This is a genomic window from Bacillus sp. 103mf (genome assembly GCF_900116295.1).
Taxonomy (GTDB): domain Bacteria; phylum Bacillota; class Bacilli; order Bacillales; family Bacillaceae_G; genus Bacillus_A; species Bacillus_A bruguierae.
Map to the genome: position 1 here is coordinate 113767 of NZ_FPAF01000009.1, position 40466 is coordinate 154232.

A 40466-nucleotide genomic window follows, 5' to 3' on the forward strand; every position below is an offset into this window, starting at 1 on the left:
CTTGCTGTTTAGCTGCTTCTGCCTGCTGTCTAGCTTCATCTGCCTGCTGTTTAGCTGCTTCAGCTTGCTTTCTAGCTTCTTCTAGCCTTTCTTTTTCCTGTGCCTCACTAACTTGTACTGGTTGTATTAAATTATTCATGCTGTTTGAAGTTTGATTGTTGTCGTTTTGTCCTAACTTAACGAAAGTAGCTTCCTTCTGTACTTCGGTAGAAACATTATTTTTAACATTTGCTTTAGAAGAATCGCTCTGACTGGATTTTTCTGAATCTTTATCCTCATGTACATCCGCTACATCATCATGAGACTTTTTCAAACTTGTTTTCTTACTTTGACAACTAACGCATAGGAATACTGCAACCAGCACAACAGTTAGCAAGAGTATTAAGCGTTTTTGTTGTTTATTTTCTGTCATAAACTACTCCCAACGCTCAAATTTGAGCTTTCCTTTTTGTGCACAATATTTACCTTAATAAAATCGTCAAAAAAAGTCTAGCATTTTCAAAAAGAAAGGAAACATACATGATTCTACTAAAAATAAAGTGAAACTTTAATCACTGAAGGTCTTACTGTCCGTGAATAGCGAGATAAGCATGTATATAAATGTAATTTCAGTTCTTTTCAAAAAAGAAAACTTTCCACCAAGGTTTCTTTTTTGATTTTGCTAGTTCTCTTTTTACATTTTGCATCTCTCTAAGTAACTGTGTTAATGTACGATCTCTTTCTTCTATTGCGATACGCTCTTTTTGTTCTAAATGCTCATTTAATTTTTGATGTAGCTTACTTATCTCTTTACTTTGCTCCTGAACCATGTTCATAAGATTTTGATGAACATTATTTTCTTTTTCCAAATGTTTATGTAGTTCTAATAATAGAGGGACCTCATTACATGTATTCCCCTTGACTACCATTGCTGTGGAATTGTTACAAACTTTGTTCAAAATCTCTTTAATTTCTTCTTTATTCTTTCCTTCTTTATAGCATTGTCTAACCTCTTGTAGTGTAGAAACACATGTTTCATGAAATATATAAACTCCTTCTTCGTTACGCATATTTAAATATGACTCATAATCCTCTACATAGCGCTTTACCGTTTGAATAGGTATAGATGTATTTCGAGCAATTTCTCGAAGTGTAAACCATTTCTCCATGCTTTCTCACCTTTTCAATGAATTTATTACATAAGATAAAGTGAAACTTCCGTCAGTGGGGGGGGTTCTTCATCCCCCACTGACGGAAAGCTCTCACCAATCAGGCATTAACGGGCAGTTATCCCCCACCTATTCTTCTTTGCTTCTCTCTGAATCTTGAGGTTGGGGTCTTACTGCCCGTTAATGCGGGATAAAAATAGATTATATCATTTATTCATAACGTTAGTAATAAACGAATGAGGGTGTTACAAAACTATATATACAAGTTAAAAAAACGACATAAAAACCCCTTTCTTTTTAGGGGAGGGCGAGAGCATCTGGCCGTGTATAGAAGCGGTCAGGTCCTTTTCCTGCCACATGCGAGGTTTAAATTGCCTACGTAAGCAAATAATATATGTAAAAGGGATTGAGTTTCTTCAAATGTAGTTATCGTACGAGTAAATCCGTGCTTTCTGGAGATAGTTTAGCCTACTATCATTTTTCCAAAAAGACGGATTTCTTTATGCATGTATGATTGAATATTTATGGTTTTTGCAACACCCTCTATAATATGAATCCCAAAAATAGGGTATGAACATTTACATATTTCACTTTAATGATAGAAAGTGATTGGAAAATAAGATATTCTTATCGTAGGTTAATCAAATATCACTAGAGAATTTTATTTTATGTTAGGACTACATATAAAATGGGAGGTTTTTTTATGAAAAAGAAAGTATTGGCATTAGCTGCTATGGTTACTTTGGCTGCTCCAGTTCAAAGTATAGCGTTTGCACACACAAATGATTGTGGTGGGCATCAGGCACCAATTTTAAGATGGTCTGCTGAGGATAGACATAAAGAAGGTGTTAATTCTCATTTATGGATTGTAAATCGTGCAATTGATATTATGTCTCGTAATACAACAATTGTAAAACCAAATGAAACTGCTTTATTAAATGAGTGGCGTGAAGACTTAGAAAACGGGATTTATTCAGCTGATTATGAGAATCCTTATTATGATAATAGTACATTTGCTTCTCACTTTTATGATCCAGATACACAGAAAACATATATCCCTCTTGCAAAACAGGCAAAAGAAACGGGATCGAAATATTTTAAACTTGCTGGTGAAGCGTACCAAAACAAAGATATGAAACAAGCATTCTTCTATTTAGGATTATCTCTTCATTATTTAGGAGATGTAAATCAGCCAATGCACGCAGCAAACTTTACGAATCTTTCTTATCCAATGGGTTTCCACTCCAAGTATGAAAATTTTGTTGATACAATTAAAGATAACTATAAAGTTGCAGATGGTAACGGATATTGGAATTGGAAGGGAACAAACCCAGAAGAGTGGATTCACGGAGCGGCGGCAGCAGCTAAACAAGATTATCCAGGTATTGTGAATGATTCAACAAAAAGTGGGTTTGTAAAAGCAGCTACATCTCAAGAATATGCAAATAAATGGCGGGCAGAAGTGACACCAATGACAGGGAAACGCTTAACGGAAGCACAGCGCGTTACAGCTGGTTATATTCACTTATGGTTTGATACGTATGTAAATCGTTAATGACGAATTTTTGTTTAAAACATATATGTATCCCAATCATTATCCAGTACAAGCCACAATTTCTATGAAATAAGAAAAAAAGTTTCTTCGATGAGAAGGAACTTTTTTTCTTTTGAAGAGGAAAATTTCATGTTCCTTCCAATATATATAAGAAATATATAGAAGGGGAGGGAGAGATGTGGATCGTAGAACGTTTCAAGGACTTTCAATGCCATGTGCCTTTCTTAATGAAGATGCATTAGAGAGAAATATTCAATCTATTATTCAGCTTCATAAAGGAAAACATGTTCGGATTGCGAGCAAATCATTGCGCTCTGTTTCAGTGATGAAGAAAATTTTACAATCACATTCTTGTTTTCAAGGAATTATGTGCTACTCACCAGCGGAAGTCCTGTTTTTAATTGAACAGGGATTTGATGATTTATTGCTTGGATATCCGGCATGGGATGAAGAGGCTCTGCAAAAAATAAGTATACTTACAAAACAAGGATACAAGATTACTTGTATGGTAGATTGCGAAGAGCACATTCTGTATTTGGAGCATATTGCATTGCAAGTAGAAGGAAAGTTTCGCATTTGTTTTGATATTGATATGAGCAGTCGTTTTCTTGGTTTTCATTTTGGAGTAAAACGGTCTCCTTTGCGTACCGCAGAACAAGTATTACAAGTAGCTGATAGAGTTTTACAATCATCTTGTTTCAAAATAGATGGTGTTATGGGTTATGAAGCACAGATAGCAGGTGTAGGAGATAATGTACCAAAACAAAGCTTACACAACAAAGTAGTTTCTTATTTAAAAAGACGATCAGTAAGAGAAGTTGCAAAAAGACGAGAGTTAATTGTACAAGCATTAGGGCAAAAAGGAATTTCATTACGTTTTGTAAATGGCGGAGGAACAGGAAGTATAAAGACAACCGTTCAGGATGAGTCTGTTACAGAAATTACGGTTGGGTCTGCTTTTTATTCTCCGCTACTTTTTGATTATTACAAAGATATTGCATTTGAGCCAGCAGTTGGATTTGTATTACCAATTGTCCGCCAGCCAGAACCTCGTGTTTATACATGTTTAGGTGGAGGATATATTGCATCGGGAATGACTGGAAAGGAGAAGCAACCACAGCCGTATATGCCAAGCGATGCAAAGTTACTTCCGTTAGAAGGAGCAGGTGAAGTGCAAACACCTGTTTACTATGAAGGCACAGAACAATTAAGAATTGGGGAGGGGATTGTGTTTCGGCATAGTAAAGCAGGGGAGTTATGTGAAAGATTTTCTTCTTTACATCGTATTTCTGATGGTGAAGTAGTAGGAGAATATCGAACATATCGGGGGGACGGGCAATGCTTTCTATAAGGGGCCAGAAGTGGCGAAATTGGACAGGGAATGTGCAAGGAATGCCGCAGTATACGATGTATCCGAAAAGTATTCAAGAAGTGGCCCAGGCTGTAAATTTTGCAAAAGAAGTTGGAAAGCGTATTCGTGTGGTTGGTTCAGGGCATTCTTTTACACCACTTGTTCAAACTGAAGAGATTTTAATTTCTTTGGATGAATTACAAGGGATTAGCGGGATTGATTCACAAACATTAATCGTAGAAGTATGGGCAGGTACAAAGCTATATCAGTTAGGTGAAATATTGCAAGAGAACGGATATGCACAAGAGAATTTAGGGGATATTGATGCGCAGTCTATTGCTGGGGCAATTAGTACAGGCACACATGGAACAGGAATTTCACTTGGAAATTTAGCAACACAAGTTGTGGAAGTAACGGCGGTTCTTGCATCAGGAGAAGTGATCACGTGTTCTGAAAAAGAATATCCACAATATTGGAAGGGGTTTCAATTGTCGCTTGGCATGCTAGGGATTATTGTAAAAGTCAAACTAAAAGTCATTCCAGCATATTCACTTGCTTATGAAAGTAAAAAAGAATCATTTGCTACTGTTATGAGTAAATTGGAAGAATATAAGAAGAATCGTCATTTTGAGTTTTTTATCTTTCCATATTCTGACGATGTTCAAGTAAAAATTACAAACGTAACGGAGGAAGTAGGAGGAGAACTAAAGTGGCATAAACTCAAAACAGCTTTAATAGAAAATATGGCTTTTTCATTGTTATCAGAGAGTTGTCGCCTTTTTCCTTCTATAAGTAAAAGTGTGAGTCAATTATCGGGTAAGGGAGTACCAAATACCAAAATTGTAGGTCCAAGTTATAAGGTGTTTGCAACTGCTCGCAACGTCCGTTTTTATGAGATGGAATATAGTATTCCAGCAGAATATATGAAAGAAGCAGTAGAAGAAATTTATAATCTCATTTACGAAAAAAATTTTCAAGTACATTTTCCTATTGAATGTCGCTATGCAAAAGGAGATGATATTTGGCTTAGTCCGTCATATGGAAGAGATTCTGCTTATATTGCGGTTCATATGTACAGAGGGATGCAGTACACACCTTATTTTCAAGCAGTAGAACGTATTTTTCAAAAGTATGAAGGACGTCCGCATTGGGGAAAAATGCATACAATGACATATAATTCGTTGCAGCAAGTATATCCAAAATTGCATCATTTTTTAGAGGTGAGACAAACAGTAGATCCAACAGCAATGTTTTTAAATCCATATTTAGCAAAAATATTTTCGTTAAATATGGAATAAAGTGAAACTTCCGTCAGTGGGGGGGTTCTTCATCCCCCGCTGACGGTTAGTTGAACCAATCGGGCTTTTACGGGCAGTTATCCCCCACCTATCTTCTTTGCTTCTCTCTGAATCTTGAGGTGGGGGTCTTATTGCCCGTTAATGCGGGATAAAGTGAAACTTCCTTTATGCGGAAGTATAATGAGAATGTTTTTTATGATGAATGGCTCCTTACACAAGAGCTATAGTTGTCGGGAGGAGCTGGCGGTAAAATATAACACATGATGTGTTTCGGAAGAATGAACATGTTATTCACTTATACTGTCAAGAAAAGAAAGTGTGTTAATTTTGAAGAGTATGGAAGCTATATTGCTTCCATACTCTTTTTTAGTAGAATTCTAATGTAGTTGAACTGCGTTAGACTTGGAAGAAATAATATATGGTTGAATTTGCTGCTGCCATGTAATTGTAGTAGATTCCTTTTGATAAGTTAGCCATTCTCGATAGTCCTCTTGCGTTTTCCATAATGTGCGAATGAAGAATTCTGTAGTATCTCTAACACGTTTTGTATAGGAGACTTCTATATTAATAAAACCTAGCGTATTAGGAGATGGGTAATATTGTTTTAATGCTTGTAGTACTTCGTTTTCGCAATCTATTTTTATATAAAGCGTGTTTGTCACAATGAACATAATGAATCCCTCTTTTTTTTATAGTAGATTAGCATTGATTTTCTTCAGTCATAACATAGGCAATCTCTCCAGTTATGCTTACGAAGTTAGCTGTCGGGTTCGGACCTTGAAGGGTACCCTACTGTAAAAGATTCACCCCTAGTAAGCTACTGCTTACAATAATGGTTCCTCCGCTCCATATGGATTCAGCAAAAAGTATTTATATAAAATATAATACTATTCAGAAAAATTAGAGTAAACGTAAAGGAGACGACAATTTCTTACAAAAAAATGAAGTAATCACATTTTGATGTTCTAATTCTTGTATTTGATTTTGTAATTTGTAAACATGGTTTTCTCCCCAAGCTTCTATGATTTTCTGTTTCTTTTCATAATAGGTAGTGAGATTTTTAAAATCTCATTTTATCTCGTTACTTGTGAGTAATGGGGGAATAAGTAGAAATCTGCTCAGAAGAGTCCGATTTGTTCAATAAAGAATAAGGAAGCTTCTCATTGAGAAATCTTTTGCTTTATATTGGGTATTAGCGTTATTTTCAAATGTTTATATATGGAAAAATAAAGATATTAAAATAAGTTTATTACAGTTTTTCTATGATTCGTTATATTTTGTTATAAAAAATAAACTGTATTTAATGAGTTTGTAAACAAACTGTAAAATAAATCATGTATAAATGTAGAAGAAGGGAGTCGGATTATGAACTATTTTAAGCGTATCAGTAGTTTTGTATTAGCTGGATTTATTTGTTTCACTAGTACAGTTGCTGTAAAAGCTGAGTCAAACGACGAGAAATTAAACAACATGCAGCAGCAATTGCAAAATAATAATAATGACATTCAGCAAAAAGAAAAAGAAAAGCAAGCTGTAATGAAAGACATTGAAGGCATTCAAAAGGAATTATCAGACTTAAATAATACAATTGCAAAAAATAAAGAAGAGCAAGATGCAATTCAGCGTAAAATCGATGAAACGCATAAACAAATTGAGCAAAAGATGAAAGAGATTATTAGTTTAGAAGAAAAAGTACTTATGCGTAAAGATATTATGAAAAAACGTATGGTCTCTGTTCAAGATAACTCAAATATAAATTTAGTAGTAGAAGTAATTGTAGATTCAAAAAACATTGCAGAGCTTCTGCAACGTATGACTGCAGTTTCTACAATTATGGATGCAGATAAAGAGATTCTTCGTTTACAAGAACAAGATCTTCGTCAAATTGAAGCCGATAAAAAGGTAATTGATGAAAAAGAAAGATCTTTAGAAGGCGATAAACAAAAATTAGCAAAAGTACAAGCTGATTTACAAGACAACTTAAAGAAACGTCAAGATAATCTACAATCTGTACAAGCAAAGTATAATCAAATTGCTAGTCAGCTGACACTTGCTGCGCAAGAAAAAGCAAAGATTGAAGCAGATATGAAGAGCGTACAAGATACAATTGCTCGTGAACAACAAGCAGCTGCAGAGCGTGAAAAAGCTTTGAAAGACTCACAAGCCTCACAAGCTCCACAAGCTTCACAGGTTTCACAAGCACCAAAAGATGAGGGAAAAACTCCAGAAAAACCAACTAAAGGCGGTCGTGAAATTTTTGTAGAAGCTACGGCTTACACAAATGATCCAAGTGAAAATGGGAAACAGCCAGGTGAGCATGTATATTCTGCTTGGGGGCACTATGATTTAACTGCAAACCCAAATATGAAGTTAATTGCCGTTGATCCAAGGGTTATTCCATTGGGCTCACGCGTATGGGTTCAAAACTATGGAGAAGCTATTGCTGCTGATACTGGTGGAGCTATCAAAGGCTACCGTATTGATGTTTTCGTACCAGATAAAGGGGCTTCTAGTTCTTGGGGTAGAAGACAAGTTCGTGTTATCATTTTAGATTAAAGTAAAAATCTACTTTGCAAAAGCAAAGTAGATTTTTTTATTATTAAATGTTAAATTGACTTCACATTTTGTAAAGTTTATCATACAATAATGGTGAGAGGTGGTAAAATTGACCATTTGTAATCGAGTAAAAGAACTACGAGCCCGCTTTCATTTTTCGCAAAGTGTATTGGCTGAAAAGGTGGGGGTAACGAGACAAACGATCGCTGCTATTGAAAAGGGGGATTATGTACCATCATTATTATTAGCGCTTATGATTTGTGATGTATTTGGCTTGCAGATGGGAGATGTATTTGTACTGCAAAAGGAGGAGGGAGAAAATGAATAGAATTGGTCTTTCTTATGTAATAAATATAGGTATACTTGTGATAGCGTGTTTTGCATTTTGTGAATATTTTCATGTCATTACGGAACTTGCAAACATCATCCGTACTGAAAAGCAAACGTGGACTGTTACGATGAATATGCTGCCAATTACATTGCTATTGATTGTAGGGGCAGGGGTATTCACTGGTTACAAGGTGCAAAAAAAGAAATATAAGAAGTTATCATTTTGGACATTTCCGTTATTATTTCCAAGTGAAGATGAGAGAGAAGAAGTATTGACTGCGAAAGCATGTCGCACTACATTTCTTTCATTATGGTTTATTATGCCTTTCGCAGCTGCCTCATTAGGTGCTTATCCACTGCTCAATCGAAACATCCCAGAATATCCGCTATATGTATTATTTTTCATTTTACTAATCCAAATAACGGTATTTCATATTTCTTTATATCGTAACAAGGTTGTGTAAAAGATGTGCGAAATTGCACATCTTTTTTGTATATTTAAAACTCGGCAGCTTCTTCCGCATTTTTACAAAAGCTTAATGAAATGCTATAGGGAGAGTTTACAAATCCTTTTTACAATAGAAGAAGTATTGAAATTGGGGGGATTAGAGAATGAGGAAGGCTTTACTCTGTGGAGGAATTATAGCGAGTGTATTATGGACAGGTAATCATGTAAACGCAGAAAGAATCAATCAAGAAACGAAACAATTTGCCAATCAAATAGAAAGTTTACCAAAAGGGAGTATTTCAAATCCAGCATTTCGTGGGCAAATAGAGGAAATGGTAAATAAATTTATTAGTAATAAGCATAAGAATACAAAAATAGAAAGAACGGCTATTTTTCCAATGCCAAGCAAAAAAGCAGAAATCGCGGCATCTTCACCAGATGGTAAGACGTTAGTTGTAACAGAAGCAGACTTAGGACAAATTAGCATCCTTTCAATTGAAAATTTACAAGACATTCAATTGAAAGGGACAGTGAGTTTGAAAGGAATTCATTCCGAAGCAGAGGTGACGAGTACAACAGTTACACCAGATGGTAAGTATGCATTTGTTGCTTTTCGCACTGGGGATAACTTGTATAATGCGCATAGAGGAAAGATAGCAGTTATAGAGTTATCATCCAAAAATATTGTGAAAATATACGAGGTGGGTGTAGGGCCGGACTCTATTGCTTTATCAAAAGATGGGGCAAAGCTTGTTGTTTGTAATGAGGATGAAGAAGGAGATCCAAATGACGGAAACGAAGTCAATATGAAAAAAACAAAGCGACCGGGTACAATTTCTATCATCACGTTCCCTAATGGAGATGTATTGAAAGGAATTCACCATGAGCTATCAATTGATATAAGTCAGATTGGAAATGGAACAGTGTACAAGCATGATCCGCAGCCAGAATATGTGGCGATTAGTCCAAATGGAGAAAAAGCTGCTGTTACATTACAGGAAAACAATGCAGTTGCTATTGTTAATTTGCAAGGACAAAACATTGAAACGATATTTGGCCTTGGAACAACAAAGCATAAAGCAGATTTGCAAAATGATGGTGTTGTTTCTTTTCAAGATGAACTGATTGCAAGACCAGAACCAGATGGTATAACGTGGGATCAATCAGGGCGTTTTGTAATTACTGCTAATGAAGGAGACCTAGGGAAAAATGAATTTAAAGATGGTGTGAAATCAGGTGGACGCAATATATCTGTATGGAGTCAAAACGGTTCGCTTGTATATGATAGTATGAATTTTATTGATGAAAAAGTGGCAGCTAAAGGTTTATATTTAGATAGTCGCAGTAATAGCCGAGGCAGTGAAGTGGAAAATGTTGCAACAGGAATCATACAAGAAAGTCCGATTATGGCTGTTGCTGCTGAAAGAGCAAATGCAGTACTCTTTTTTGATATAACGATCCCGATGTTCCCTGTTTATATTGGTCTTGTTCCTTCAGGAGGCAAAGCGCCAGAAGGGATTCATAAGATTAGCAACCGTAATATATTTGTAAGTGCAGATGAAGCAGATGGAACATTGAGCTTTTATTGTTTGCAAAAATGATAATCATGGCACTTCCTAATAAGGAGTGCCATTTCTTTTGTCTTGTACATGTCACTTGTATATCTAGCATTCTTACTTTATCATTTTATATAAGAGGAACTTTGTGAAGGAAAGGAATTGAAGCATGAATAAGAAAAAGATTTATAGTATATTGGCACTTCTTTTATTTATTGTAGGTGGCGTTTTAATTGCAAAACCATTTTATGATGGTTACAAAGCTGGGAAGATGCAAGAAGAAAACATACAAGCTATTAAGAAAATGAAGTATGAAAAACAAGAAACGAAATTTGTTGATGCTTCTAAAATAAAACAACCGGATTTAGCAGACGTCGCAAATGCTTCATTAGATAAAACACAAGTGATTGGGCGTATGTCTATTCCGAGTATTGGATTAGAACTACCGATTTTAAATGGTTCAACAGAGAAAAATTTATTATCAGGTGCAACAACAGTAAAAGAAAAACAAGAGATGGGAAAAGAGAATTATGCATTAGCAGGACATAACATGTCGAAAAAAGGTGTGTTATTTAGTGATATTTCGGGATTAAAAAAGGATGATAAAGTATATTTATATGATAGTGAAAATGAATATGAGTATGCGGTACAACAAGTAACAAAAGTCACGCCGGATAAATGGGAAGTTGTTGAAGATCACGGGAAGAATGAACTAACCTTGATTACATGTTCGTCTGTACTTGATAATTCTAAGCGATATGTAGTATCTGGAAATTTGGTGCAGGTGAAAAAAATAAAGTGAAACTTCCATCAGTGGGGTAAATAGTTAAAAAGAAATTCCACTTTCGTTGAAGGTGGGATTTCATTCTTCTATAAATGTTTTGTATCAAGTGACTACAAAGAGCATAAAGAGTTATATAAGTAAGTGATAGAAAAAGGAGAAAATGCTGAAAAAAGATGAGGGGTAACCCCTCATCTTTTTTAGTCCATCCACTTTACTAATTTTTTAGAAAGCAATAGTAAGATACATCCTAAGAAAATAGCGACAGCTCCAATAACAGCAAATACTTCTGAGTAACCTAATGAAGTTGTAAAGTTTGCTAACTGTCCACCTAAAATATTAGCAACACCTGTACTTGCTAACCAAACGCCCATTAATAGAGATGCAAGTTTGATAGGGGCAAGGGAGCTTACCATTGATAGTCCGACTGGAGATAAGAATAATTCCCCTAATGTATGGAATAGGTAAGTAAAGACAATAAAGAGCAGGTTTGCTTTTTCGGCAATTTCTTGTTCATTACTTCCTGTTTTTAAGGTAGCAACAACAAGAATCATATAACCAATTCCAAGTAAGATCATACCGAGACCCATTTTTGTTGGGATTTTTAAATCACCGCGTTTTGTAGAAGCAAGCTTTGTCCAAAGTGTAGAAACAACGGGTGCTAATAAAATAATGAATAGTGGATTTACAGATTGAAACCAAGATGTTGGAATTTCCCAGCCGAATATAGAGCGGTCTACAAAGCTATTTGTATATAATGTTAAAGAGCTACCAGCTTGTTCAAATCCAGCCCAAAAGAAAACAACAAAACACGTTAAAATGATAATAACAGCTGTATGCTGTTTTTCTTTTTTAGTTAATGGTGTGTTGCCAGCTGTTTTGTTGCCTGTTCCTGTTTGTAAAGTTGCTGTCGGTTTTTTACCAATATCACCAAGAAAACGATCCGATAATGTTGTAAATAAAATTTGTCCAACAATCATCCCAATAGACGCAGCTAAAAATCCATAACGGAAACCATAATGAATAACGCCATCTACTGTTGTTTTAAACAAATCTTCTGATAAATATCCACAAACGAGTGGAGCAAGGAATGAACCGACGTTAATTCCCATATAAAAAATCGTAAAGGCACCATCACGGCGTAGGTCGTTTTCTGTATATAATTCTCCGACGAGTGTAGAAATATTTGGTTTGAAGAAACCGTTCCCGATAATAATGAGTGCTAATCCGAGGTATAGTCCAAATTGGCTTTGCAGCGCAAATAACGTAAGGTTACCAAATGCAATTATTATACCACCGAGTGTAATAGCTAATCGTCTACCAAGAAAGCGATCTGTTAAAAATCCGCCAATTAATGGAGTAAAATAACAAGCGCCTGTATAAAAGCCGTAAATCGTAAGTGCCCAGCTTTTACTAAAACCAAGACCACCATTTATTAAGGCTGTTGTTAAATATAATGTTAATAATCCTCGTAATCCGTAATAGCTAAATCGTTCCCACATTTCTGTGAAAAAGAGTAAGTATAAACCTGGAGGATGTTTCTTTTTTTGCGGTTGTTTTTCATCAAACTGTAGCGCAGCTTCCATATATAATTCCTCCTCACATAAAAAACAAAGTTAATCATTTTATATGATTAATAGTTTACTTTATTAAATTTATGAAGTCAATAAAGATCTATTTTTGTAAAAAAATATTCTTATATAATGATAAAGGAGGAATGATACATAAAAAAACCCCCTTTCATCACGAAAGGGGGTTCCTTTTATCGAATAGCAGGTGTTCCAATTACAACTGTTTTATTTTCTTTTACAGTTGTATTTTGACGAAGGCGTAACGTAGCTTGTCCTACTGTATTAGGAGCAATTTGTACATTCACAACTTTTTCAGCGGAACCTAGGCTATTTGTCGTGAAGGAAAATGAATTACTATAACCGTAAGAAGAAGGCCAAGTGCCGTTTACATTTTGAACTTTTGCTACTTGTGTACCACCACTTGTATAAATGCCTAAAGAATAATTATTGTAAGTAGTGTTTGGTAATAAATGATTTGCTTGTATTTTTATTTGAAATACACCGCTGTTTGGAAGAGTACTAGGGTGAATAAAGTTATAATCATTTGTTGAGACGTTTCCATCATTATTATTATCAGTATTATTGTTAGTATAGCCGTAAGAACCAGATTTAAATGTGCTTGTGTTAAACCATTGATATCCTTGGTTAGGAGCGCTCCATGGTTCTGGTTGCGGCTCAGTTGATACGCTTGGTTGTTCAAATGATTTTAATGGTGTTGGTTTGTCTAATTGCAATCCGTTTACTTGATTTAAGCTCGTATATGATTCTTTTGTAGAGAGCCATTTTACAATATTTGTTAATAAAGTAGCATCGCTTTCTTCTTTATATCCATCATATGTTTTTTTAGACTGTCCCGTATCTTCACGAACATATTTTGGCGTTGCATCTTCAACTGGCGAAGAGTCACCGATAAAGGCTGCTTTTCCTAAACCAACTTTTGCAACTGCAACGTAAGGACCTTCAGCGATGCCGCCGCCGTTATATACACCGCTATCTACAGCATTATTCCATTTAGGTAAACTTTCTGGTAAGTAGACAATTCCTTTTGCTAAATTCGGATTTACAATTGCAACTGTAGCTCCAGCATGCATAGCAACAGATGAAACACCTGTAGTAATTCCGAATGATTGATCTGGCGCTACAACTTCATTTGTAGAAACATCGCCAATTGCATTATAGCGAAAGCGTACGCCAAAGTTATCTGCAAGCCAATCAGAGCTTTCTACACCTTGCATCGCTTGTGAAGATGCTTCTACAGAAGACATTCCTTTTACTGGATTATCCCATGCTCCGCGGCGGTACCCGTTAAAAACTTCTGAGGAATCCCAGCGATTTTTATTACGGTCAGCATTATAATGATCAGCTATAAAAAAGATACTTCCGCCATTTTTCACATATTGCAGCATCGCATCTTGTTCTGATTTTTTATACGGAATGTTTGCTTCTGGAACGATGAACACATTGTAATCTTTTAAGTCATCATAAGTAATAGGTGTTGATTTACGTAGTTCTTTTACAAAGAAGCCTTTGTTTGCAACGCCGTTTCCGAAATCAGAAAATCCCCCATCAATAACCCAATCAGCTGTCCCTGCTGTTTGACCATGTGTATTATCAAATAATACTTTTTTTCCAGCGTTTTCGTTAACAATTTTTGCTGCAATTTGTGGAGCTGGATCTAAAGCGCTTTCAGCAAAAGTTGTTGGACTAAACATGGTGGCCATACTTAAAGTCATTCCTGTTGCTAATGTGAGCTTCAGCCATTTTTCTTTCTTCATAATAATCCCCCTAAAGTAAGTTTAATAAAGTAAGAGTGCGATTCTTTCAACTAACTATCAGCTGCCCCTACGGATAAAAGTGTCCCTATATTACTTTACCGAAATATAACGGAAGAAGAAAGGGGGAATTCATAAAATTTTGTAAAAATAAGATGAATTTTGTTGAGAAATATTTTTTTATATAGCAGTAGAAGAGAAAAAATCCCTTCCTCATATGAGGAAGGAATTAGTTTTACCCAATTTGCGAAGAAGATTTCGATGTTTTATCTGTTGTGTGAAATCCTTTTGCATAATAAACAGCTACTAAAGCGATGAGCCAAATTGGTCCAACGATTAATGCGATACGTGTATCAGCGGAGTATGCCATAATACCTAATACTAAAGCAAGGAAAGCGAGCGTAACATAAGAGCTAAGTGGATACAATGGCAGTTTGTACGTTAATTTGCCTTGCGCCTCCTGTGATAGACCTTTGCGGAAACGAAGCTGTGCAACTAAAATGACGCCCCAAGTCCAAATTGCTCCGAACGTGGAAATACTTGTTAGCCACGTAAATACTTTTGCCGGAACAACGTAGTTTAATGCAACTCCTATTAACAATACGAAAGCTGTTGCTAAAATTCCTTTGCTTGGAATTCCATTTTTATTTAATTGACCAAATTTTTCTGGAGCTTGTTTTTGTTGTGCTAATGTAAATAACATACGACCTGTACTAAAAAGACCTCCATTACAAGAAGAAAGAGCAGCTGTTAAGACAACAAAGTTAATAATTCCTGCTGCTTTCGCAATGCCGATTTGTTCAAACGTTAGTACAAATGGACTTCCTTTTTCACCAATCTCATTCCATGGATAAATTGCCATCATAACGAATAAGGCACCTACATAGAAGATTAAAATGCGCCAAAAAACGTTATCAATCGCTTTAGATAATGTTTTTTTCGGGTTTTCTGCTTCTCCAGCTGTTACACCAATTAACTCTACTCCTAAGTAAGCAAATAGTACCATCTGTAATGAGAGAAGAAGGCCAGAAAATCCATTTGGGAACCAACCGCCGTGTGACCAAAGGTTTGAAATTCCAGTCGCTACGCCGCCGTTTCCAAACCCGAATAAAATAATACCGGTGCCAATTACAATCATACAGATAATTGTGACAATTTTAATTAAAGCAAACCAAAACTCAAGTTCTCCGTACACCTTAACCGATAAAAAGTTTAGTGCGCTCATTAATACAAGAGCAATTAACGCCCACACCCAGCGTTCAGTGTTTGGGAACCAATATTGCATATAAATTCCTGCTGCTGTAATTTCAGCCATACAAGTTACAACCCATAAGAACCAATAGTTCCAGCCCGTTATATACCCTGCTAGTGGACCTAAATAGTCATGTGCATATTTACTGAATGAACCGGCAACAGGTTGCTCAATTGCCATTTCTCCAAGCGCTCGCATAATGAAAAAGATTGCAAGGCCAGCAATGATATAAGCAAATAAAATAGATGGTCCTGCGAGTTTAATAGCGGAAGCTGATCCTAAAAAGAGTCCAACTCCAATGGCAGAGCCAAGCGACATAAGGGTAATATGTCGTTGTTTTAATCCACGGTTTAAATTTTCTGCTTTGTTTGTTTGCTGCATAATAAACCTCCTTTAATTAGTAAGAAACATATTGTATCCGCTTACAAATTTATTTAACTATTTCAAATTATAAAACATTTCCATCTGTTATGCTACAAAAAAAGACAATGTTTTCTGTACTATATAAATCTGTTTTCATGTGTCGATACATAAGTCGCGGCTATGCATAATACACCATGCCCCGCACTTGCTTGCTGAAACCACGCATGTGGCAGAAAAGGGCCCTGAGCGCTTCTGTAGATTTGAAATAAAGTCATACGGTTGTATCTCTTTTTATTCTACTAACACGTTTAAAATTATTTAGTTGCAATAAAAATTTAATCGTGTTAGTGTCTTTATGGGTTAAAACCTATACATCTACAAAGGAGTTAATTTCATGATTATTCAATTCATTCGATATAGATAGTGACAGGTATAGACTACTTTAAAATCCGACTCGTATTTTTTTGAAAATATGATGAGGGTTTATTTGTCTATGCCTTTTTCATTTATCTAAAAATGAATGAGGTGGCTTCTTTGTATAAAATGAACAAAAGAATGCAGAGCGCAGAATATTTAAGTAAATTTGAACATATTTTCAAGTGTCCTATTTGCGACTCAACAATGAAGGTTTTTGAGTTAAAGAGTTTAATCTGCTCAAATAACCATACATTTGATTTTACTAAACAAGGATATATCAACTTGACAACTCAACTAGTAAAAACTAAATACACTAAGGAACTTTTTGAAGCGCGAAGAAAAATTATTGCAGAGGATGGCTTTTTTGCACTATTAAGTCAGGTAATTGTTGAAAGCATAAATAAGCATGTTGCTGTTAAAAAAGAATCAATATCTGTAATTGATATGGGATGTGGCGAAGGTTCTCACCTAACTAGCATTTGTGAAATCGCTAGTTCTGCTTATAAAAAAATAGTTACAGGAGTAGGGATTGATCTTTCTAAAGAAGGTGTTTTGGTAGCCGCTAAGAACTACACTAATAAGATTTGGACTGTTGCCGACCTAGCAAATACACCATTTAAAGATAAGCAATTTGATATTATTCTGAATATCTTATCACCTTCCAATTATGCAGAATTTAATAGATTGTTAAAAGCTGATGGTTTAGTGATTAAAGTCGTTCCTGGAAGTGACTACTTAAAAGAATTAAGAGAAATTATATTCGATGGATCTGAAAAACAATCTTATTATAATGTTGATACTGTTGAACGATTTAATGAGAACTTCCAATTGATAGATAGTTCAAGATTATGTTATACCGTGACACTTGATAGTCTATCAATGCAATCGTTAGTTCAAATGACTCCTTTATTATGGGCGACCACAGAAAAACAAGTTAAATCATTCTTGGAAGGGAGTTCAGCTCAAATCACTGTTGATTTAGAAATATTAATCGGTAAGAACTAACTTTATGTCTTTATTCTGCAATCGGGCGTAATTACGAATCAACACTGGTAGAAAACGAATAAACTTTTTTATAAAAATCTCATCCTTAACTAAAAAGAAAAACTCCATTTTGATCAATCTTTTTTCAAAATGGAGTTTTTGTATTTGTTGTTAAATAATGATTGAAGGGAAAGTTCTATTCAAACTTTATTCTCACCCTACATCTACACATGGCCAGACGCTCTTGCCATCCCGAAAAGAAAGAGGGACGTCTATATACATAAATTCATTTTCATGTTTCAACATCCAAATCGCTGCTACGAAAAATACCCCATGCCCAGCACTCGCTTACTCCTTTTGTTTTAAAACATGGCAAGTAGCAGAAAAGGGCCCTGACCGCATCTACGCATGGCCGGTTTATCTCGCCTTCCCAAAAAAGAAGGTTTTTGATCTTATATATATTGTCTAATAAAAATAAAAAGCCATCGAAATCGATGACTTTTTATTATTTAAGAATAGTAATTGCTTGTTTCCCCATTTGTTCCCACGCTTTTTCAAATTGAGTACGTGGAATACTTTTACGCGGGTTATCTGCTAGTGGGTCATTTACATATACATAGTTTTTATCATAACCAATAATAACTGCACTATGTTCATAATATGTAATCTTTAATTCTCCAGCATTTGTATTCCAACTTTCAAAGTTATCCGCATCTAGCGGTTGAAAAGTTGTATTAGCAATAATCCATACTGGCGAACCAGCACTAAGTACTTTATATATATCCTTGATTTCTCTTCCGGATAAATCAATCGTTTTATCTGGAACATATTTTTGTGCTAATTGAAAAATTGGCTGATGGTATACACCATAGCCTGGTTCAGACTTTGTGTAAATATTTCCAACAAACCCTTCATGTGGGTTTCCTTTCACACCGTTTGCTTTAAATGGGACACGAGCGATTTCACTCGCAAGCTTCATTTTGTCCACTTGAATCCCGTTATATTGCAGTAGCATTGCTAAACTTGTCACTTCACAACCGCGTTCTAATTCAGGAAGTTGTTTTATAAATGGAACATTTTCAATCATCACTTGCTCTTTCATTTTAAATGAAAAGTCTATACGAAGTTCCTGTGTTTTTTGAAAGATTTTATTTTTCCCTGTTTCAATTACTCCCATAACTTCTTTATTGCATGCCACACAAACAATAACTCCAATACTTAAAATACATATGTATTTAATGCTCCTAAACATATCTCTAACTCCATTACATAATTATTTTTCTACATTTCGAAAATGATACTCTCTTCATTGTACCTTTGTTTTTGTTAGTTTACTAGAATGATTCTATAGATTGTTATTCCAATATTAAGGTCTAAAAATTCTAATTTTTTTAAATAAAAAGAAAAATAAATGTACAACTTTAGGGTATTTTGTTAAAATTGAACATGTTTAACTTGGTTAAGTTTCTTCGGTGAGGAGAAATTTAATTAGCGGTTTACTGATGATTTCCGCTAAACAACATTAAAATATGAGGTGAGGGGTATATGATACAAAAAGAGAAGCAGTCGAATGAACTAAAACGTACAATGCAAAGCAGACACCTCTTCATGATTGCACTAGGAGGAGTTATCGGAACCGGATTATTTATGGGATCTGGACAAATTGTTCACAATGCTGGGCCTGGCGGAGCTGTTCTTGCCTATTTAGTCGGCGGGTTTGTTATGTATTTAACTATGCTTTGTCTCGGAGAGCTAACAGTTGCAATGCCGGAAGCAGGTTCTTTTCAAAGTTATGCTAGCAAATTTATTTCACCTGGTTTTGGATTTGTCGCTGGATGGATGTATTGGCTAAATTGGGCTGTGACCGTCGGAGTGGAATTAACGACTGTCAGTATTTTAATGAAGCGTTGGTTTCCGGATGTTGCATCTTGGATATGGTGTGTTGTATTCGCTGCCATACTCTTTATTGTAAACGCTTCATCTGCACGTGCTTATGCTGAAGCTGAGTTTTGGTTTGCGAGTGTTAAAGTAATGACGATTATTATTTTTATTTTACTCGGCGGTGCTGTTATGTTTGGTTTATTAGACTTTAACGGTAAGCCCGCACCGATGTTCCATAACTTCACAGAAAATGGCGGGTTATTTCCAAACGGACTTCCAGCTGTTCTTCTTACAATGATTACCGTTAACTTTGCGTTTCAGGGAACAGAATTAATTGGTATTGCTTCAGGCGAAAGTAAGCAGCCGGAAATCACAATACCACGTGCTATAAAAAATACAATTTGGCGAACACTTTTCTTTTTCGTTCTTGCCATTTCTGTAGTTGTAGGATTATTACCATGGCAAGAAGCAAATCTTGTAGAAAGCCCGTTCGTACTCGTTTTTGACACAGCTGGAATCCCTTATGCAGCAGACATTATGAATTTTGTTATTATTACAGCTGTATTATCGGTGGCAAATTCTGGTTTATACGCAAACTCTCGTATGCTTTGGGCGATGGCAAAACAAGGAATGGGAAGTCCGCGCTTCACAAAATTAACGAAAAAAGGGGTACCGATCAATGCTTTGATTTTTAGCTTAATCTTTGCTGGTCTTTCTCTTTTAACAAGTGTATTTGCCGCTGATACCGTCTTTTTAGTATTAACATCGATTGCGGCTATGGCAGCTGTCGTTGTTTGGATGTCCATTGCTGCATCTCAATTTTTCTTTAGAAGAGAATTTATTAAGAACGGCGGGGATATACGAGACTTAAAATACCGTACGCCGCTTTATCCCCTTGTTCCTATTGCAGCGTTCTCTTTAAACTTTGTTACATTTATAAGCTTAGCATTTATTCCAGAGCAACGCATCGCTTTATATTGTGGTATTCCATTCATGATTATTTGTTACATTTTTTATCAATTAAAATATAAAAAAATTGTCACATTTGAACAGCAAAAAAACATCTCATAAAAATAAACTAAATATATGGAATATTCGGCTATCTTATTCTATTATGAGATAGCTTTTTTCTATTTATTGGATATTTTGGTATAACTTTATTTATCTTAAAATTTTAAAAATCGAAATATGATCTCAAAAATAGTTTACAATATTAGCAAGTTACAAATGTTTTTCATCGTAAAAACTGTGCATTTGTGTCTATTTTTTAACAATATCTCAAAAACTATTGCCATCTATAAATTAATAGGTTTATATTGTTTTATTGGCATAGTTTCAATCCAAGGAGAAAGGAGATTTTCAATCGTGCAACTGAAAAAAAAATTTTGGAAGTTGGCTTCTCTTCTTCCACTATCATTACTCTTGTTCCTCGGTGGATGCGAAAAAATCGCTGTATTAAATCCACAAGGACCTGTTGCAAAAACGCAGTATGATTTAATTATTTGGTCACTCATACTGATGTCAGTAATTATTGTAGTCGTATTCGTCCTGTTCACAATTATTTTAATTCGTTACCGTGAAAAACCAGAAAATATGGACTATGAGCCACCTGATATACACGGTAATACTCTTTTAGAAGTTATCTGGACTATTTTCCCTGTTATCATCGTGATTGCATTGTCAATCCCAACTGTAAAAGCAACGTACGCATCGGAAAAGCCACCAGAGCAAACAAAAGATATAAAACCTGTTGAAATTTACGTTACATCTGCTAACTGGAAATGGTTATTCAGTTATCCTGAGGAAGGAATTGAAACCGTTAACTATTTAAATGTACCAGCAGGTGTACCAATTCAATTTAAATTAACTTCTGTTGGTCCAATGAATGCTTTCTGGATTCCAGAACTTGGTGGAATGAAGTATACAATGGATGGCATGATTATGGATTTATACCTACAAGCTGATAAACCAGGTTCTTACACTGGACGTAGTGCAAACTTCTCTGGTGAAGGATTTACTCACATGGAGTTTGAACTTGAAGCAAAAACAAAAGAAGAGTACAACAAGTGGGTAAAAGAAGCAAAAGGTGCTCCTAAGTTATCAGAAAACAAATATAAAGAAATCATTCAACCAGGTGTAGTAGGGCGTATGACATACTCTAATACACATTTAAAATATGTAGATCCAAAATCACTTGAATATTGTGATTACAACTACTACAAAAACAAAAAGTAATAACGATTATTCCAACAGATTGGAGTGAATATAGTGAAGCTTGATGAATTTTTTGTCACAGGCGATCCGATTATATACGGAGCGGACGTATCTATTGTTCTTGTGACGTTAGGAATCATTTTTGTGCTGACAAAGTACAAAAAGTGGAGATGGCTTTGGGATGAGTGGTTAACTTCTGTTGACCATAAGAAAATTGGATTGATGTATATCATTTCAGCAATTGTAATGATGTTCCGCGGCGGTATGGATGGATTAATGATTCGTGCTCAGTTAACGTTTCCTGACACAACATATTTAAACGCTGAACACTATAATGGTATCTTTACAACACACGGTACAGTTATGATTCTCTTCATGGCAATGCCGTTTGTTATGGGACTTATGAACGTTGTTGTTCCTCTTCAAATTGGAGCACGTGACGTTGCATATCCTTTCTTAAATGCATTAAGTTTTTGGTTATTCTTCGTCGGTGCTATGTTATTTAACATCGCCTTCGTTATCGGTGGTTCTCCAGACGCTGGGTGGACATCATACTTCCCAATGGCTGGTACAGAATTTAGCCCTGGTGTAGGAAATAACTACTATGCAATTGCATTGCAGATTTCAGGTCTCGGGACGCTGATGACAGGGATTAACTTCATGGTAACAATCTTAAAAATGCGTGCACCAGGCATGAAGTTAATGCAAATGCCAATGTTTACATGGTCTATTTTAATTACATGTGTCATCATCATCTTTGCTTTCCCAGTATTAACAGTTGCTCTTGCATTAATGTCATTTGACCGTCTATTTGACGCTCACTTCTTTACGATGGCGAGCGGCGGTATGCCAATGCTTTGGGCGAACTTGTTCTGGGTATGGGGTCACCCTGAAGTATATATCGTTATTTTACCGGCATTCGGTATTTTCTCTGAAATCGTAAGTACATTCTCACGTAAACGCTTATTTGGATATACAGCAATGGTTTACTCAATGGTTGCAATCGCAGCTCTAAGTGGTCTTGTATGGCTGCATCACTTCTTTACAATGGGTGCAGGACCAGCAGTTAACTCATTCTTCTCGATTTCAACAATGGCAATTTCGATTCCAACCGGTGTTAAAATCTTTAACTGGTTGTTTACGCTTTATAAAGGTCGTATCCGTTTTACGGTTCCAATGCTTTGGTCATTGGCATTTATTCCAAACTTCGTAATTGGTGGAGTTACAGGGGTTATGCTTGCGATGGCAGCAGCTGACTATCAATACCATAACAGCTACTTCCTAATCGCTCACTTCCACTACGTATTAATTGCAGGTACAGTATTCGCGATGCTTGCTGGATTTACATTCTGGTATCCAAAGATGACTGGTCATATGCTAAATGAGCGTCTTGGTAAATGGACATTCTGGATCTTTATGATCGGATTTAATATCTGTTTCTTCCCAATGTATTTCCTAGGTTTAGATGGTATGACTCGTCGTATGTACACTTACTCTGCAAACCTTGGATGGGGCGGATTAAACTTAATCGCATCTGTCGGTGCAGTAATGATGGCAGTTGGCTTTGCCTTATTATGCTACAACGTAGTTTATAGCATTCGTCATGGTGAGCGCGATGTAACTGGAGATCCTTGGGATGCTCGTACACTTGAATGGGCAACACAATCTCCAGTACAACATTACAACTTTGCAAAATTACCAGAAGTTAAGCATAGCGATGTATTCTGGGAAATGAAGAAAAACGGCGAAACTATTATACCAAAACCTGAAGAATTAAAACCGATTCATATGCCAAGTAATTCAGGCGTTCCAATCATTATGTCTTGTTTTATCGGTCTTGCAGGTTTTGCATTAGTATTTAGCTGGTTCTGGTTAGCAATTGTCGGTGGTATTGGTATGTTAGGTTGTATGATCTGGCGCTCGTTTGATTACGACGACGGATACTACGTTAGCGTAGATGAAATTAAAAAGACAGAACATGTTGCATGAGAGGTGAAACGAAATGGCGGCTTTAGATAAAAGCTTACCTCTAGAATATCAAGCTGAACAAAGTAGATTGAATATTTTAGGGTTTTGGATTTTCCTTGGGGCTGAAATCGTGCTGTTTGCAACACTTTTCGCCTCTTACCTAGTATTAGCTGGTCGTACGGCAGACGGGCCAACACCAGCACAAATTTTCGAAATAAAGCCTGTTATGATTGAAACACTTCTTCTTTTAACAAGTAGTTTCACATGCGGGATTGCAATTCATGAAATGCGTAAAGAAAACAAAAATGGTATGCTCCTATGGTTTATCATTACGTTACTATTAGGTGCTGGATTCCTTTACATGGAGATTGAAGAGTTTATCATGTATGTTGGCCAAGGTGCTACACTACAAACAAGCGGATTCTTATCTGGATTCTTCGTTCTTCTTGGAACGCACGGTGCCCACGTAACAGGTGGTATCATTTGGGCAACTTGTGTTATTATCCAAATTTTAAAACGAGGACTGACACCAGTTACAGCTCGTAAAGTATTTATTATCAGCTTATACTGGCATTTCCTTGATGTTGTTTGGATCTTCATTTACACACTAGTTTACTTGAACGGGATGGTGGCGTAATAATGGGACAAAACAATACAAATGCTCATAGCGGATTTCCATGGTCACACGTTTTCGGATTTATTTTATCGCTTGCATTAACGTTCCTAGCTTTATATGTAGCGTTACACACAAGCTTGCCACTTTCAACAATTTTAACAAGCATTCTTGTAATGGCAGTGGCACAAGCGGCATTACAATTAGTTATGTTTATGCACATGACAGAAGGAGAGGGAGTAATACAAACAATCACAATCGTATTCCACTTTTTCATCGCGGCAATAACGGTTGTTGGTACAGTTTGGATTTTCTTCTCTATGTAATATATTTTCAAAAGCCTGTTGGGACATTGTCTCAGCAGGTTTTTTTATAATTATTCCTTAAGATTTACTTCTGTGTATGGTAAAATATTACTATTATATGACTAAGGAAGTGTCAATACATGTCAATATCAACTTTAGCCCTTTTATTACTTGGAGAAGTACTTGTTGCAATTATACTAATTGGCTTAAGCATTGAAGTTTTGAGTTATGGGTGGAAAAAAACAAATGCAGTAAAATATTCTTGTATCTTATTTTCTCTTATTATGGGAACTTGTAGTGTATTAGGACTTTGCGTCGCACCTGCTTATTTCTTTTTACAACTTATAGATAAGGTGAATCTTTGAGTATATTGCTATTGATGATTGGTTAGGTATATATACAAGTTAATAAACTCTTTCTTTTGGAGGAGCATCTGGCTGCGAAGAGAAACGGTCAGAGCTTTTTCTATTTATAGACTAAAACATCAAATAAATAAAAACTATAATTTTCAGAATAGTTTTTATTTTACAGAGCATACAAGTTATAATAACAGGTAATTGAATGAAGAAAGGATGATTGTATATGGATCTAATCCAAGAAGCATCTATTTCAAAAGAACAGCTTATTTGGTGGAGAAGACATTTTCATATGTACCCAGAGCTTTCTTATTCTGAAGAACAAACATCTCAAATGGTTTATGATATACTGCAAACCTTTCCTCATCTAGAAGTTTCGCGTCCGGCGCGTTATAGTGTAATGGCACGATTGATTGGTAAGCAACCCGGAAGAACAATTGCGCTTCGTGCTGATATGGATGCCTTGCCTATCGAAGAGGAAAACCAGTTTGATTTTGTTTCCCGTTCTAAAGGAGTTATGCATGCGTGCGGACATGATGGACATATGGCGATGTTACTGGGAACAGCATACACACTTTCACAAAAATATGATCAAATTGAAGGGGAAATTCGCTTTTTATTTCAACATGCTGAGGAGAATTTTCCGGGCGGTGCACAGGAAATGGTTGACGCTGGTGTTATGGAAGGCGTTGATTGCATTATTGGTGCACACCTTTGGTCACCGCTAGAAGTTGGGAAAATTGGCGTTATATATGGTCCAGCGATGGCTGCTCCGGATGCATTTTCGATTACGATTATTGGGAAAGGTGGACATGCTGGTATTCCGCATGAAACAATTGATAGTATCGCGATTGGTACACAAGTTGTTTCTCAATTACAACAAATTGTCTCCAGGCTCACAAATCCGTTAGATTCATTGGTGTTATCGGTAACACAGTTCCATGCAGGGACAACTCATAATGTAATTCCTGATAGTGCGACAATCGGCGGGACAGTGAGAAGCTTACGAAATGAACTTCGGAAGCAAACAGCAGAGCGCATTGAAAAAATCGTAAAAAGTATTACAGAGGCATACGGTGCATCTTATACATTTACATACGAATATGGATATCGCCCAGTTGTAAACGAAGAGACTGTAACAAGACATGTAGAAACTACGGCATTGCAACTTTTAGGAAAAGAATGTGTTGTTCGCTTACAGCCAACAATGGCTGGAGAAGATTTTTCAGCATTTTTACAAAAAGCTCCAGGTACATTTTTCTTTATAGGGGCTGGAAATGAAGAAAAAAGGATTATATATCCCCATCATCATCCGCGTTTTACAATTGATGAGGATGCCTTGCCGATTGGGGTAAGCGTATTTGTTTCGTCAGTTTTGAATTTCATGAGAAATGGAAAATAAGATCTTGTTTTATTCGAGTTATCCAGTCACTAAGGGATAACTCTTTTTGTATATATTTTCTTTAAGTAGAGAAATCTAACTATATAAATTCGTTTTAAATTTTCGAAATATAGGCCACTGCTATGCAAAATACAACAGGACCACTACTGGCTTTCTCCCTTTGTTTTACACCTCGCATGGGGCAGAAAAAGGATCTGACCGTTTCTATGCATAGCCAGATGCTCTCGTCCCCCTCTAAAAAGAAATGGGTTTTTATGTCGCTTTTTTAACTCATATAATATTTTGAAACAGAAAATTAGGTGATACATATGATTCAGTTAGATACTAACTTATCGAAAATAACAAATGAAATTCGAAACAAGTTAGATTCACCTAACGACTTAACTGTGCGTGAATTTTCTCTTTTAGGGACAAATAATCGTTGTGCAGTCGTCTTTTTATGCGGACTCAGTAATAAAGACATGATTTATCGCTTTGTTATTCGGCCGTTGCAGTATGAAAAAATTCCTAAACAAGCACCAATTATGCAAACATTAATGGATCAATTTTTGTCAATTGGAGAAGTGAGTATTGCTAAGACATTTCCAGATGTTATGAATGCGCTATTAGCAGGAGATACAATTGTGTTACTCGATGGTATTCCTTCCGCAATGGTTATAAATTTCCGTGAATGGGAAAAACGAAATCTCGATTCACCTTCTACGGAGACAATCATTCGAGGCCCTAATTTAGGATTTATTGAGGATATAAATGTAAATAAAATGTTGATTCGGCGTCACATCCGCGACCCGCAACTACGTTTTCGCTCCTATATTATGGGAAAGCGCTCACAGAAAGAAGTAACATTAGTTTACATTGAAGATATTATTAATCCTTATATTGTAGAAGAATTACACAAAAGACTTCAGTCTATTGAAATCGATATTATTTTTGAAACAGGAACGATTGAACAACTGGTGCAAGATAATAATTTGTCACCGTTCCCTCAATTTTTAAATACAGAAAGACCAGATAATGTCGCGGCATCACTTGCAAAAGGAAAAGCAGCTATTTTAGTAGACGGTTCGCCATTTGCACTAATTGCTCCGATGGTGATGGTTGATATTTTTCAATCACCAGAAGACCACTATGAACGGTGGATGATTGGAACGTTGTTAAGAGGACTTCGAATGTTAGCGGGCATGATTGCGATTTTATTACCGGCTATGTATGTAGCTCTTGTTTCTTATCATCAAGGGCTTATTCCCTCTACTCTTGCCTATTCAATTGCTGGAGCAAGAGAAGGTGTCCCATTCCCGGCGTATGTCGAGACGCTCATAATGACTTTCACAATGGAACTTATTCGCGAAGCTGGAATTCGTCTTCCTAAGCCGATGGGGCAAACGATTGGGATTGTAGGAGGTCTTGTTATTGGAGAAGCTGCTGTAAGTGCCGGGATTGTAAATCCGTTTCTTGTCATTATTATTGCAGTTACAGCGGTAGCTACATTTTCATTGCCGGTATATAGTATTACGATTACCTTTCGTATTTTACTGTTTGCATTTATTTTAGCTGCTACAGTCTTTGGTTTGTATGGAATTATTTTAGGGTTAATTGCATTAGCGATTCACATCGTTAACTTAACGAGTGTTGGGGTACCATATTCCGCACCTATTACGCCTGCTTTTTATAAAGATTGGAAAGAAGATGTGGTCCGTTTGCCTAAAGCGATGTTAAAAGAAAGACCGGAATATTTACAACCAAAAGATAAAACGTTACGTTCGAAGGAGAGAGAATAAAGTGAAACCATTTGAGTATGGAGATGAAGAAATTGGTACTCGTGAACTCGGTTTTGCTGTATCTTCTACTATTATTGGTACAGGCGCACTTTCGATGCCGCGTGTTATGGCAACTCATGGACTTTTTGCAGATGGATGGATTCTTTTACTCATAGGTGGATTAACAAGTGCTTGTTTTGCATGGTTTATTATGAAGGTTGCCATTTTATTTCCGAAACAAAATTTTGTTCAATATGCGAGCGTATATGTAACGAAGCCTATCGCTTATATTCTAAGTATGATTTTAATACTAACATTTACAGGAATTACGGCTTATGAAGCACGGACAATTTCTATTATTTCTCAAACATATTTATTTAGCGATACACCTGTTCAGCTTTTGTCTTTTTTTTATTTGCTTGTTGTTGTTTATGGTGTTTGTGGATCTAGGGTAGGATTATTAAGACTTAGTGTTCTGTTTTTACCGATTGTTTTTATTGCTATTATTTTGCTATCGTTGTTAAATTTTAATTTAATGGAATTTGAAAATGTATCGCCATTTTTTCAAACTAAACTTAGTAAATATATAGGGGGGGTCAGAGAAACTGCATTTACATTTATTGGATTTGAAGTAGGCTTTTTCTATGCTGCTATACTAAAAGCAACGAAAAAGGCCCCTCTTGCAGCAGTAAAAGGGGTTATGGTTACTGTTTTATCCTATATATTAATTTATGTTACTTGTATAAGTGTATTTACTTATTTAACAACTAGCACTTTAACATATCCAACAATTGAACTTGGAAAGGAGATTGAAATAGGAGGAGGATTTCTAGAGAGATTTGATGCTATTTTTTTTATAACATGGATTATTACTGTTTTTAATACAACTGCATTGTATTATGATGTTGCTATTTTTTTATTTTGTGCAATGTTTCCTGCCATAAAAAAACATACGTTTATTTTTATTAGTGCACCTATCATTTATATTATGAATACGATTCCGGGTAATTTGGATGTGATAAGTAAGTATGGTACATATTTGGCTTGGATTGATATGTCTGTTATGTTTGTTATTCCTCTTCTCATTTTTATTTTCTATAAAATAAAAGGAGGGGAGAATAAAAATGAACCTTCTTCTTAAAGGAATGAGTTGTCTGTTTTTGATTTTACTTATAAGTGGCTGCTCTGAACGGCAGGAAATTGAAGAAAGAGGATTTGTTGTGGGGGTCGCATTAGATCAGGTGACTAATAAAGGGGAAAAAAGTGAAACGACAACTACTGGTCGTTCTCCTCTTATAAAAGGAACATATCAAATTGTGTTGCCGAGTTCTTTAACGGAGCAGGACAGTAAAGACGGCGGGAAACACTATATTAATATTAATGCAACGGCTGATAGTGTATTTGCTCAGATTCGTATTATCTCTAAAAAAATAAGTCGGTCCCTATTTTTTCCTCATATAGAAGCGCTTATTCTTTCTGAGGACTTATTAAAAAAGCCTTTCGTTTTAGAAGATACATTAGATGTGTTTTTTCGTGATCATGAGATGCGAAGAAACATTCGCATCTTTGTTTCAAAAGGAAGGGCGGAAGACATATTAAAACAGAGTGCCAAACCAGAAAACTTACCAGCCAAATATGTAAGTATGATATCAAATCATGCACAGAAAAATGCTCAAATGTTAGAAGCGACTCGAATTGGTGATTTACAACAGAAAATGTCTGCTAACAGAAGTTTTGTTCTTCCAGTCTTAGGATTAACGCGTCAGGGGATTAAAATGGAAGGAGCAGCTGTATTTCGAGGGAAAGACAAAAAACTTATAGGCAGATTAAATGGGATGGAAACATTAGGATTAAATTATATTATTGGGAAAAAAGTAGGAGGTTTTTTTAAAATACAAAGAGGAAATCAACAGATGGTATTTGAAGTCCGTTCAATGCGCCGGAAAATTCGTACATTCTTAATGGATCCTACAAAACCTAAATTTGTAATTGATGTATATTTAGCTGGGACATTAGCAGAAGTTTATTTAAGGAAAGATAATAAGATGATGAGTGACAAGGAAATCAGCAAATACCTTGCAAGTGAAATGGAAAAACAGCTACAAAAAACAGTTAAAGTTGCTCAAAAAGATTTGAAAGTGGATGTACTTGGGTTAGGAGAGTATTACAAGCGCAAAAATTATAAACAATGGATAAAAGTTAAAAAAAATTGGGATCAAGGTCAAAATTATTTTAGCAAGAGTAATGTTATTGTTCGTGTACATCCAAGTATTGAACATACAGGATCTGTGTTACCGATAAGAAGTGAGTAAAGGAGTAGCGTCATGTTTACAACTTTAGGGATTATATGTACGGTTTTAATGGCAACTCTTCCATATACAGCTTATTTTATTCATAAAAAAATACAAGAATATGGTGCGCAACCTTGGCAAAAACAAATGCAGTCCAAAAAGAAACCTGAGTAATACGGAGGGGACTGAAAAAGTCCATTTAAAGAGAAAAAGAAGATAACCATCTACTTTGTAGCGTCGGTTATCTTCTTTTTGTTCTCTGTATATGGATGGGATTGTCATTCCTTACTTAAAGTCGCAATATGTCGCGTGTTTTTTACTATATGATTCCTAACCAGTTTATTAATTGCGCAGAAAGGAATGTAACAACAATGGCAATTACAGTTGGAATTACAAATGAAAGAAAAGTCCATTTTGCACTCTTTGTTTCTTTATATATATTAACTAAAGTTGTTCCGCACGGGAAATGAAGAAGAGAAAACAGCATCATATTTAATGCAGTTAGCCAAGTCCAACCGTGCTCGAGAAATAACTGTTTAATTTGTGTTAAATTTTCTAGCTCTGTTAATGAACCTGTTGATAAATAAGCCATTAATAAAATTGGAACAACAATTTCGTTTGCTGGTAAACCGAGAATAAATGCTGCTAAAATATATCCGTCAAGTCCAAGTAATTTTGCAAATGGATCTAAAAAGTTCACTATATACATAAGAAGGCTTGTTTCTCCAATAAATACATTTGCTAATATCCATGTTAATATCGCTGCAGGTGCTGCGACGATAACAGCACGTTTTAGAACGTATATGGATTTATCGAGTGTTGCACGTACGATTGTATCCCAAATTTTAGGCTTTCTATAAGGTGGTAATTCTAGTGTGTAGTGGGTTGGGATACCTTTTAAAGCTGTTTTTGAGAGTACCCATGATACAGTTAAAGTTACGACAATACCAATTATAACCATACCGACAACAACACCGGATGTTACAAGGGTTTGCATACCACCCGTATATCCAGCGGCCATGAATAAAGAAGCTAATAAAATAAGTGTTGGCCACCTGCCATTACAAGGAACAAAGTTATTTGTTAAGATTGCGAGCATACGTTCACGTGGTGATTCAATAATACGCGTTGACATAATTGCAGCTGCATTACAGCCAAAGCCCATTGCCATCGTTAATGATTGTTTTCCGTGTGCTCCGGCACGTTTAAAAAGACGGTCCATGTTAAAAGCAACACGTGGCAAGTACCCATAGTTTTCTAGTAAAGCGAATATTGGGAAGAAAATAGCCATTGGCGGTAACATAACACTAATAACAGCCCCTGTTCCGCGAAATAAACCGAGAATAAGAATACCATGTAACCATTTCGGGGCATTCATTGTTTGGAACCAAGTTGTTAAATGACCTTCTGCCCATCCGAAAAATTCAGCGATCATATCAGAAGGAACGTTAGCTCCTGCAATTGTAAGGTAAAAAACAACAGATAAAATAGCAAGCATAATAGGAAAGCCAAATATAGGAGAAGTGAAGATTTTATCGAGCTTCTCTGAGCGATATAATTTATTTTTATCTGTATATTGAACCGAATCCTTACAAATAGTAGCTGAAGCACGGTAAATATCACCGACAATTTCATCGCGAATGTCTTCTTTAACAAGTGTCCGCGCATGATGAACGATATAGTCTAATGGAAGGGCTTTACTGGCTGAATGAGATTTCATTAATTACGACCTCCCTTACAAGTGGTTCTTCATGATGTTTTTGAAGAGATTCTAAGAAATTCTTGTCTCCATCTAAAATGCGAAGTGCAATCCAACGAGCTGGATAAGCGTCTCCAAAAACTTTATATATTTGCGGCTCGAGTTCCTGAATCATTTTTTCTATTTTTGCGTTATAAGTAATTTGAAAAGGGGTAGGAATTAATTTTCTATTTACTACCTTTTCAATTGTATTTAGCAACTGACCGATTCCGATTTTGTTGCGAGCAGAAATTTTCACAACAGGAACTCCAAGAGATTTTGCTAATTTTTTCTCATCGATTATAATGCCTTTCTTTTCTGCTTCATCAATTAAATTCACACATATAATCACTTCTTTTGTCATTTCCATTACTTGCAAGGCTAAGTTCAAATTTCTTTCCATTGCAGTGGCATCAACAACAACAACTGTCACCTCTGGTTTTTCAAAAATAATATAGTCACGTGCCACTTCTTCATCAGCAGAATTTGAGTATAAGGAATATGTTCCTGGCAAATCGATTACAGTATAGAGGTTTCCATTATGCTCATATTCGCCTTCAGCTTTTAATACCGTTTTTCCTGTCCAGTTTCCAGTATGTTGTTTTAATCCAGTTAACGTATTAAATAATGTGCTTTTTCCTGTGTTTGGATTCCCAGCTAATGCGATGCGATGTTTCTTCATTGTGAATCATCTCCTATCAAGCTTCCTAATATGAGAGAGCTCTCTTCATTTCGAAGTGCGATTGTTGTATTGCTTACTTGATATGCAATGGGATCGCCAAGCGGGCTTTTTTGCAACACTTTAATCGTTGCCCCTGGAATGAATCCTAAATCTAGCAGGCGACGTTTCATAGTTCCTTCTAATTGGATTTTTTCAATTTGTACGAGCTGACCTGTTTTAAAAGTAGAAAGTGGTTGAGTTTTAACCGATGTCATAAGAGTTACCTCACCTCTATTTTTTTAGTACGAGTTCAAAAAGTTTCCCTAGGGAAACTTTTGGTTAATATTATACTAGATGATAGTGAAGGCTATTGTCAATTGTTACTTTAGAAATATTCAATCATTTATTTGAGTGTTCCGATTTATCCCGCTATTCTTGGACAGTAAAACCTTCACTTATGAAAGTTTCACATCTATATATAAGTTGAAAAACGACATAAAACCTAGGGGCACGAGAACGTTTGATTGCGCATAGAAATGATTAGGGCCTTTTCCTGCCACATATAATGTTTAAAACAAAAGGAGAAAGTGAGTGTAGTTCATGTTGTATTCTGCCTAGCAGCAACTTATTCGAAGAATTTAAATGGGTATATAAATGTTATTTCATTGCGCGCTGAGGTTTTAGGTGTTTTAACAGGAGAAACGTAGAGTTTTTGTAAAAACAATCTTAATAAAATCGTAGAAATATATATTGAAATTTACGTTTAATTTACATTATTAAAATTAAATTTACAATGTGTACGGTTTCTTTAGGTTTTTCGCTATTTTTTGTAGAGAAACAATGAATATATATAGCTTTTTCTAAGAATCTACAGCCTTTACTTAAAATTTAAAAACGCTTAACACTGACATAATATTATTATCCTACAATGAATTTATGTTACGGGATATGCACATCAGGAAATGAAAAGTGATAATTAAATGGGGGTACAAAACATGGTTATGAAAAAAGGCTTGAAATTTTCTTTAGCGGCATTAGTAGTTGCTGGTGCTTTAGTAGGGTGCGGGAAATCAGAAAGCACAGGAAATAAAGAAACTGCTAAAGGTGGTAATGAACCGAAGCAAGAATTATCGGGTACAATTACAGCGGCCGGTTCTACAGCGCTTCAACCACTTGCAGAAGAGGCAGCTAAAGAATTTATGGACAAAAATTCAAAAGTATCAATTACAGTTCAAGGTGGCGGCAGTGGAACTGGAATTAACCAAGTAGCTTCTGGTGCTGTTCAAGTTGGTAATTCCGATGTTCCTGCTGCGGATAAAATAAAAGAAGCAGATAAAGCGAAAGAATTAGTAGATAACAAAGTTGCAGGTATCGCATTTGCATTAGTTGTAAATAAAGATGTAAAAGTTGATAACTTAACATTAAAACAAGTGCAAGATATTTTCTCTGGTAAAGTTACAAACTGGAAAGATGTTGGTGGAAAAGATGAAAAAGTCAATATAGTTAATCGTCCAGCAGCCTCTGGTACACGTGCTACATTTGAAAAAACAGTTATGAAAGACGTGAAAATTAACGATGCTACAGGTACAACACAAGACTCAAATGGTGCAGTAGAGCAAGCGATTAACTCTACACCAGGATCTGTTAGCTACTTAGCTATGTCCTACATGACTGGTGACAAAAAAGGTACTTTAAAAACATTGAAAATTGATGGCGTAGAACCAAAAACTGAAAATATTTCTGCTGGTAAATATCCGTTTTGGTCTTATGAATACATGATTACAAAAGGTGAAGCAAAAGATGCAACAAAAGGCTACATTGATTATGTAAAAGGTAAAGACTTTGAAAAGAAAGTAGAAGAGATGGGTTACATCCCAATGTCTAAATTAAAGCAATAATATAAAGTGAAACTTTAATCAGTGGGGGGTTCTTTATCCCCCACTGATTATTAGTTGAACCAATCGGGCGCATGCCAGCAGTTTATCTCCCACCGAATATTCTAGCCACTGGAGCTGGACAATGTTTTCGCTGAATTTTGAGGTGGGAGTATTACTGCTCGCGAATAGCGGGATAAAGCGGGGCTGGCTATTTAGCCAGTCCTGTTCATTTCAATATATGAAGTGAGGTTGTGGTCTGTGATGAAGGGGAAAAAACAAATTAACTATGTAAAAAGTGAATATATTGGAAGAACACTTGTGACGCTTTGTGGTTTATTAATTGTTGCAATTACATTAGCTATTATCGCGTTCATTTGTGCAAAAGGGATTCAATCATTTACACAAAGTAATATCTCGATTTCAGAAGTGTTTACATCAACAAAATGGGCTCCGAATGAAGGGAATGGAAGTTTTGGGGCTGTTATTTTCATAGTTGGATCTACGCTAGTATCTCTTGGTGCGGTAATCATTAGTGCACCAATTGCAATTGCACTCGCAGTGTTTATGAATTTGATTTCACCGAAGTTTGGAAATAAAGTATTAAAGCCGGTTTTAGAATTGTTGGTAGGGATTCCGTCTGTTGTATATGGTTTACTAGGCGTCACGATTTTAGTTCCGATTTTACGAGATTCATTTGGTGGTGTAGGATTTAGTTTAATTGCAGGTATTGTTGTATTAAGCATTATGATTTTGCCAACGATTGCAAGTATTGCTTCTGATGCAATTCGTTCGGTTCCTTTTGAATATTTAGAAGCCTCTTATGGTTTAGGATCGACGAAATGGCAAGCGATTAGTCGTATTATTGTTCCAGCTGCAAAAAAAGGTATTTTAACAGGGGTTGTTCTTGGATTAGCTCGAGCTTTCGGGGAAGCATTAGCAGTGCAAATGGTAATAGGAAATACAATAAAATTACCAGAAGGAATATATAGTCCAACTTCAACTTTAACGGGTATTTTGACAATGGATATGACAAATACGTTAAATGGAACGGCCTGGAATAATGCGCTATGGACGTTAGCGATGATATTACTTTTGATTTCTTTCTTATTTATTGTAGTAATTCGAGCGATTGGCCAAAGAGGTGAAAGATAACGATGAATGCTAGAACAGTTAATAGTATATGGACGGGTATTTTTTATGCAGTTGCATTGTTTATAGTCACTTTACTTGTTTTTCTTGTATATGAAATTTTACAAAAAGGTTGGGGATTCTGGGATCCAAGTTTTTTATTTGGAGAACCGAGTAATACAAGAGCAGGAGGAGGGATTGGACCTCAATTATTTAACTCCTTTTACATGCTTGTTATTACATTGATTATTTCGATTCCTTTAGGTCTCGGTGCAGGGATTTACCTAGCGGAATATGCAAAACAAGGTCGTTTTTTAAATTTTGTTCGCTTATGTATTGAGACAATGGCTTCCTTACCTTCTATTGTAGTTGGTTTATTTGGATTGCTTGTGTTTGTTACGACAGCGGGTTGGGGATACACTGTCATGGGTGGAGCTTTAGCCTTAACGATTTTAAATTTACCAGGTTTAACGCGCGTTTGTGAAAATGCAATTACAGAAATTCCATCTAATGTGAAAGAAGCAAGTCTTGGATTAGGTGCAACAAAGTGGCAAACAATTGTAAGAACGATTCTTCCATCTGCATTGCCGCAAATTATTACAGGTGTAATTTTAGCGGCTGGACGTATTTTTGGTGAAGCGGCGGCACTCATTTACACAGCTGGATTAACGTCACCAATTTTAAACTCGGCAGCAGATTTTTCAAGTCCTGCACATCCATTAAATCCATTCCGACCAGCAGAAACATTAGCAGTGCATATTTGGAAGTTGAATTCTGAGGGAATTATCCCTGACGCGAAACTAATTGCAACAAAATCAGCAGCAGTATTAATCATTATGGTATTACTATTCAATATTATTGCAAGGTTTACCGCATCTGTACTCCATAAGCACTTTACTGGTACGAAAAAATCTCGCAAAAGTAGTAAAGTAAAAGCAGCATAACTTTTTATATACAAATTGAATAACAGATATAAAAAACTTTCTTTTAGATGGACGAGAGCATTTGGCTATGCATAGAAGCGGTCAGGGCTTTTTCCTGCCACGTGCAAGGTTAAAACCAAAGGGAGAAAGCGAGCGGGGATCACTTTTTGTTTTGTATAGCTGCGATTTATGTGTCAAAAGTTTAAAATGGGTATATAGAATAAAGAGAGTGTCCTAAAAGTTTGAGAAAATCGACTTTTAAAGGACACTCTTGTTTTGTCATGTGAAATTTTGAAAGGAAAAATGCAAAAGCCGTATTCGGAAGTCTGAATACGGCTTTTATATTTTTAAGATTTAGGAACATTTGTATAAGATTCGTGTTGCTTTTGGCGGTGTCTTCTACTACCGATTCGATCTAGCAATTCGTACATAACGGGTACGACAACTAGTGTTAGTAATGTAGAAACTAATAAACCGCCAATGACTACAACAGCTAAGCTTTTGGATACCATGCTTCCAGCTTGTGTATCACCGAATAATAGAGGGAGCATTGCGAAGATGGTTGTAATAGCTGTCATGATAATTGGGCGTAACCGTACTGAACCAGCTTCTAATAGTGCTTCTCTTGTTGCCATTCCTTTTTCGCGGTTTTGTTGTACACGTTCTATTAATACAATTGCGTTCGTTACAACAATCCCGATTAGCATTAAAGCTCCGATAAGAGAGTTTAAATCGACAGGTGTTTGTGAAATAATTAAACCTAAAATCCCGCCTACAGCTGCTAATGGGAGAGAGAATAAAATTGCAAATGGTGCACGTGCTTGCCCGAAAGTAATGACCATAATTAAGTAAACAACACCAATCGCAATTCCCATAACCTTAAATAAATCAGTGAAATTTTCTTGCATCGATTCTGTTGCTCCAGCAATGGTAACTTTCGCTCCATCAGGCAATTTCAAATCTGCAATAGCTGTATTTACTTCTGCGCTTACTTTACTTAAGTCTTCACCTTTCGCTTCTGCTGTAACTTGAATTGTTTCTTTTCTGTCCTTGTGAAATATTTCGGTTTGTATTTGTTTTTCAGAAATCGTTGCAACATCTTTTAATGCGATTAAACCAGTGATTGGTGACAAAATATTTGAGTTTAAAATCGCATCTTTATTAGGAGTCTCTGTTTTTTTGTGTTCTAGCATAAGAGTTGTCTTTTCATTGTCGAGTGTGATTTGGCCAATTGGCGATTTTTTCATTAGAAATGCCACTTGTTGTCCGATGACTTCAGAATTTAGTCCTGCTTTTTCTGCTTTTGTTTGATCGACGTTAACAACCCATTCGTTTTTTTCTTCCTCCGTATTCGTTTTTATTTTTGAAAGACCATTTAAGCTTTTTAATTTTGTAGTAACAAGGTCGGAAGTTTGTTTTAAATCTTTATTATTGTTAGCGGTGATGTTAAATTGTAATGCATTTCCACCACCGAAATTTGAAAAACTTACTTTTATATAATCAAATGTTGCTGGTTGAAATTGATTCTGTTCTTTTTTTAGTTTATTAATGTACGTTTCAAGGTCAATTCCTTTTTTAAACCCTACATATATACTTGCAAGATTGTTTTTTGTCGTTTGTCCCCACTGTGCATCTTCTGAAGCAGAACCCATCCGTAATGTAACATCTTGTACTTGTGAATCTGCAAGTAACTTTTTCTCAAATTCAAAAGCTTGCTGTTTCCCTTTCTCTAAATCGTAATTAGCAGGAAATGTCATATTAATGGAAAGCATGGTGTTATCATCAGATTTAATGTTGGCTTTTGGGAGTAGAATGTAAGCTGCAATTGAACCAACAAATAATAAAAAAGAAGTAAATAAAATGATAAATTTATGTGATAACGACCATTTTAAAATGGCTGTATAACGTTTCGTTTCTTTTCGCTCTTCATGTTTTGTTTTCTTTAAAAGTAGAAAAGCCATGAGTGGAACAACTGTTAATGCTACCAATAAGGATGAAAGAATTGAATATACAACAGCTAACACCATAGGTAACATAAATTCACCGATTCCACCTGATACGAGACCGATTGGTAAAAAAACAGCGACGGTTGTTAAAGTAGAAGATGTAATCGCGATTGCAACTTCTTTTGTAGCATCAATAATGACGTCTTTTGAGAAAGAATCTTTTTGTAAACGACGGAAAATGTTTTCAATTACAACGATGCTATCATCGACAAGGCGTCCGACAGCAACTGCTAATCCACCTAATGTTAAAATATTTAAAGTGATATGAGATTGATTAAGTAAAAAGAGTGTAAGGAGTATGGATAAAGGGATACTGACAACGGCGATTAAAGTAGTACGAATGTTACGCAAGAAAATTAAAATGATGAATGTAGCAGCAATAGCACCAAGAACAACTTCTTTAGCCATACTTGTAACAGCGTTTTGAACCTGTTCGTGCGTAGACATAAGTGTTTTTATCGTAAAAGTATCTTTATATTGTTTACTTATATCATTAACCTTTTTCTCGATTTCTTTTCCGATTGTAACAGCATTTTTGCTTGGTTCTTTCATAACGACTAGTACAGCGCCATCTTCTCCGTTAATGTGAGAAATTGCATCATGATGTTGTTTCAACTCAATTTTTGCGATATCACTTAATTTTACTTGCGGTGTGAGTGTAATGTTTTTTATCTCTTCAATACTTTTTATTTCTCCAATTACACGAAGTAGATGATTTTCATTATTTATAGATATTTGCCCAGCTGGTATAGAAACTTCTTTTCCTTGAAGGGCAGATACGATTTGTGATGTTATGATGTTTTGATCTTTCATTTTAACAGGATCTAATACAATAGATAGTTCTGATGTTGATTTCCCGTAAAACATAACATTAGAAACACCGTCGATATTTTCAAGTTGTGGGATAATTTCTTTTTCAATTTGTTTTTCATCGGCTTTTGTAAAGCCATTTTTCTTTTGGGCTGTAATTTGTGCGAGTGGAATCATAGAAGTATTTAGCTGGCTGACAACAGGTTTCATTATGCTTTTTGGAAGCGGCATTCCGTTTGTGAGTTTTTCGACTTCACGCGCTGCATCTTTCATATTTGTCTTTGCGGTATACATAATTTCAATCTTTGACAATCCCTCACTTGTTGATGATGTAATGGTATCGACATGTGAAAGATTTCGAAACTGCTTTTCGAGAGGTTCTGTTACTTCTTTTGTCATTGTTTCAGCATCTAGTCCCTCAGATAAGGTAGTGATTGTTACAACTGGTTGATCCATGCTTGGTAAAAACTCCATCGGTAATTTAGAGCAGGAATAAATACCTAATACAGAGATGAGAAAAACCATGATGATAATAGCGGCCCTATTTTTTAATGAAAACTTCGTCAATCTTTCCATAAGTGAATTCCTCCATGATAGGGTTTGATGGTTTACTGTTTTACTATATAACAAACGATAAGGATTTAGAGTTAAGTGTATGTAAAAAATTCTTAAGTGAGGCGTTCAATGTATGGCTAGCGAAAGGTTTATAAAGGGTTGAATTGATATCATCAAAAAAACTTTATGTTTTTTTAAAAAAATACTTGTATTAAAAAAAAGAAGATGATATATTAATAAACGTCGCTGCTGCACTTCAGCAGAAAGCGAAAAATAAAAAACTTAGTTGACATTGAATAACTGAAATGTTAGCATAAGGAAGTCGCAATTGAGCGGCGGATAAGTTCTTTGAAAACTGAACGAAACAAACAACGTGAAACGTCAATTTTTATTTATGATGCTAGACAAACACTTTATTGGAGAGTTTGATCCTGGCTCAGGATGAACGCTGGCGGCGTGCCTAATACATGCAAGTCGAGCGAACCGATTAAGAGCTTGCTCTTAAGAAGTTAGCGGCGGACGGGTGAGTAACACGTAGGTAACCTGCCTATAAGACTGGGATAACTCCGGGAAACCGGGGCTAATACCGGATAACATTT

At 35.8% G+C, this 40466-nt stretch carries 34 protein-coding genes, 1 rRNA gene and 1 riboswitch; of the genes, 24 read left to right on the forward strand and 11 right to left on the reverse strand.

The window, feature by feature from the left end; translation table 11 throughout:
• Both BM350_RS27025 and BM350_RS18385 read right to left on the reverse strand, forming a co-directional pair.
• Positions 1-412, reverse strand: a 412-nt coding sequence (locus tag BM350_RS27025; RefSeq protein ID WP_211482632.1) for a hypothetical protein, incomplete at its 3' end; no start/stop codon positions are given.
• Between the two features lie 196 nt (positions 413-608).
• Complete coding sequence (locus tag BM350_RS18385; RefSeq protein ID WP_090918909.1) at positions 609-1148, reverse strand: DUF3967 domain-containing protein; 540 nt, start codon at positions 1146-1148, stop codon at positions 609-611.
• 703 nt (positions 1149-1851) lie between these two features.
• On the opposite strand from BM350_RS18385, the gene BM350_RS18390 reads away from it, so the two are divergent.
• From BM350_RS18390 to BM350_RS18400, 3 genes are all read left to right on the forward strand, one after another.
• On the forward strand, positions 1852-2703 hold the full coding sequence (locus BM350_RS18390) for a phospholipase C (protein WP_090918911.1): 852 nt from the start codon (positions 1852-1854) through the stop codon (positions 2701-2703).
• 178 nt (positions 2704-2881) lie between these two features.
• Positions 2882-4054 (forward strand): amino acid deaminase/aldolase, encoded by a 1173-nt coding sequence (locus BM350_RS18395; RefSeq protein WP_090918913.1) that lies wholly within the window; start codon positions 2882-2884, stop codon positions 4052-4054.
• Positions 4042-5352 (forward strand): D-arabinono-1,4-lactone oxidase, encoded by a 1311-nt coding sequence (locus BM350_RS18400; protein ID WP_090918915.1) that lies wholly within the window; start codon positions 4042-4044, stop codon positions 5350-5352. The genes BM350_RS18395 and BM350_RS18400 overlap by 13 nt, the downstream gene beginning before the upstream one ends.
• A gap of 377 nt (positions 5353-5729) precedes the next feature.
• On the opposite strand, the gene BM350_RS18410 is transcribed toward BM350_RS18400, so the two are convergent.
• The gene (locus BM350_RS18410; RefSeq protein WP_090918917.1) at positions 5730-6023 is read right to left on the reverse strand and encodes an antibiotic biosynthesis monooxygenase family protein; all 294 of its coding nucleotides are present in this window, start codon (positions 6021-6023) and stop codon (positions 5730-5732) included.
• Between the two features lie 60 nt (positions 6024-6083).
• Positions 6084-6224: riboswitch (cyclic di-AMP (ydaO/yuaA leader) on the reverse strand.
• A gap of 493 nt (positions 6225-6717) precedes the next feature.
• Here BM350_RS18410 and BM350_RS18415 point away from each other — a divergent pair.
• From BM350_RS18415 to BM350_RS18435, 5 genes are all read left to right on the forward strand, one after another.
• Positions 6718-7908, forward strand: a complete 1191-nt coding sequence (locus tag BM350_RS18415; protein WP_090918918.1) for a 3D domain-containing protein — start codon at positions 6718-6720, stop codon at positions 7906-7908.
• Positions 7909-8017: 109 nt separating this feature from the next.
• Complete coding sequence (locus BM350_RS18420; RefSeq protein WP_139207746.1) at positions 8018-8236, forward strand: helix-turn-helix transcriptional regulator; 219 nt, start codon at positions 8018-8020, stop codon at positions 8234-8236.
• On the forward strand, positions 8229-8702 hold the full coding sequence (locus BM350_RS18425) for a DUF2178 domain-containing protein (protein WP_090918922.1): 474 nt from the start codon (positions 8229-8231) through the stop codon (positions 8700-8702). The genes BM350_RS18420 and BM350_RS18425 overlap by 8 nt, the downstream gene beginning before the upstream one ends.
• A 148-nt stretch (positions 8703-8850) precedes the next feature.
• Positions 8851-10287: a choice-of-anchor I domain-containing protein gene (locus BM350_RS18430; protein ID WP_090918924.1), complete on the forward strand. Its 1437-nt coding sequence runs from the start codon at positions 8851-8853 to the stop codon at positions 10285-10287.
• A 124-nt stretch (positions 10288-10411) separates the two neighbouring features.
• The gene (locus BM350_RS18435) at positions 10412-11044 is read left to right on the forward strand and encodes a class A sortase (protein WP_090918926.1); all 633 of its coding nucleotides are present in this window, start codon (positions 10412-10414) and stop codon (positions 11042-11044) included.
• Between the two features lie 179 nt (positions 11045-11223).
• Here the strand turns inward: BM350_RS18435 and BM350_RS18440 are convergent, their stop codons facing one another.
• The 3 genes from BM350_RS18440 to BM350_RS18450 all read right to left on the reverse strand — a co-directional run bounded on the left by BM350_RS18440 (position 11224) and on the right by BM350_RS18450 (position 15999).
• Positions 11224-12609: a peptide MFS transporter gene (locus tag BM350_RS18440; RefSeq protein WP_090918928.1), complete on the reverse strand. Its 1386-nt coding sequence runs from the start codon at positions 12607-12609 to the stop codon at positions 11224-11226.
• Positions 12610-12785: 176 nt separating this feature from the next.
• Entirely contained in the window at positions 12786-14369 is a 1584-nt protein-coding gene (locus BM350_RS18445) for a DNA-binding protein (RefSeq protein WP_090918929.1), read from the reverse strand.
• Between the two features lie 232 nt (positions 14370-14601).
• Positions 14602-15999 (reverse strand): amino acid permease, encoded by a 1398-nt coding sequence (locus BM350_RS18450; protein WP_090918930.1) that lies wholly within the window; start codon positions 15997-15999, stop codon positions 14602-14604.
• A gap of 525 nt (positions 16000-16524) precedes the next feature.
• On the opposite strand from BM350_RS18450, the gene BM350_RS18455 reads away from it, so the two are divergent.
• Positions 16525-17403, forward strand: coding sequence for a putative RNA methyltransferase (locus tag BM350_RS18455; RefSeq protein ID WP_090918966.1), 879 nt, complete (start codon positions 16525-16527; stop codon positions 17401-17403).
• Positions 17404-17887: 484 nt separating this feature from the next.
• Here BM350_RS18455 and BM350_RS18460 read toward each other — a convergent pair whose 3' ends face one another.
• The gene (locus BM350_RS18460; RefSeq protein ID WP_090918932.1) at positions 17888-18634 is read right to left on the reverse strand and encodes a C39 family peptidase; all 747 of its coding nucleotides are present in this window, start codon (positions 18632-18634) and stop codon (positions 17888-17890) included.
• Positions 18635-18927: 293 nt separating this feature from the next.
• Here BM350_RS18460 and BM350_RS18465 point away from each other — a divergent pair, with 293 nt between their 5' ends.
• From BM350_RS18465 to BM350_RS27030, 11 genes are all read left to right on the forward strand, one after another.
• Positions 18928-20334 (forward strand): amino acid permease, encoded by a 1407-nt coding sequence (locus tag BM350_RS18465; protein WP_090918934.1) that lies wholly within the window; start codon positions 18928-18930, stop codon positions 20332-20334.
• Positions 20335-20628: 294 nt separating this feature from the next.
• A complete protein-coding gene (gene qoxA, locus BM350_RS18470) occupies positions 20629-21498 on the forward strand; it encodes a cytochrome aa3 quinol oxidase subunit II (protein ID WP_090918936.1) in 870 nt (289 codons plus the stop codon).
• Between the two features lie 33 nt (positions 21499-21531).
• On the forward strand, positions 21532-23466 hold the full coding sequence (qoxB, locus tag BM350_RS18475) for a cytochrome aa3 quinol oxidase subunit I (protein ID WP_139207748.1): 1935 nt from the start codon (positions 21532-21534) through the stop codon (positions 23464-23466).
• A 13-nt stretch (positions 23467-23479) separates the two neighbouring features.
• Positions 23480-24082 carry a cytochrome aa3 quinol oxidase subunit III gene (qoxC, locus tag BM350_RS18480; protein WP_090918939.1) on the forward strand — a complete coding sequence of 201 codons (603 nt, stop codon included), beginning with the start codon at positions 23480-23482 and terminating at the stop codon, positions 24080-24082.
• A gap of 2 nt (positions 24083-24084) precedes the next feature.
• Positions 24085-24384 (forward strand): cytochrome aa3 quinol oxidase subunit IV, encoded by a 300-nt coding sequence (gene qoxD / locus BM350_RS18485; RefSeq protein ID WP_090918941.1) that lies wholly within the window; start codon positions 24085-24087, stop codon positions 24382-24384.
• A gap of 119 nt (positions 24385-24503) precedes the next feature.
• On the forward strand, positions 24504-24728 hold the full coding sequence (locus BM350_RS18490) for a DUF4022 family protein (RefSeq protein ID WP_090918943.1): 225 nt from the start codon (positions 24504-24506) through the stop codon (positions 24726-24728).
• 217 nt (positions 24729-24945) lie between these two features.
• A complete protein-coding gene (locus BM350_RS18495; protein WP_090918945.1) occupies positions 24946-26121 on the forward strand; it encodes a M20 family metallopeptidase in 1176 nt (391 codons plus the stop codon).
• A 308-nt stretch (positions 26122-26429) separates the two neighbouring features.
• On the forward strand, positions 26430-27899 hold the full coding sequence (locus tag BM350_RS18500) for a spore germination protein (RefSeq protein ID WP_090918947.1): 1470 nt from the start codon (positions 26430-26432) through the stop codon (positions 27897-27899).
• Between the two features lies 1 nt (position 27900).
• Complete coding sequence (locus tag BM350_RS18505; protein WP_090918948.1) at positions 27901-29019, forward strand: GerAB/ArcD/ProY family transporter; 1119 nt, start codon at positions 27901-27903, stop codon at positions 29017-29019.
• Complete coding sequence (locus BM350_RS18510) at positions 29003-30190, forward strand: Ger(x)C family spore germination protein (protein ID WP_090918950.1); 1188 nt, start codon at positions 29003-29005, stop codon at positions 30188-30190. The genes BM350_RS18505 and BM350_RS18510 overlap by 17 nt, the downstream gene beginning before the upstream one ends.
• A 12-nt stretch (positions 30191-30202) precedes the next feature.
• On the forward strand, positions 30203-30343 hold the full coding sequence (locus BM350_RS27030; RefSeq protein ID WP_090918952.1) for a hypothetical protein: 141 nt from the start codon (positions 30203-30205) through the stop codon (positions 30341-30343).
• Between the two features lie 145 nt (positions 30344-30488).
• On the opposite strand, the gene BM350_RS18520 is transcribed toward BM350_RS27030, so the two are convergent.
• From BM350_RS18520 to BM350_RS18530, 3 genes are read right to left on the reverse strand one after another with little or no spacing between them, the layout of a single operon-like run.
• On the reverse strand, positions 30489-31889 hold the full coding sequence (locus tag BM350_RS18520) for a nucleoside recognition domain-containing protein (protein WP_090918954.1): 1401 nt from the start codon (positions 31887-31889) through the stop codon (positions 30489-30491).
• A complete protein-coding gene (locus BM350_RS18525; RefSeq protein ID WP_090918956.1) occupies positions 31867-32589 on the reverse strand; it encodes a FeoB small GTPase domain-containing protein in 723 nt (240 codons plus the stop codon). The genes BM350_RS18520 and BM350_RS18525 overlap by 23 nt, the downstream gene beginning before the upstream one ends.
• Positions 32586-32843 (reverse strand): FeoA family protein, encoded by a 258-nt coding sequence (locus BM350_RS18530; RefSeq protein ID WP_090918958.1) that lies wholly within the window; start codon positions 32841-32843, stop codon positions 32586-32588. The genes BM350_RS18525 and BM350_RS18530 overlap by 4 nt, the downstream gene beginning before the upstream one ends.
• A 720-nt stretch (positions 32844-33563) precedes the next feature.
• Between BM350_RS18530 and BM350_RS18535 the strand changes: the two genes are divergently transcribed.
• From BM350_RS18535 to pstA, 3 genes are all read left to right on the forward strand, one after another.
• Entirely contained in the window at positions 33564-34466 is a 903-nt protein-coding gene (locus BM350_RS18535; protein ID WP_139207749.1) for a phosphate ABC transporter substrate-binding protein PstS family protein, read from the forward strand.
• 240 nt (positions 34467-34706) lie between these two features.
• Positions 34707-35597: a phosphate ABC transporter permease subunit PstC gene (pstC, locus tag BM350_RS18545; RefSeq protein ID WP_139207750.1), complete on the forward strand. Its 891-nt coding sequence runs from the start codon at positions 34707-34709 to the stop codon at positions 35595-35597.
• Between the two features lie 2 nt (positions 35598-35599).
• The gene (gene pstA / locus BM350_RS18550) at positions 35600-36517 is read left to right on the forward strand and encodes a phosphate ABC transporter permease PstA (RefSeq protein WP_090918963.1); all 918 of its coding nucleotides are present in this window, start codon (positions 35600-35602) and stop codon (positions 36515-36517) included.
• A gap of 326 nt (positions 36518-36843) precedes the next feature.
• On the opposite strand, the gene BM350_RS18555 is transcribed toward pstA, so the two are convergent.
• Entirely contained in the window at positions 36844-39888 is a 3045-nt protein-coding gene (locus BM350_RS18555; protein ID WP_090918965.1) for an efflux RND transporter permease subunit, read from the reverse strand.
• 392 nt (positions 39889-40280) lie between these two features.
• Between BM350_RS18555 and BM350_RS18560 the strand changes: the two genes are divergently transcribed.
• A 16S ribosomal RNA gene (locus BM350_RS18560) occupies positions 40281-40466 on the forward strand; the annotation flags it as partial.

Coding starts and splice junctions, on each gene's coding strand:
- BM350_RS18385 (WP_090918909.1), bottom strand. CDS start 1,148: ATGGAGAAATGGTTTACACTTCGAGAAATTGCTCGAAATACATCTATA.
- BM350_RS18390 (WP_090918911.1), top strand. CDS start 1,852: ATGAAAAAGAAAGTATTGGCATTAGCTGCTATGGTTACTTTGGCTGCT.
- BM350_RS18400 (WP_090918915.1), top strand. CDS start 4,042: ATGCTTTCTATAAGGGGCCAGAAGTGGCGAAATTGGACAGGGAATGTG.
- BM350_RS18410 (WP_090918917.1), bottom strand. CDS start 6,023: ATGTTCATTGTGACAAACACGCTTTATATAAAAATAGATTGCGAAAAC.
- BM350_RS18415 (WP_090918918.1), top strand. CDS start 6,718: ATGAACTATTTTAAGCGTATCAGTAGTTTTGTATTAGCTGGATTTATT.
- BM350_RS18425 (WP_090918922.1), top strand. CDS start 8,229: ATGAATAGAATTGGTCTTTCTTATGTAATAAATATAGGTATACTTGTG.
- BM350_RS18430 (WP_090918924.1), top strand. CDS start 8,851: ATGAGGAAGGCTTTACTCTGTGGAGGAATTATAGCGAGTGTATTATGG.
- BM350_RS18435 (WP_090918926.1), top strand. CDS start 10,412: ATGAATAAGAAAAAGATTTATAGTATATTGGCACTTCTTTTATTTATT.
- BM350_RS18440 (WP_090918928.1), bottom strand. CDS start 12,609: ATGGAAGCTGCGCTACAGTTTGATGAAAAACAACCGCAAAAAAAGAAA.
- BM350_RS18445 (WP_090918929.1), bottom strand. CDS start 14,369: ATGAAGAAAGAAAAATGGCTGAAGCTCACATTAGCAACAGGAATGACT.
- BM350_RS18450 (WP_090918930.1), bottom strand. CDS start 15,999: ATGCAGCAAACAAACAAAGCAGAAAATTTAAACCGTGGATTAAAACAA.
- BM350_RS18455 (WP_090918966.1), top strand. CDS start 16,525: ATGAACAAAAGAATGCAGAGCGCAGAATATTTAAGTAAATTTGAACAT.
- BM350_RS18460 (WP_090918932.1), bottom strand. CDS start 18,634: ATGTTTAGGAGCATTAAATACATATGTATTTTAAGTATTGGAGTTATT.
- BM350_RS18465 (WP_090918934.1), top strand. CDS start 18,928: ATGATACAAAAAGAGAAGCAGTCGAATGAACTAAAACGTACAATGCAA.
- qoxC (WP_090918939.1), top strand. CDS start 23,480: ATGGCGGCTTTAGATAAAAGCTTACCTCTAGAATATCAAGCTGAACAA.
- qoxD (WP_090918941.1), top strand. CDS start 24,085: ATGGGACAAAACAATACAAATGCTCATAGCGGATTTCCATGGTCACAC.
- BM350_RS18490 (WP_090918943.1), top strand. CDS start 24,504: ATGTCAATATCAACTTTAGCCCTTTTATTACTTGGAGAAGTACTTGTT.
- BM350_RS18495 (WP_090918945.1), top strand. CDS start 24,946: ATGGATCTAATCCAAGAAGCATCTATTTCAAAAGAACAGCTTATTTGG.
- BM350_RS18500 (WP_090918947.1), top strand. CDS start 26,430: ATGATTCAGTTAGATACTAACTTATCGAAAATAACAAATGAAATTCGA.
- BM350_RS18510 (WP_090918950.1), top strand. CDS start 29,003: ATGAACCTTCTTCTTAAAGGAATGAGTTGTCTGTTTTTGATTTTACTT.
- BM350_RS27030 (WP_090918952.1), top strand. CDS start 30,203: ATGTTTACAACTTTAGGGATTATATGTACGGTTTTAATGGCAACTCTT.
- BM350_RS18520 (WP_090918954.1), bottom strand. CDS start 31,889: ATGAAATCTCATTCAGCCAGTAAAGCCCTTCCATTAGACTATATCGTT.
- BM350_RS18525 (WP_090918956.1), bottom strand. CDS start 32,589: ATGAAGAAACATCGCATCGCATTAGCTGGGAATCCAAACACAGGAAAA.
- BM350_RS18530 (WP_090918958.1), bottom strand. CDS start 32,843: ATGACATCGGTTAAAACTCAACCACTTTCTACTTTTAAAACAGGTCAG.
- BM350_RS18535 (WP_139207749.1), top strand. CDS start 33,564: ATGGTTATGAAAAAAGGCTTGAAATTTTCTTTAGCGGCATTAGTAGTT.
- pstC (WP_139207750.1), top strand. CDS start 34,707: ATGAAGGGGAAAAAACAAATTAACTATGTAAAAAGTGAATATATTGGA.
- pstA (WP_090918963.1), top strand. CDS start 35,600: ATGAATGCTAGAACAGTTAATAGTATATGGACGGGTATTTTTTATGCA.
- BM350_RS18555 (WP_090918965.1), bottom strand. CDS start 39,888: ATGGAAAGATTGACGAAGTTTTCATTAAAAAATAGGGCCGCTATTATC.